39 protein-coding genes and 1 tRNA gene (1 of these 40 running past the window's edge) are annotated in these 57671 nt (G+C 58.3%); 18 read left to right on the top strand and 22 right to left on the bottom strand.

What is annotated here, in order from left to right:
* The 7 genes from QVG21_RS06920 to QVG21_RS06950 form a co-directional block, all read left to right on the top strand.
* On the top strand, window positions 1–803 hold an 803-nt coding region (locus QVG21_RS06920), incomplete at its 5' end, for a WD40/YVTN/BNR-like repeat-containing protein (RefSeq protein WP_502871765.1).
* 344 nt (window positions 804–1147) lie between these two features.
* Window positions 1148–1396, top strand: a complete 249-nt coding sequence (locus QVG21_RS06925; RefSeq protein WP_287923396.1) for a hypothetical protein — start codon at window positions 1148–1150, stop codon at window positions 1394–1396.
* Between the two features lie 213 nt (window positions 1397–1609).
* Window positions 1610–1906, top strand: a complete 297-nt coding sequence (locus QVG21_RS06930) for a hypothetical protein (protein WP_251214432.1) — start codon at window positions 1610–1612, stop codon at window positions 1904–1906.
* Between the two features lie 599 nt (window positions 1907–2505).
* Window positions 2506–3030 (top strand): hypothetical protein, encoded by a 525-nt coding sequence (locus QVG21_RS06935; RefSeq protein WP_251214431.1) that lies wholly within the window; start codon window positions 2506–2508, stop codon window positions 3028–3030.
* A 68-nt stretch (window positions 3031–3098) separates the two neighbouring features.
* Complete coding sequence (locus QVG21_RS06940; protein WP_287923399.1) at window positions 3099–4109, top strand: leucine-rich repeat domain-containing protein; 1011 nt, start codon at window positions 3099–3101, stop codon at window positions 4107–4109.
* 76 nt (window positions 4110–4185) lie between these two features.
* The gene (locus QVG21_RS06945; RefSeq protein ID WP_287923401.1) at window positions 4186–4653 is read left to right on the top strand and encodes a HEPN family nuclease; all 468 of its coding nucleotides are present in this window, start codon (window positions 4186–4188) and stop codon (window positions 4651–4653) included.
* Between the two features lie 660 nt (window positions 4654–5313).
* Window positions 5314–5622 carry an Arm DNA-binding domain-containing protein gene (locus QVG21_RS06950; RefSeq protein ID WP_287923403.1) on the top strand — a complete coding sequence of 103 codons (309 nt, stop codon included), beginning with the start codon at window positions 5314–5316 and terminating at the stop codon, window positions 5620–5622.
* 156 nt (window positions 5623–5778) lie between these two features.
* Here the strand turns inward: QVG21_RS06950 and QVG21_RS06955 are convergent.
* Together QVG21_RS06955 and QVG21_RS06960 are read right to left on the bottom strand one after the other, a co-directional pair.
* A tRNA-Gly gene (locus QVG21_RS06955) sits at window positions 5779–5851 on the bottom strand.
* A 306-nt stretch (window positions 5852–6157) separates the two neighbouring features.
* Window positions 6158–7429, bottom strand: coding sequence for an aminotransferase class I/II-fold pyridoxal phosphate-dependent enzyme (locus QVG21_RS06960; RefSeq protein ID WP_251214407.1), 1272 nt, complete (start codon window positions 7427–7429; stop codon window positions 6158–6160).
* Window positions 7430–7659: 230 nt separating this feature from the next.
* On the opposite strand from QVG21_RS06960, the gene QVG21_RS06965 reads away from it, so the two are divergent.
* The gene (locus tag QVG21_RS06965) at window positions 7660–8433 is read left to right on the top strand and encodes a radical SAM protein (RefSeq protein ID WP_287923405.1); all 774 of its coding nucleotides are present in this window, start codon (window positions 7660–7662) and stop codon (window positions 8431–8433) included.
* 481 nt (window positions 8434–8914) lie between these two features.
* Complete coding sequence (locus QVG21_RS06970) at window positions 8915–9205, top strand: hypothetical protein (RefSeq protein WP_287923407.1); 291 nt, start codon at window positions 8915–8917, stop codon at window positions 9203–9205.
* A 12-nt stretch (window positions 9206–9217) separates the two neighbouring features.
* Here QVG21_RS06970 and QVG21_RS06975 read toward each other — a convergent pair whose 3' ends face one another.
* The 3 genes from QVG21_RS06975 to dxs are packed head-to-tail and all read right to left on the bottom strand — an operon-like array spanning window position 9218 to window position 13215.
* Window positions 9218–10495, bottom strand: a complete 1278-nt coding sequence (locus tag QVG21_RS06975; protein ID WP_287923409.1) for a type II restriction enzyme — start codon at window positions 10493–10495, stop codon at window positions 9218–9220.
* Window positions 10488–11327, bottom strand: a complete 840-nt coding sequence (locus QVG21_RS06980) for a DNA adenine methylase (RefSeq protein ID WP_287923411.1) — start codon at window positions 11325–11327, stop codon at window positions 10488–10490. Before QVG21_RS06980 ends, QVG21_RS06975 begins: the two co-directional genes overlap by 8 nt.
* A gap of 13 nt (window positions 11328–11340) precedes the next feature.
* Entirely contained in the window at window positions 11341–13215 is a 1875-nt protein-coding gene (gene dxs / locus QVG21_RS06985) for a 1-deoxy-D-xylulose-5-phosphate synthase (protein ID WP_287923414.1), read from the bottom strand.
* 289 nt (window positions 13216–13504) lie between these two features.
* Here dxs and rpmH point away from each other — a divergent pair, with 289 nt between their 5' ends.
* Complete coding sequence (gene rpmH / locus QVG21_RS06990) at window positions 13505–13666, top strand: 50S ribosomal protein L34 (protein ID WP_010261331.1); 162 nt, start codon at window positions 13505–13507, stop codon at window positions 13664–13666.
* A gap of 205 nt (window positions 13667–13871) precedes the next feature.
* Here rpmH and QVG21_RS06995 read toward each other — a convergent pair whose 3' ends face one another.
* The 16 genes from QVG21_RS06995 to QVG21_RS07070 form a co-directional block, all read right to left on the bottom strand.
* Window positions 13872–14432: a DUF4924 family protein gene (locus QVG21_RS06995; protein ID WP_251214442.1), complete on the bottom strand. Its 561-nt coding sequence runs from the start codon at window positions 14430–14432 to the stop codon at window positions 13872–13874.
* Entirely contained in the window at window positions 14432–16654 is a 2223-nt protein-coding gene (locus tag QVG21_RS07000; protein WP_287923417.1) for an inorganic phosphate transporter, read from the bottom strand. Before QVG21_RS07000 ends, QVG21_RS06995 begins: the two co-directional genes overlap by 1 nt.
* 167 nt (window positions 16655–16821) lie before the next feature.
* Window positions 16822–18654, bottom strand: coding sequence for a BACON domain-containing protein (locus tag QVG21_RS07005; protein ID WP_287923419.1), 1833 nt, complete (start codon window positions 18652–18654; stop codon window positions 16822–16824).
* A gap of 382 nt (window positions 18655–19036) precedes the next feature.
* Window positions 19037–21193, bottom strand: a complete 2157-nt coding sequence (fusA2, locus tag QVG21_RS07010) for an elongation factor G2 (RefSeq protein ID WP_287923421.1) — start codon at window positions 21191–21193, stop codon at window positions 19037–19039.
* A gap of 137 nt (window positions 21194–21330) precedes the next feature.
* On the bottom strand, window positions 21331–23280 hold the full coding sequence (locus tag QVG21_RS07015; protein WP_287923423.1) for a glycoside hydrolase family 65 protein: 1950 nt from the start codon (window positions 23278–23280) through the stop codon (window positions 21331–21333).
* A complete protein-coding gene (locus QVG21_RS07020; protein ID WP_287923425.1) occupies window positions 23273–25258 on the bottom strand; it encodes a glycoside hydrolase family 97 protein in 1986 nt (661 codons plus the stop codon). The genes QVG21_RS07015 and QVG21_RS07020 overlap by 8 nt, the downstream gene beginning before the upstream one ends.
* A complete protein-coding gene (locus QVG21_RS07025) occupies window positions 25258–27495 on the bottom strand; it encodes a GH92 family glycosyl hydrolase (protein WP_287923427.1) in 2238 nt (745 codons plus the stop codon). The genes QVG21_RS07020 and QVG21_RS07025 overlap by 1 nt, the downstream gene beginning before the upstream one ends.
* A gap of 58 nt (window positions 27496–27553) precedes the next feature.
* Window positions 27554–31102 carry a GH92 family glycosyl hydrolase gene (locus QVG21_RS07030; RefSeq protein WP_287923428.1) on the bottom strand — a complete coding sequence of 1183 codons (3549 nt, stop codon included), beginning with the start codon at window positions 31100–31102 and terminating at the stop codon, window positions 27554–27556.
* A 4-nt stretch (window positions 31103–31106) separates the two neighbouring features.
* Window positions 31107–33302 carry a glycoside hydrolase family 20 protein gene (locus QVG21_RS07035; RefSeq protein WP_287923430.1) on the bottom strand — a complete coding sequence of 732 codons (2196 nt, stop codon included), beginning with the start codon at window positions 33300–33302 and terminating at the stop codon, window positions 31107–31109.
* Window positions 33303–33305: 3 nt separating this feature from the next.
* Complete coding sequence (locus QVG21_RS07040) at window positions 33306–35537, bottom strand: GH92 family glycosyl hydrolase (RefSeq protein ID WP_287923432.1); 2232 nt, start codon at window positions 35535–35537, stop codon at window positions 33306–33308.
* Window positions 35534–36325, bottom strand: coding sequence for a glucosamine-6-phosphate deaminase (nagB, locus tag QVG21_RS07045; protein WP_287923435.1), 792 nt, complete (start codon window positions 36323–36325; stop codon window positions 35534–35536). Before nagB ends, QVG21_RS07040 begins: the two co-directional genes overlap by 4 nt.
* 92 nt (window positions 36326–36417) lie before the next feature.
* Window positions 36418–38367 (bottom strand): PIG-L family deacetylase, encoded by a 1950-nt coding sequence (locus QVG21_RS07050; RefSeq protein WP_287923438.1) that lies wholly within the window; start codon window positions 38365–38367, stop codon window positions 36418–36420.
* Between the two features lie 15 nt (window positions 38368–38382).
* A complete protein-coding gene (locus QVG21_RS07055; RefSeq protein WP_251214454.1) occupies window positions 38383–39483 on the bottom strand; it encodes an ROK family protein in 1101 nt (366 codons plus the stop codon).
* Window positions 39484–39488: 5 nt separating this feature from the next.
* Window positions 39489–40499, bottom strand: a complete 1011-nt coding sequence (locus QVG21_RS07060) for a glycoside hydrolase family 130 protein (protein WP_287923441.1) — start codon at window positions 40497–40499, stop codon at window positions 39489–39491.
* A 15-nt stretch (window positions 40500–40514) separates the two neighbouring features.
* Entirely contained in the window at window positions 40515–42551 is a 2037-nt protein-coding gene (locus QVG21_RS07065) for a glycoside hydrolase family 20 protein (protein WP_287923444.1), read from the bottom strand.
* A 9-nt stretch (window positions 42552–42560) separates the two neighbouring features.
* Window positions 42561–43799, bottom strand: coding sequence for an MFS transporter (locus QVG21_RS07070; protein WP_287923577.1), 1239 nt, complete (start codon window positions 43797–43799; stop codon window positions 42561–42563).
* Between the two features lie 272 nt (window positions 43800–44071).
* Here QVG21_RS07070 and QVG21_RS07075 point away from each other — a divergent pair, with 272 nt between their 5' ends.
* The 8 genes from QVG21_RS07075 (at window position 44072) to QVG21_RS07110 (ending at window position 55917) form a co-directional block, all read left to right on the top strand.
* Entirely contained in the window at window positions 44072–44662 is a 591-nt protein-coding gene (locus QVG21_RS07075) for an RNA polymerase sigma-70 factor (RefSeq protein WP_287923447.1), read from the top strand.
* Between the two features lie 171 nt (window positions 44663–44833).
* The gene (locus QVG21_RS07080) at window positions 44834–45724 is read left to right on the top strand and encodes a FecR family protein (RefSeq protein WP_287923450.1); all 891 of its coding nucleotides are present in this window, start codon (window positions 44834–44836) and stop codon (window positions 45722–45724) included.
* A gap of 188 nt (window positions 45725–45912) precedes the next feature.
* A complete protein-coding gene (locus tag QVG21_RS07085; protein WP_251214459.1) occupies window positions 45913–49248 on the top strand; it encodes a TonB-dependent receptor in 3336 nt (1111 codons plus the stop codon).
* A 12-nt stretch (window positions 49249–49260) separates the two neighbouring features.
* A complete protein-coding gene (locus QVG21_RS07090) occupies window positions 49261–50859 on the top strand; it encodes a SusD/RagB family nutrient-binding outer membrane lipoprotein (RefSeq protein ID WP_287923454.1) in 1599 nt (532 codons plus the stop codon).
* 6 nt (window positions 50860–50865) lie between these two features.
* Window positions 50866–51774: a glycoside hydrolase family 18 gene (locus QVG21_RS07095; RefSeq protein ID WP_287923456.1), complete on the top strand. Its 909-nt coding sequence runs from the start codon at window positions 50866–50868 to the stop codon at window positions 51772–51774.
* Between the two features lie 8 nt (window positions 51775–51782).
* Window positions 51783–53135 (top strand): DUF1735 and LamG domain-containing protein, encoded by a 1353-nt coding sequence (locus QVG21_RS07100; protein WP_251214462.1) that lies wholly within the window; start codon window positions 51783–51785, stop codon window positions 53133–53135.
* Between the two features lie 3 nt (window positions 53136–53138).
* The gene (locus QVG21_RS07105) at window positions 53139–54752 is read left to right on the top strand and encodes a BT_3987 domain-containing protein (protein WP_251214463.1); all 1614 of its coding nucleotides are present in this window, start codon (window positions 53139–53141) and stop codon (window positions 54750–54752) included.
* A 166-nt stretch (window positions 54753–54918) separates the two neighbouring features.
* Window positions 54919–55917 (top strand): glycoside hydrolase family 18 protein, encoded by a 999-nt coding sequence (locus QVG21_RS07110; protein ID WP_287923461.1) that lies wholly within the window; start codon window positions 54919–54921, stop codon window positions 55915–55917.
* Between the two features lie 1415 nt (window positions 55918–57332).
* Here QVG21_RS07110 and QVG21_RS07115 read toward each other — a convergent pair.
* On the bottom strand, window positions 57333–57671 hold the end of the coding sequence (locus tag QVG21_RS07115; RefSeq protein WP_287923464.1) for an aminopeptidase P family protein. It continues 1056 nt past the right edge of the window; 339 of the gene's 1395 nt are visible here — the last part of the coding sequence; the start codon falls outside the window, past its right edge; it ends in the stop codon at window positions 57333–57335.

Genomic DNA, 57671 nt, shown 5'->3' on the forward strand with positions numbered 1-57671 from the left:
CGTGGAATGCAATTGCGTATGGGAACGGAAAGTATGTAGCAGTTGGGGCAAGTGGCTATATCACGACTTCGACTGATGGTGTGAATTGGACGACGCCGAAACAGATTATATCAAGTAGCATGTATCATGACATACATAGTATTCAATATGGAAATGGTGTTTTTGTAACCTGTGGCGAACGTAAGATTGCATATTCTATTAATGGAGATGATTGGACTTTAATATCACCAATCGTCAGCTATGGAAATCAGTACTTTGATAAAGTTGCTTACAAAAACGGTACGTTTGTAGCAAATTTTAGCAATAAATGTTTTAGCTCTGCGGATGGAAAAACATGGAACGACGGTGTGTCATGCGGATTGTTCAGTATCAATACGCTACTATCTACGAGTGACAAATTTATAGCTTTTTATAATCGAAAGATCGCAATATCACCGGATGGAATTACATGGACTACATCGGATACATCTGTACCTACATCTGTGCATGGTATCGCAGTTGGCAATGGATTGATTATTGCAACGTTTGCTCGAAATGTTTATGTATCTACCGATGGCATTTCCTGTGAACTAATCCAGTTGCCGAATGTATCTGGTTATATGTGCTTGTCTTCTTGCATTACATTTAATAATGGATTGTTTGTAATTACCGGACAAATGCAGAGCAATGCGAATTCAAGTCAATACGCGACATATGCAGCTACGTCTACTGATGGCAAAACATGGACTGAATGGGTGCACGTAAAAGACCCAAATGGTCAAGAACTGCAAAATAGAATATTCGCGATGATTGTTATGCCGTAATCTTCCAAATCAATAACACGATAAAAAGCGACCTTAATAGGTCGCTTTTTATTTGTATTATTCTTGGTACATCAAAGTATATAGATGGGATAGTCAATTTCAAAATATGCAGGCATATTTACAGAACCTATGTAAGCCTTACAAATGAACTGCAACGAAACGGCTACACGATAACCAGCCACACGTTCAGCGAGATTATAGAGAAGATAGAGAACAACGACAACGCACGTGTTACATTCAAAGACCTGTTCGATGAATACCACCGTCTGAAAACGACCAAGCCATTCTTTTCGCTGGAGAGCCACGAGGATTTATGCGCTCAAATAGCGATAAAATATCCATTAGTGAAACAGGCTTACGACGAGTTGGGAACAGACAAGGTGCAAGCAATGAAATACCACGTAAGTAATATTAAACGAGAACTGATGAAACGACAGCCAGCCCCGACCGAATATAAAATCGTAAAACTGGCAAACATAACCTTTCATAAACAGACCCCTATTGCCAAAAGCAAGGTTAAGAAACTGTTGCAGGGCATTTATGATGATTTAGGGATAAAGCTGACGGCAAAGGCGAGCGACCTCGATAAATGATACGAGGCAAAGCAGACAACGCCCAAAATCAATGGCAAGACAACGGCCTGCATAACCATTATTAGAGATAGGATGATTGCAAAGTAAAGAGCAATACACCAACCGAACACGCCGACTTAAAAACAGCCAGCGTGTTTTTTTATTCATATACTGCCCACGAACAAAGTAACTGACAAAAGCCCCCTCCCCTTGCTGAGTATAAAAACAAGAATTATGGACACACTATTAAGGGCGAAACGCATAGCCGATTTGCATGTGCTTTATGGACAGAACGAGGTGGTCGAGGAACTTATCCGAGCAGGTAAGATTGATGAAGAATACATGTATCCTTTCGTCGATACCGAAGACGAAATTTTCGAGTGGTGGCTGGTATCGCCTTACTTGGCACGAGAACTCAAAGCACAAAATGAAGTGGTAATCGACGCACTCGATTGCTATTGGTGGGGACGCACGACGAGCGGGCAGGCAATCTATATGGACAACGTAATACAGGAAATAGCAAGAGAGTAAAACACAGACCGCACTTTCATTTAAGGAAACCATAACTTACAGTAATTAGGGGCATTGCAAAACCATGAAGTTTTGGCAATGTCCCCTTTCTGTTTTTATGCTGGCGTAAAGCGGATAAAAAGGGGCAAGGAACAAATGCAATACGTTATTTTCTGAAATCCTGCACGCTTAACCTTGAAATCCTTACCCTCAATTTACGAATAACAAATTTCTGAATCCATACTACCGACTATTGCACGGAAAATCTGTTTTACTGAACTTTGCGGTATCCTAACAGCAACAGCACCCATAAGTAAGATGTTTTGCAATTTCCGCTGAATATGCTACTTTTGCAGTAACATATTGAATACACGGAAAGTGTAGCTTGTTTTCTGATTGCGAACGTAGGAAATTCGACAGAAGAGAGGATGGGCGAACATCTTGCCGCGTCATATCCATTCGTGGGTATAGGCGTGGGGCTGTTGCTTATTTAATCTTCAAGGTTTCCTACGACCTGCAATCATTGAGTAAGTTTTCAGCACCACGCTTTCTGTTTACTCAAATCAATCTTATTTGACAGTCGTATAGGTGCTGGTACGGCACTCTAAACTTTCATTTCTATGAAGAAACTTGGTTTATTCGTGGCTATCGTCACGATGGGATTTGGCGTACATGCCCAAACAACGCATGTGCTACTGCCTAATGGAAAGAACATTCCTGTCAGACTTACATCTGCTATTTACAGCAATACGAACGCTAAAACCCAAACAGTCCCAACTGCAATTGTGGATGCCGACATTAAAGACAACAACGGGCAGCATGTTTTGATACGACGAGGTACTCCTGTTGAGATTTCTGCCACAATTCAAAAAGCCAAAGGCGTAGGAAAAGGTGCTTATATCAAATTGGATTTTCTCTCCACCTATTCCATTGATGGGCAATACATCATGCTGCAAGGGAATCTCATACGGGAAGGGGCTGACCGAAAAGGCACGGCATTAGGTGTCGGTCTCGGTGTTGGTTTGACGGTTTGCTGGCCTTGCCTATTCTGCCTGTGTATAAAAGGCGAAAAACTGGTTATTCCCGAAAATACACTCGTGAATTACGTTGTCACGAACGACGCATATCAAGTCAATGTAAATTAGCTTTTCAGACTATTGATTTGTCAGCTTTACAAAGCCATATTACATAGACCTTAAATTTATTAAAGTCCATGAAAAAAATTTTGATAATGCTTATGGCAATATTAATTGCCACGAGTGTTTCCGCTCAAACCAGAACAGCCTATCTTGACCTTTACCAGCGCGGTGGAGGACGACACTTGAGAACAACATTGATGTTCGATGGAAAACCGATTTATATTGGGAGAAGAAATCTTGGCCAGACTCTGAATATGTTATCTCGATTGGGATGGGAAGTCGACCATACACTTATCGGAGCCAACCGCGTCCTGTTTCTTCCTACTCGTCATAAATTCCACATCATCTTAAAAAAGAAATATCATCCAGGAGAAGACCCGTTTGCAGGTTACCCGTTTGCAAAATCGCATAATTCACAAACGCCCTCCAAGGTGGAAGAAACGACAACTATAAAATCAATTGCAACAGTAAGTGAATCCACTCCTTTATTACTCAGTTACACCACATGCGACAATAACCCGATTTCAAAATATCCAAAATCTGCAACCAATAGCTACGAAAATGGAAAAGGTACGGTTTTCTTTCATGAAAGAGAAATAAAAACGAATGCTTTTCAACGATGCCTCAATATAGAAAGTATTGTTATTCATAATGGCATTACCTCAATCGGAGAGAGTGCATTCTACGACTGTTCCAACCTAACAAGTGTAACAATTCCCAACAGCGTGACGTCGATTGGAAGCAGAGCATTCGGCTATTGCACCAGCCTAACAAGCGTAACGATTCCCAATAGCGTAACGTCGATTGGATATGGGGCATTCAACAAATGCATCAATCTGACGAGTGTAACCATCCCCGATGGTGTTACGTCGATTGGAGAGGGTGCATTCTACGGTTGCAGCAGCCTGAAAAGTATTTATTGCAAGCCAACCAGGCCGCCAAAATTAGAAGATCTAACAGAAGGTATTTATCATTTCCCATACTCCGCAACCATCTACGTTCCGAGAGCTTCTGTCAATAGATACAAGGCTGTATCGGGCTGGAGGAACTACGCTTCACAAATTGTCGGATACGATTTCGATTAAGAACAAAAACTCAAATCATTAACCCTTTTTTTGCGGTACGGTTCAGTATCGCAGGAGAAACTAAAACGAAGAAATTATGGCACATGAAAAAGACATTGTGTTTATAAAACGCACCTTGGAGGCTTTAAGGCAATACGACCAGTACAAGGCAGACTTGCAACAAAGCTATGCCAGAACCTTATTTATCAATTCGTGTATAGGATTATTGATTATCCCTCAATCCAGTCAACTACTCAATAACCTTTCCAACGAAATTATTACAAAAGAAAAATGGGGAATCGACCCTCGGGATATAGAGGTATGCACTCCCAAGCCGACCGTCAAACATATTGCGAGACATTTGCGGAATGCAATAGGACACAACCGTTTTGAATGCGATTGTTCACTTTGCATTAGCAAACCCATCGAAAAAATTACTTTCAACGACATTGATATACGAAACGAAAAAAAAGTAACATTCAAGGCAATCATTCAATTTGAGGATTTCAGAGATTTCGTTCTTAAAGTTGCAGACCATGCGTTAACTAAGATGGTAGAAAAATAAATTGATTAAGGACAGACTTGAACAAACGGTCTATGATAAACCGCTTTGTTCGGGTCTGTCCTTGCAGTTTTACCAGATAACAAAGCAACACTACATTCTTAAAAGGAAAGAGTAGGAGAGAGGGAAAATTTTCCCACGCGATTTACTCGACACAAACGAGGACACACCTGGCACTTTTGCAAGGTTTGTCCTCGCTTTTTTGAAAAGATGAAGGGGTCTGCTCATCTATCATTATCACTTCAAACAATTATCAATTAACACATTACACAATCATGAAAGAACACTACATATTGGACTATGGATAGTCAACAACTTAACGCAATGACAATTAGAAACTTATAACACGATTTTATTCACTTGCAGGAGGTGGTTATTTCCCATAGACTTCCCATAACGAGTAAAACGGGATTGAAGAGCGCTTATAATATGCTGATTTTATGCATATTACACAAATAGCTCAGCGGTAGAGCACTTCACTCGTAATGAAGGGGTCCCGAGTTCAAATCTCGGTTTCGGCTCGAAAATCAAGCGATTGCGTTTTTAACGCAGTCGCTTTTTTTGTGCTCGGATGGCTGAAAAAGCACGAAAAAGGGGGTTCGGACAGGCAATGTTACACATATAATCTAAGCGCCCCGCACTGTTTGCCTAACGCGCAAACAAATGAAAATCAAAGCAATCTGCCGACACGAAATCATCTACAAAAACGGCAAGTCCCCGCTGGCAATCCGCTTTACGCATCAACGCACCCACAAAACCGTTTCGCTCGGCATTTCGGTAGAGCCGCATTATTGGGACAAAGACACGGAAACGATAGCGGCAAACTGCCCCGAACGTGCTACCTTACAAAGTCAGATAGACAACACGCTGGCAGGCTATCGCAAGAAGATTCAAAGGTTGGAAGCGTTGGATATTCCCGTGAATTTCGATACGTTGTTCGATGCAAAACAAAGCAATACGGCTAAATCGTGACCTAATTTTCAAAACCCGAAAACAGGTCACGAATTGAGCCCGAAAAACCTGCTTTTCATTGCTTCGGTCTCCACAACCCAAAAACGAAAAACCTTACATATCATTGATACATAAGGTTTTTTACTCTCTGTTGCCCTCTCTTTCAAAGGCCCTTTGAGCGGAAAACGAGACTCGAACTCGCGACCCCAACCTTGGCAAGGTTGTGCTCTACCAACTGAGCTATTTCCGCAAAACAAACCCCAAAACCCGGAGGAAACCTCCTTATTGGGACTGCAAATATAAACCGAAAAAATCAAACGACAAAATTTTTCGGGGACAAATTACGAAACCCCGGGGCTGAAAAAGACGAATAAGGCGGGCCGAGGACACAGCATCCCAAGACCTCAGAAACAAAACCGAATGCAGGCCGAACTTGTTCTCACATAGAATTCGACGAGCCGAACGAAAAGGGCCGCACCTAAAAACCGAAAAAATTGCCGGCCTCCGAAATCGGAAGCCGGCAATCCTCTTCACCTATTTTTATTATGAAATCTTTTTAGCGGACCTTGAACCCCTCGTCGGCGCGGACGGGGATAGGCAACTTGGCGTAGTAGCCGCTTTCGAGCTTCTCGCGCACGGACTTGAACGCCTCGATAGTCACCTTGACGTCCTCCAGCGTATGGGCCGCGGTGGGAATGACGCGCAGGATGATTTCGCCCTTCGGGATAACGGGGTAGATGACGATGGAGCAGAATATACCGTGATTCTCACGCAGGTCGACCACCAGGTTCGTTGCTTCGGGGACACCGCCCTTGAGGAAGACCGGAGTTACGGGCGAATTGGTCACGCCGATGTCGAACCCGTTCTCTTTCAGACTGCTCTGGAGCGCACGCACGATTTCCCACAGCTTCTGCTGGTATTCGGGGTGCTGACGAATCAGTTCCAGACGCTTCAGCGCGCCGATCACCATCGGCATCGGGAGCGACTTGGCATAGAGCTGCGAGCGCATGTTGTAGCGGAAAAGGTTGATAAGCCAGCGCGGACCGCTCACGAAAGCCCCGATGCCGGCCATCGACTTGGCAAAGGTGTTGAACAGCACGTCCACGCCGTCGACCACACCGAAGTGCGACGCCGTACCGCGGCCGCCCTCGCCCATCGTGCCGAAGCCGTGGGCGTCGTCGACCAGCAGACGGAACTGGAAATCCTTTTTCAGCGCCACGATTTCGTCGAGCTTGCCCAGGTCGCCCTTCATGCCGAACACGCCCTCGGTAATCACGAGCACACCACCGTTCTGCTCCTCGGCCAGGTCGGTAGCGTGCTGCAGCTGAAGACGCAACGATTCCATGTCGTTGTGTCCGAAGACGAAACGCTTGCCCTTGTGCATGCGCAGACCGTCAATGATGCAGGCGTGGGCCTCGGCATCGTAGACCACCACGTCACGCGGCGTGAGCAGGCAGTCGATAATCGAAATCATGCCCTGGTAGCCGAAGTTGAGCAAGAACGCGTCTTCCTTGCCGACGAACGCCGCGAGCTCGCGCTCCAGCTGTTCGTGGTAAACCGTCTGGCCGCTCATCATGCGGGCGCCCATCGGGGCGGCCATACCGAACTTGGCGGCGCCTTCGGCATCGGCCTTGCGCACCTCGGGCAGGTTGGCCAGACCGAGGTAGTTGTTCAGGCTCCAGTTGAGCACTTCCTTGCCGCGGAATACCATGTGGGGGCCGATTTCGCCCTCCAGTTTGGGAAACGCATAGTACCCGTGGGCGTAGCCCATGTACTGACCGATAGGTCCGCCTGCATTCTTTTCGAGGCGTGCAAAAATATCTACCATATCTGCTATGTAATTTTGGAATTTGTATGTCCTTGTTTCCGTGCCTGTTCGGCAGCGGCCCCGCAAAAATACAAATAAAACGGAACCGATGACCAAAGGTAGCCGTTTTTTGTGGCGCGAGGATACGTATTTATACTTATTTTAGCCGTTTCGGCATACCGGCCGGCACGAAACGCCCGTTTCCCGGCAAAGGGTTTGGGGGTTGTTCCGAATTTTGCTAATTTCGCATCATGACATCGCTTTTCCCCGACATCATTTTCGGGCCCGTGCGCTCGCGGCGGCTGGGTTTGTCGTTGGGCGTCAACCTGTTGCCCACCCGGTCCAAGCTCTGTTCGTTCGACTGCATCTACTGCGAATGCGGCTGGAACGCCGAACATCCCGGCGCGCGGCGCTTCAACGACCGCGACGACGTGCGGACCCAGCTCGAAGCCACCCTGCGCCGGATGGTCGCCGACGGCACGCCCCCCGACGTCATTACTTTCGCGGGCAACGGCGAGCCGACCCTCCATCCCGACTTCGAGACCGTCATCGGCGACACCCTTGCCCTGCGCGACGCCTTGTGCCCCGGGGCCAAAGTCTCCGTGCTGTCGAACGCCACACAGCTCCACCGCGACGACGTGCGGCGGGCCCTGCTGCGCGTAGACAACAATATTCTGAAACTCGATTCGGCTTTCGACGCAACGGTCCGGCGCATGAACAACCCGCAGAATGCGGCTTATACGGTTCGTGAGACGGTCGAACAGATGAAACGGTTCGAGGGGCGGATGATTCTGCAAACGATGTTCTTACGGGGGACTTGCGGCGGTGCGTCCATCGACAACACCACCGAGGAAGAGGTCGCCGCGTGGCTGCGGCTGGTCGGCGAAATCCGCCCCCGGCAGGTCATGGTCTACTCGCTCGACCGCGACACCCCCTGTCCGACACTCGAAAAGGTGCCGCGCGAGGAGTTGCAGACCATCGCGGTCCGGGTCGAAGCCTTGGGGATTCCCTGCTCCGTCGCTTGATTTTCCGGGTATTAAAAGGGGTAAAAGACAGCCTGTGCGCCGGCCCGAATGTATCCGCACCCATACGGCGGATACGCGTCCGGCACTGCCGCGCTGACACAAGCCTTGACCTGCCCCATTCCGGGCATGGCTGCCTTTTACCGTAGGTGCAGCGACAGGGTGACGCAACTCTCGTTTGCCATGCACACAGTGAAGACAAAGTTTCCCGCCGCTGCCGGCCGACCGATCGTATCCGGCAGAGCACAAAAAGAGGAAGACGCTGCCGATTTTATAATCTCAGGCTCTGGTAAACCTCGTCCACTAAAATACAACACACGTCCTCCCGGACGCAAATGGTATCTGTGGACAAAAATTTTACCAGAATTTAAGATTTAGATACAATCGCTTATAACGATACGAATATGTCAAGAACGCTGGAAACCCATCGGGTTTTACGGTGCGAATATACTGTTTTTCCTGCAAATAATAAACGGCAGCCCCTGTGAATCACAATAAAACAAAAAAGAATGTCTCTCTTATTTATAAGAATCTCTTACTCCCTCCAAATAACCTGCCGCATAAGCAGCATGGGGGCTCTTATGCCGGACCGTTCCTGCTTGGCTCTCGGGCAATAAATCCAAGTCCAGTGCCAATTGTTCTTTGCGTGCTCGACCGTCTGCATATCCCTTTTCATAAGCGCATCCTGCGCAACGATGCCTGCCTGCTCCGCCCTGATCAACCGGCAAATCATTATACTGCGGATCGTAACGATGTTGTTTTGTACAAGCCATAATCCAATCTTAAATTATTCTATCAAGCCCAATATCCAATTTATCCAAGAAATAATAGTCGATGCTCTGCGTCTATACGTCTGTTCAGAATCGATATTATATAATCGAGAATCGTGCATTATTTCAACTATTTCGTCTTTGGTCGGCACATTCCCCCGGTCGAAATATAGTCTTAAAACATTTCGGAATACCTCGTGAGCCAATATGAGCTTCACGAATTCCAATTGCCGGTCAATGATAGGCAGGTTAAATACACGAACACCCGCTCGGGTCAAAGAACATCCAATTTGTCCATTTTCACGAACGAACTCTATCAACCCCAAATATTTTCCTGCATTGGAATAATAATCCGTTTGTCTGCGATCGAAATCATAGTTCTGAGTGATGTCGTCTTTGCTGATAAACCCCTTTTGCTTTAACAATTCGCACAAATTAATAACCCGTTCAAAGCTATCTGCCTGAGGAAAAGGGAGTTCAGGTTCTTCTGCAATTCGAGTGTCATTCAGAATTTTCTGTATGATTTCCATATTAACCATTCCCTCCTGAACAGCATACTTCTTGTGTTTCACCAAACGAATGGAATTATACAGCTCGGGAACAACAAATTCATATTCTCGCAAATGAAAAACACCGTTGGAATATGTAAGAAAAATCGGACGCACCCGTTTCCGAATCTTATCGTTCCAAAGTCTGTATGGGTAATACAACTGCCGAATCAGGAAATCATCGGAAATATAATTTTTTGCTTCGATAAGATTAAGAGAATCATCCCCTTCGTAGCCTCCGTCTATTTCAACTTGCGAATTTTCAACATGTATATCGAAAGATTTTCGTTCCGAACTGATTGTGAAATCGAACAACAAAGAACTCATTCGTCCGCAAACTGTCGGGAATAAATTTTCTTCATTTGTAAAATCATGCAATATCCTGGAAGCAAAAGCATAATTTATTGCCATCGATTCGTTGATCATGTCCCTGTAATCTATACTATCCAAAAAAACAGGGGAATCAATCGGCGTGACCTCGATTTCATCCTTATTGAAATCGCAAAAAGTTTCAAAAGGTCCGATTTCATACGTGCCTCTGGATGTCGGCAGGATCGACAGCTTATGTTTAATGAACAATTCAGGCAATTGAGAACGATGATCGAACTTCGTCATCAAGCGGGCCTCCCTGAATTCATTGATTGCAGAGGAAGATATTGCAACGCGTTCGTTATTCGCGAGCCTATCCAAAATGCGATACCGCTCAAAAATACGTTCCCACGCTATATCGTTCTTCGATTTACTCATAATTCCTGATCAAAAACTCATCCACTTGTCCTCGCCCCGTTGGAACCGAATTTATAGCTCGGGAAGCCCTGACGATATGAATATTATACGCTGCATAAATTTCTCTTATAAAACCGGCCGCAGAATTCGATAGTAAAAATCTGATTCCTCTTGCATTCAAAGCATCGCAAACATTCCTCAGGCGGATTTGGTCTTCTTCAGACCAACCGCCCTGCACATATCCCGTAAAATTGGAGCTTTCGGAGACAGGATGATACGGAGGATCGAAATACACGAAAGCATTTGCAGGCAAATCGTTCAGGACCTGTTCGTAATCCTCATTGCGAATTTCTATGTCGGCCTTGTTCAGATATTTGCTGACGGCTCTGATGATCGGTTCGTTTACGATGTTGGGATTTTTATATTTTCCGAATGGCGAATTGAATTGTCCCTCACTATTCACCCGATACAACCCATTGTAACATGTTTTATTCAAATAAATAATCCGAGAAGCCCGTTCGATGTCCGTAAGCGTTCCGAAAACAGGTTCCCGGTCGAGAGAGCGGAGGGAATAAAAATATTCCGCCGTATTTTCATGTCTTTGCAGGTCTGCGATCAACTCTTCCGGATTGTCTCTTACGACCTGATATACATTGATCAATTCGCTGTTATAGTCATTTATAACAGCACGCTTAGGTTGCAGTTCAAAAAGCAAGGCTCCGCCGCCTACGAACGGTTCGTAATATACCGACCGGACCAAATTATCCGGCAGCAGCCTTTTTATTTCGGGAATAAGTTGTCTTTTCCCTCCGACCCATTTCAAGAAAGGTGCTATAAGTTTATTCTTCGCCATCGGCTGGTACAATTTATCGCTGAAGTATCGCCCGCAGGATGCTCTCCTCGTCGAAACCGCAGAGGGCGTAAAGCTGGGCCGGGGTACCGTGCTCGATCCACTCGTCGCCGACGCCCAGCGAACGGACCGAGGGCTTGAATCCGTGGCGGTTGAACCACGCCGTGACCGTCTCGCCCACACCGCCGCGCAGCGATCCGTCCTCGACGGTCACCACCCGGGCGAACCGTGACCCGACTTCGGCAAGCAGTTCTTCGTCGAGCGGTTTGGCAAACCGCAAATCATAGTGGGCCACGCTCAGTCCCTCGGCCGCAGCCCGTTCGGCAGCCCGCGCTGCCGCATGACCGACCGTTCCGACGGTCAGCAGCGCTACATCGCCGCCCTCGCGCAGGCAGCGCCCCTTGCCCGTGGGCAGCACCTCGAAAGGCTCGTTCTGCCACGGCGCTCCGGCTCCGTTGCCGCGCGGGTAGCGAATCATATAGGGCCCTCCCGCCTGCAAGGCCGAGTACATCATGTTGCGCAGTTCGCGTTCGTCCATCGGCGCCGCAATCGTCAGCGACGGCACCGTCCCGAAAGCCGCCATGTCGAACAATCCGTGGTGCGTCACTCCGTCCTCGCCGACCAGGCCGCCGCGGTCGAGACACAGCACCACAGGCAGATTCTGTATCGCAACATCGTGAATCACATTGTCATAGGCCCGCTGCATGAACGACGAATAGATGTTGCAGAAAGGCACCATCCCCGCCGCGGCCAGTCCGGCCGAAAACGTGACGGCGTGGCCCTCGGCTATGCCAACGTCGAAACAGCGTTCGGGCATGGCCTGCATCAGCATGTTCATCGAGCAGCCCGAGGGCATGGCAGGCGTCACGCCCACCACCCGAGGGTCGAGCTGCGCCAAATCGACAAGCGTCCGGCCGAACACATCTTGATAGCGGGCCGCCGCTCCCTGCGCCACGATGCGTTCGCCCGTCTCGGGGTTGAAGCGTCCCGGCGCGTGCCACACGGGTTTGTCGTGCTCGGCAGGCAGATAGCCTTTGCCCTTGACCGTCATCACGTGCAGCAGTTTGGGTCCCGGAATCGCCCGCAGCGCCCGCAGGGTCCGCACCAGCTCGGGCAGGCTGTGCCCGTCGACCGGACCGAAATAGCGGAAATTGAGGCTCTCGAACAGATTGCTGTTGTTGAGCACGCCCTGCTTCACGGCATTGCCCATCTTCTGACACAGCCGCAGCAGGCGCGGCGTATGCGACAGCACGCCCCACAAGCGTTGCTTGAGCCGGTTATAATGGACCGAAGTCGAGATTTTCAGCAAGTAATTTTTGAGTGCGCCCGTGGCCTGGTCGATGGCCATGTTGTTGTCGTTCAGAATAACCAGCAGGTCGGTACTCTTGCTGGCCCCCGCGTTGTTGAGCCCCTCGAACGCCAGTCCGCCCGTCATCGAGCCGTCGCCGATGACCGCCACGACCTTGCGCTTCTCGCCCCGCAGTTCGGCCGCCTTGGCCATGCCGAACGCCGCCGAAATCGAGACCGAGGCATGGCCGCCGCCGAAAGCGTCGTACTCGCTCTCGGCCATGCGCGGGAAGCCGCTGATTCCGCCCAGCCTGCGTTTGTTGCGGAACGCTTCGCGGCGTCCCGTGATGATTTTGTGGGCATAGGTCTGATGGCCCACGTCCCACACGATTTTGTCCTCGGGCGTATCATACACATAGTGGAGCGCCGCAGCCAGTTCCACCGCCCCGAGGCTCGACGCCAGGTGACCAGGATTGACCGAGCATTCCCCGATGATATAGCGGCGCAGTTCGTCGCAATAGGTGCGTAATTCCTCCTGCGTGAGTGTTTTCAGCTCGCGCGGCGAACCGATCCGGTTCAGTAATATGTATTCGTCCGCAGCCATGGATATGCAAAGATAGCGCAAGTCGAGAGCAATGCCAAATTTATTTGGCCATTGCCGAGACGCAGCCTATCTTCTGTAAAGATACGAATAAATAAGGTAAAAGTTGAAAGATGAAACGTGAAAGGTATTTCCGTCTGCATGTTTAGAACAAAGCTGAAGCTGCGAAAAGTCGGGCGATTTCGGGGCCTTTTGAAATATTTTCGCCGAAAATTTTTGCGAATCGCTTTTTTGTTGTACTTTTGCAATCCGTAAAAATGTCTGAAACGATAAAAATTAGATAGCTATGGCAATGAAGAGAACTTACCAGCCCTCGCGCCGGAAGAGAATCAACAAGCACGGTTTCCGCGCTCGTATGGCTACGGCGAACGGTCGCAAGGTGCTGGCAGCACGTCGTGCCAAGGGTCGCAAGAAGCTGACCGTATCGGACGAATCGACGTTCAAGTACGCTTAATTTTCCTCGGAGAGGAGAGTTTGCGGGCCGGCTGGAAAGCCGGCCTTTTTCGTGCGTGCCGTGGGGGCTTGGACGGGTCTTTCCTGGGTCTCGTTGCTGGAAAACCGGCCTTTTTCGTGCGTGCTGGTGTGGCGGGGGATGCGCCGCGGCAAAAAAAATCCCGGGGAGAAAACCTCGGGAAGCAAGGGCCGTCCGGTTGGGCGGCTTATTCGTTGTCTTTGTAGAGGTCGATTTCGCCACGCTCGACCTTGCCGTACATGGCGGCCAGTTCGGCGATGACGGGCGACACAAGGTCTATCGTGTCGGCCACGGCGGGGCGGTCGCCCTGCCCCTTGATTCGGTAGAGCATCACCGCATACAGCGCCCGGAAGCAGAGTTCCGTGTCGCTCATCCCCGGATTGCCCACCACCGACCGCAGGCGCGGCAGTTCGCTTTCGAGCCGGGCGAAGGTCTTGCGGTAGTGCTCGCCGACGGGAAGTTTGAGTAGTTGCAGATGGAGGTCGTGCAGGTCCTGAATCAGATGCAGCGTGTGCTCCAGATGTCCTTTTTCCTCCTTGCCTTCCTGGCGCAGCAGCCCCGCAATGTCGAGGTACCACATCAGGAATGCGGGCTTCTGTTCCTCGGTCAGTTCGGTCCGCGGGGCAATCAGCTGCGAGTAAATCGCTTCGGGGCTGAATTGCAGGGCCCGCAGCAGGTCTTCTATCTGCCACAGATAGAGTATGTATTCGGCTATGTTCTCCCGCCGTCGGGCTTGTGCGATATCCACTATTTAATCCACTTTTTCTCGGTCCGGTGCTTCAGAAAGTATTGCTGCGACTTGAGCAGGTTGCGCGATTGGAGCACCATGTTCTTGGTTTCGGTCAGAATCGTCAGATAGAGCATCGACGCCTTGGTGTTCGACTTGGCTTCGTTGATGCGCGTGAGTTCCGACTTGATGGCTTCGGCTATCGACTCGAAGAGCTGGTCGCGCAGCGAGAGCACCAGTTCGATGTCCGTGAAGTCGCCGTCGCGCAGCATCAGGTTGATACGGCGGTAGATTGCCTCCACGTCGTCGTTGATGGCCATCAGGTCACGGGTCTGTTCGACCGAAAGCCCTTCGTGGTTGTTGTCGATGTGCTCGAATGCCGGGCGCGTAATGTGGACCAGCGCCTTGGTCATTTCGTTCAGATAGTCCACCACCTGGACATAGTAGTGCGCCGTGTTGACGTCGCCGCTTTGCAGGCGTTTGAGCGTCGGCAGCAGCGCGTACTTGCGGTCGCGCGACTGGTAGAACAGGTCGTTCGATTCCTTGACCATGTCGCGCAGCACCTTGCGGTTTTCTTTCAGCACGGCTATCAGCGTGCGGTCGTAAATCTTCGTCGCGCTCTCCATCGTGCGGCCTACGTCACTGCGCAGTGTGGCTATGATGTCGTTGTTGGTTTCGGTTTTCGCTTCGGTTTCGCCGGGTTTGTTCTTTTTCGGGAAGCAGTTGCGGAACACTATCCAGCCGCACAGCACCGTCACCACGATGACGGTGACCGTCCCGCCGTAGATAAGCACCAGCCCCACGATGAACGAAATCAAGAATCCGCCCAGCGCCGTCACGAACCAGCCCGCAATGACGGTCATGACGCCCGAAATCCGGTATACGGCGCTTTCGCGGCCCCATGCACGGTCGGCCAGCGAGGAGCCCATCGCCACCATGAAGCAGACGTAGGTGGTCGAGAGCGGCAGTTTGAGCGACGTGGCCAGCGAAATCAGCAGGGCCGAGGTCGTCAGATTGACCGTCGCGCGAATCATGTCGTAGGGGGCTCCGCTGTGTTCGACGTCTTCGTACTCGAAGCGTTTGCCCACCGCCGCACGGACCTTGGCCGGTACGATGCGTTCGATGCCGTTGTTGATGTTCAGCGCTATGCGGACCAGCGTGCGCGAGAATACCGACGAGGCGTACTGTTCCTGCCCGTCGTCGCCCTGCGCCGAGAGCGAAAGTTCGGTCTGGGTCACACGCAGCACCGCTTCTTTCGATGCCCACAGCGCCACAATCATGATTATGCCTGCCATCAGCAGAATCGACAGGTTCGCCGGTACGTTTTCGGCCAGCGGTGTCATCAGCATCTGCGGGTCTCCGGTGGTTCGGGCAAACGAGTAGGCGTCGAATCCGGCTACCGGCACACCGATGAAGTTCACCAGGTCGTTGCCCGCAAAGGCCAGCGACAGGGCGAAGACGCCCGACAGAATCGTGATGCGCAGGATGTTGACCTTGAAGCGTTGGATGAAGAACAGCAGCAGCGAGCAGATGATCCAGCAGACGGTCAGCGACAGCAGCAGATGTTTTTCGATCAGTTGGACGAACGCATAGCCCGACAGCAGCGACCGCAGTCCTTTGAAGACGGCGAAATAGACCACGGCCGTGAGCGAAATGCCGCACCACAGCGAGCCGAAGCGCCGGAACAGGGTCGTATAGCGGAACGAGAAAATCAGTCGCGAAACGTACATCAGTATCGAGCCGCAGGTAAATGCGATGACCACCGAGAGCAGGATGGCCGACACCACGCCCATTGCGCGCGAGGAGTTGATGTATTCGCTCAGCGACCCGACGCCCACGGCCGGGTCGTTCGAGATTTTGTAGACCGATACGGCGACGGCCGAGCCCAGCAGGCAGAATATCAGCGATACGGTGGTCGACGTGGGCAGTCCCCACGAGTTGTAGAGCCCCAGCAGAATGACGTTGGCGAACATGACGCCTAAGTAGAGCATCATCACTTCGTGGAACGTGAAAAGTTGGGGGTTGAACATGCCGCTGCGGGCCACTTCCATCATGCCGCTCGACGTCACTACGCCAATGACGATTCCCACCGACGCCACCAGCAGGATGGTGCGCATCGAGGCGGCTTTGGAGCCGAGTGCCGAGTTGAGGAAGTTGACTGCGTCGTTGGTAACGCCAACGAAAAGACCGGAGACGGCAAGGATGCCCAGGATGCCGACAATGACGGTGTAGATTTCGCTCATGTTGAGGTTCGAGTGCAATTTCTGAACAAATGTAAGCCATTTTTCGGCACGTTTGCGTCTTTTGCGTCATTGTTAACGTTAATTTAATACAGACCCTCGGGAATGAAACGTTCGGGCCGTCCTGCCATGAGCAGGACGGCCCGATGCGAGAGTGGGAGAGCGGAGGGTTACGGTAACATTTCCTGGGTCGGAACGATGCTCTTGCGAACCAGCGGTCCGTAGTTGCCTTCGGCATCCACCGCTATGGCGTAGAACGTGCGTTCATTGCCTATCTTGCAATAGCCTTCGGCGGTCAGTGCGTCTTTGGTCACAGAGATGCCGGAGCCCGGAGAGGTGAGGGCCGTGATGATTTCCGTGTCGGTCAGAGGTTCGCCGCTGAATGCGTTGCAGGCTGCGCCGTCGATGCTGTTGAAATGGGTGACGTACCAGTGCGCCGCCTTATCGTTGACCTGGACTTTGGCTTCGAGCAGTACGTAGTTGACTGCATTGGGGTCGGGGTCGGGTCCCGTCACTTCGATGCTCAGGATTTCGATTTCGGCTTGGCCGCTCACGTTGTAGTCGCCCGTCGAGAAGGGTACGATTTTAGGCGCGGGCGTGGTGATGCCTCCCGCATAGCCGAATGCGAAGAAGATGTATTCGGTGTCGGCCAGCAGGGCGTTGGTGCGGTCGATGAGCTGCGTTCCTTCGAGCAGTGTCACGTTGCCGTTGGCCACTACGTATTCCATGAACCGCGTGTCGTCGCCCTCGAACTTGTCGTATTCCGCCTTGCGGATGCAGCCCGCCATGTAGGTCTTGTCCGGGTAGGAGGGGGTGACCTGGATTTTCACTCCGTTGATCGCCGTCTCCACAATGTCGACATCGAAAGTCATGTCGGTGATTTCGACCGGTGCCGTGTGGGCGATTTTATGGGCGACTTCCGTCGTGCGTTCGCCCAGGGCGCTCACACCGAAAGCCAGTACCGCATAGTCCGTGTCGGCTTGCAGGTCGCTCAGCTCCAGGTCTTTGAATGTGTGGAGGGTGCAGGGGCCCGTGCGCAGGGCGTCGTGGGCGCCCCAGTTGATTTCGTAGCTTTCGGCCCGTTGGATGAACTGCGAGGCGATTTCTTCGGGCGTGGATTCCTGGAGTGCGGCTCCGTCGATGAAGCCCAGGTAGTAGCGCGTGTTGTCGTTGTCGGGCGTTATCGAAATCTTGAATTCCACCTGTTTCACGTCGGTGAATTCGATTTCAAACTTGCAGGGGTCGACAACCTGGAACGCCGGGGTGGTGAACGTGTAGGTCTCCACGCCGGTGGTGGCTTTGCGTTCGGGGCTCACACCGAAAGCATAGAGGGTGTATTCGGTCTGGGGTTTGAGTACGTTGATGCGGCGCGTGTCGGCGATGCGCGAAAGGATGTCGGTGAACGTGCCGTTCGGGTCGACATAGGCCTTGTAGTCGGGCAGTTGGTTCTCGACGAGGTCTTGCAGTTCGGCGGCAATCAGTTCTTCGGACGATTTGTAGTGGGCCTTGAAGTCGGCGCTCGACATGAGGTTCCACGTGAAATAGGCTCCTTCGTCCGGCGCCTTGTATTGGATGCGGAACGTCACGCCCGAGGAGGTCAGGTCGGCGGTCGAGACGCTGAAATGTTTTTCGTCGGTGCCGAATGCCGCCTGCGTCACGGTAAGCGATGCGCTGTTGGCACCTGCTTTGGAGAGCGTCACGTTGGTCGTGCGTTCGGTTCCTTCGTTGGGGTCGGCCGTGAAGGTTACGATGCCTTCTTGCGAGCAGTCGAAGTCGTGTAGCCAGCCATCATCGGACGAGGCCGTGACAATTCCCCCCCCCGCAGCGGGTACGATGCGGTAGGCGATTTGCAGCGTGCCGCCCGCCGCAGGGGCGGCAATCGGCTGCGTGGTGATTTCGATGGCCGCAGCGGCCGGATCGTCGGTGGCGTCGTCCTTGCAGGAGACGGCTCCCGCAAGCAGTCCGATGCAGAGGCTCAGAAAGGGGAGGTAACGGTTTTTCATAGGTAAAAAGGTTTGAGTTAGATAAGAAAGCTGTCGGGACAAAGTTAGTAAAAAGCGTGTACGATATTCCCATTTCGTAAAAATTTTTAATAGTTGTAACAATCTGATTTATAATGTAGTAAATCTGCTTTCGATTAGTCGTTTCGGGCAATATTTTCGGTGTTAAACCGTAAGCGGTTCGGGCCATAAAAGGGGTATTCAATGGTTTTATTCGTCAGAAAATACGTTCTGAAAAGTTGCTTTTCTGAGAAATTCGGACACAATCCGGGTTGTTTCGGCCAAAAAAACACCTCTGCCGAACGGTTTTTCGGCAGAGGTGGAATCAAAAACAGCGTTGTCTGAAAGCCCCCGTTTCCGCAGGGCTTTCCCTACGCTCCGGCGGTTATTCTTCGTCGGTGTCGGTGTAGGCTTTGAGCAGTTTGTCCTGCACGTCGGCGGGCACCTGTTCGTAGCTGGCGAACTTCATCGTGTAGGTCGCCGAGCCCGAGGTCAGCGACGAAAGGGTGGTCGAGTAGCGGTAGAGTTCGGCCAAGGGTACCGCGGCGTTCAGGCGGTCGAATCCCTTGTCCGATTCCATGCCCATGATCATCGCACGGCGGTTTTGCAGGTCGCTCATCACGGCGCCCATGTATTCGCTCGGCACCAGCACCTCTACATTATATATCGGTTCCATGATTTTGGGCCCGGCGTTGCGGAACGCTTCCTTGAACGCGTTGCGGGCCGCCAGCTTGAACGAGATTTCGTTCGAGTCCACCGGGTGCATCTTGCCGTCGTAGATTACGACACGGATGTCGCGGGCGTAGGAGCCCGTCAGCGGGCCTTCGTCCATCTTCTCCATGATTCCTTTCAGGATCGCAGGCATGAAGCGCGCGTCGATGGCGCCGCCCACGATGGCCGAGTAGAATTGCAGTTTGCCGCCCCACGGCAGGTCGTATTCCTCCTTGGTCTTCACGTTCACCACCATGTCGCCCTTGCCCGGCACCTTGTAGTTCTTCGGTTCGGGCATCCCTTCGTAGTAGGGTTCGACAATCATGTGCACTTCGCCGAACTGGCCCGCGCCGCCCGACTGCTTTTTGTGGCGGTAGTCGGCCTGCGCCACCTTCGTGATGGTTTCGCGGTAGGGAATCTTCGGCGCGATGTATTCGTAGTCGAGTTTGTTCTCGGCAAGGATGCGCGAGCGCAGGATGTTCAGGTGGTGTTCGCCCTGGCCCTGGATGATGGTCTGCTTGAGTTCCTTGCTGTAATCCACTAAGATGGTCGGGTCCTCAAACTTGGCGTCGTTCAGAATCTTGCCCAGCTTCTCCTCGTCGCTCTGTTCCTTGCATTTGAGTGCGGCGCGGTAGCGGGGTTCGGGGAATACGATGGGTTCCACCGCAGCCGGAGCGCCCGGCGCGGCCAGCGTGTCGTTGGTGCGCGTGCCTTTGAGCTTCACCGTGCAGCCGATGTCGCCCGCCGAGAGTTCCGTCACCTTGATGCGGTTCTTGCCTGCTACGGCAAAGAGCTGCGAGAGTTTTTCCTTGTTGCCCGTGCGGGAGTTCACCAGTTCGGTGCCCTCGGTGATGCGGCCGCGGACGACACGGAAGTAGGTGATTTCGCCGATGTGCTGTTCGATCTGGCTCTTGAAGACGAACGCCACGGTCGGTGCGTCGGCGTCGGCCGTGAGTTCTTCGCCCTCGGCCGAGAGGAACGCGGGGGCTTTCAGCGGGCCGGGCGCCACGTTGATGATGAATTCCATCAGTCGCTTGGTGCCGATGTCGCGCTTGCCGCTCGTGCAGAAGACGGGCATTACTTCGCGGCGCGACACGCCGATTTTCAGCCCTTGCCGGATGTCGTCCTGCGTCAGGGTCCCCTTGTCGAAGTAGAGTTCCATCAGCGCCTCGTCGTGTTCGGCGGCCATTTCGACCAGTTCCTTGTTGAGTGCCAGGGCCTTTTCCATCTCCTCGGCCGGGATGTCGAGTTCTTCGCGGTGGCCGTCGGTGTCCTTGAAGCGGTACATCTTCATCATCAGCACGTCGATGAACGAGTCGAAGCCGGGACCTTGGTTCACCGGATATTGCACGATGACGGGTTTCACGCGCGATGCCGCCTTGATCGACTCGAACGCCGCCTCGAAGTTGGCTTTGTCGTGGTCGAGCTGGTTGATGACGCCGATGACGGGTTTCTTGAGAATCCGGGCATAGCGCGCTTGGATTTCGCTGCCCACTTCCCAGCCGTTGACGGCGCTGTACAGGAACACCCCCACATCGCCTACCTTGAACGCCGAGAAGAGGTTGCCGCAGAAGTCGTCCGAGCCCGGGCAGTCGATGATGTTGAGCTTGCGCTCCATGAATTCCGTGAAAAGAATCGTCGAGTAGATCGAGCGCTTGTATTCGTGTTCGATGTCCGTGTTGTCCGAGAGGGTGTTGTTGGTTTCGACGCTGCCCCGGCGGTCGATGACTTTGCCTTCGTAGGCCATCGCTTCGGCCAGGGTGGTCTTGCCCGTGCCCGGGGCGCCGATCAGAACGATGTTCTTGATCTCTTTGGCTGCATAGTTTTTCATGTCAGGTATCGGTTTTAAGGTTTTCGGTTGGCAGGCAAAAGGTTTGCCGACTATAAATGTACAAATTTTTCGGCATAAACCAAAAAAAATCGCTCCTTTGCGAAGCGATTTTCAGGGTGGTGTGGCCGGTATGGGCGTCAGCGTCCGGCGGTCCGGACGGTCAGCGATTTCCAGCCGGGCGGCAGGAGGGTTTCGCGGCGCACAAGACCTTCGGGTGTGATTTCCAGTCCGCCGAATCCGAACAGCACGGCTTGCAGCATGCCGCCTGCTCCCGTCATGAAGCAGGGGTTGTCGCTCGTCGCCGTCTCGGCGAAGACCCCGAACGGCGGACGCAGGTTCGGCCGATAGCAGCGGCGGAACATTTCGTCGGCCTTGCTGGCCATGCCCAGCCGCGCGTATTGGACGGCGAATACCGAGTGGCTCATCGCCGGGCCGTTCGCCGGGTCGATTTTCGGTTCGTAGTAGCGCAGGTCGCGCAGCAGCGCCCGGCGGTCGGTGACGATGCCCAGCGGCCAGCCCAGCAGATTGGCGTCGGCCTGTTTGATTTGCTCGCCGTCGTAGCCGGCATGTTCGCGCGTCGTTCCGTCGGGGAAGCGTTCGATGCGCAGCCCCGCGGCCACTTCCGCCCACGCAGGGTCGGGCCGTTCGCCGCATGCCTCGGCCGCTTTGACCGCCGCTTCCAGCGCCCGGCGGGCCGCTCCGTTGGTAAAGGCGTTGTCCGTCACGCCGATGGCATATTCGTCGGCTCCCACCACGTTGCGGACCGAGTAGCTGCCGTCGGCGTTCTTCGTCGCGCGGTCGGCCCAGAATGCGGCGCATTCGCGCAGCAGGGGCCAGCCCTGCCGTTGCAGCCATTCGCGGTCCTGCGTGACGCAGTAATACTGCCAGGCCGCAATCGCCACATCGGCCGTGATGTGGTGTTCCAGCGGCCCCGTTAGCGCGAAAGTCGGGGTCGATTCTTCGCCCCGGTCGTCGCTTTCCCACGGGAACATCGCGCCGCGGTATCCGTGGGCATAGGCCCGGCGGCGGGCCGCTTCGATGCGGTCGGTGCGGTAGTCGAGCATCTGCCGCGCCAGCTCGGGGTGCAGCACTAAGAGCGGCGGGAAAATCCAGGTTTCGGCGTCCCAGAAGATGTGGCCGCCGTAGCCCGCCGACGTCAGCCCCATCGGGGCGATGCTGCGGCGCGAGCCCTCGCGGACCGAGCCATAGAGGTTGAACAGCGCGAAGCGCACGGCGCGCTGGGCTTCGTCGTCGCCCTCTATGACAATGTCGCTCTGCCACAACGCGTCCCATGCCCGTTCGTGGGCGGCAGCCAGTTCGTCGGCACCCTCCCGCGCGGCGTAGATCGCCTGCCGTTCCGATTCGTTCCACGGGTCGGCGAAGCCCTGCGTCGTGCAGACGATGCCCACCAGCGCGAACGAGGCCTTTTCTCCTCGCCGCAGGTCGGCTTCGAGCCGGTCGGCTTCCGGCTGGCTGAAGCCCTCGCCGCAAAGGAATACGGAGGTGGCCACCGTGCGGTCGGCGCCGTGATTGTAGCTCCCCTCCGTGCGCTGTACCTTGCGGCCCCCGTCCTCGCACCACACCGTGCGGTTTTCGCGCAGCGTGTCGGCGTAGAAGCCGGGAATCCGGTGGCGGTTGGTAATACGGACTTCCGTGTCGCGGAGCGCTTCGACCTCCGCTTCGGCCATGACGGCATAGGGCAGGCTGCGCAGGGCGCGGATGCGGTATTCGATGCGCACTTCGGGGGTGGTCAGCCGGGTCGTGTGGACGGCCCGGCGCAGGTCGATTTCCTGCTCCCATTCCAGCACGGGGCCTGCGGGTTCCATCGCGAGCCCCAGCGGACAGATGCCCTCAAGGATGCGGCTCACACCCTCGCGGCCGCCCCGTTCGCAGGCTCCGCCGCACAGCAGCGGCCCGACCCCGAACGGTTCGCGCCCGACCACCAGCCCCAGTTCGCCGTTGGCCATCGTCGCCGGAGCGTAGCGGGCCGTGTCGCGGGCACGGAGGGTCCACCCGTCGTCCTGCGCCGCGGCGCAGAACGGCAGGAGCCACAGAAGCAGGGTGCTAAAACGTTTTATATTATTCATTCTCAGGAATGAACGTTACGGCCTGTCCGCCGCGGGCGGCCATCGCTATTTCGAGCGTGTCGGCCGAGGTGACGGTGCGCCGTTCGATGCGGTAGTTCTCGGGATTCCGGGCCGAATCGGGCGCGTCGGCATAGATGGTCGCCGTGTAGGTTACCCCGTCTTCGAGGAACGAGAGCGGCTGTGCGAGCGTCCGGGCCTTGCCGTTGGTGCCCGCGCCGAGGAACCAGCGGTCGCCTGCGCGGCGTGCTAAAACGATATAATCGCCTATCTCGCCCTGCAAGGCCACCGAGCGGTCGCAGTCAGCGTCGAAGTCGCGGAAAAACCGGAAAGCCGGGTGTCCCTCGTAATTCTCGATGAAGTCGGCGGCCATTTGCAGCGGCGAATAGATGATGACCCAGTTGGCGATCTGCCGGGCCAGCGTGGTCTTGATGCAGCAGTGGGCGTTGGGGCCGTTCCACTCGATGCGCCCTTTGTCGGCCTTGGCCGTGGAGTAGTCGATGTCGAAGATGCCGGGGGTGTAGTCCATCGGACCCGAGAGCAGCCGCACGAAAGGCAGCGTCGAGAGGTACTCGGCCGAGTTGCCCTCGCTCCATGCGTTCCACTCCATGCCGCGGGCCCCCTCGCGGGTCATCATGTTGGGCCACGTGCGGCGGATGCCCGTCTCCTTGATGGGCTCGTGGACGTCGAGCATGATGCCGTAGCGGGCCGCCGTCTCGACGACGCGCTGGTAGTGCTGCACGCCGTACTGCGAGTGGTGGAGGTAGCCGCCCTTGAAGCCGCCGGCATAACCCGTCTTGAGCGTATGCACGCCCAGTTCGGCATAGCGGGCGAAAGCGCGTTCCATCTGCTCCTCGAATTCGGGAATGTTGCCGCCCGTCTCGGCGTGCATCCACAGCTCGACCCCTTTTTCGCGGGCGTAGGCGGCTATGCGCTCCAGGTCGAAGTCGGCGTAGGGCTCGACATAGTCGAAGTGCTGGTTGCCGCCCCAGTTCTCCCAACCCTGGTTCCACCCCTCGAAAAGGACGCCCTGGATGTTGTTGGCCGCGGCGAAGTCGATGTGCCGCAGGGCGTTTTCGGTGGTGGCGCCGTGGCGCGGGCCCATGGTCCACACCTGCGTGCCGAGGTGCATGCCCCACCAGACGCCCACATACTTTTGCGGCTTGATCCACGAGGTGTCGGCTATCTTGGAGGGCTCGTTGAGGTTGAGAATCAACGACGAGTTGATGAGGTCCACAGGCTTGTCGCCCAGCTGGACGGTGCGCCACGGAGTGGTGAAGCGTCCGGGGATGTAGGCCTTGATGCCGTTGGGCAGCGGTGCGAGGTCGGCTTTGAGCACTCCCTCGGCATTGCGCCGCAGCACCATCTCGGGATAATCGTAGAGCGCCGCTTCGTGGACCGACCCGTAGGCGCCCTTGCCGCTGCGGAACGTGAAAGGCGTATTGGCGTCGCGGACCCCGGCGACAGGCTGCTCGCGGTACTGGAGCTCGTAGGTCTCGAAATTGCCGGGGATGGACCACGACATGGCCGTCTCCTCGTCGGCGAAGCGGAATTCGGTGAGCTCGTCCGTCACGGTGAGCGAATCGGGTGCGTTGAGTTCGTAGCGGAACGCCACGCCGTCGTCGTAGGCCCGGAACCGCAGGCAGAGTTCGGTGCGGTCGTCGGAGTTGTGCAGCTCGACGGTCATTTCGTTGTAGCGGTCGCGGTGGGTCTTGTTCTCGCCCCACGGCTGGCTCCACTCCCGGTCGCCGGAGGTGTGGTGCACGACCCCGAAGCGGAAGCCGGAGAAATCGCGTTCCTGCGCGGCGATGCCGAGGGCCGAGGGGCGGATGAGGGTGTCGCCGTCGCGCAGAACGGCGTAGGTCATCGTCGCGGCGTCGAACGCCACGCTGTTGCGCCCGTCGGGCGAGAGGAGGGTCGTGGAGGGGGTGCAGGCGCCCAGCAGGGCGGCCATGCTTCCCAAGGCAAAAAGTCGTTTCATCATTCGTTGGGTCGGTCGGTCATGTCGAAGAGGACGGTGGCGCCCTCCTTGAGCTGGGAATAATCGAGGAACGGTGCCGCTGCGGGCCGGCGGTCGACGGTCATGCGGCGGACATAGCGGTTGGCGGGCGAGTTGTTCGGTGCTTCGATGCGGATCGTCTTGCCGTTTTCGGGGCGGATGACCGCCTTGCGGAAGAGCGGAGAGCCGACGGCGTATTCATCCGCTCCGGGGCACACGGGATAGAACCCGAGCGCCGAGAAGACGTACCACGCCGAAGTCTGGCCGTTGTCTTCGTCGCCGCAGTAGCCGTCGGGCTTGGCGCTGTAGAGACGGTCCATCACCTCGCGCGTCCACCACTGCGCCTTGGCGGGCTGCCCGGCGTAGTCGTAGAGGTAGATCATGTGCTGCGCAGGCTGGTTGCCGTGGGCGTAGTTGCCCATGTTGGCCACCTGCATCTCGGTGATTTCGTGGATGCGGACGCCGTAGTAGCTGTCGTCGTAGATAGGGGGCACGACGAAGACCGAATCGAGCATTTTGCCGAATTCTTCCTTGCCGCCCATCGCGTCGGCCAGCCCCTCCACATCGTGGAAGACCGACCAGGTGTAGTGCCATGCGTTGCCTTCGGTGAAGGCGTCGCCCCACTTGTAGGGGCTGAACGGACGCTGGAAATCGCCGCTGCGGTTGCGGCCGCGCATGAGCTTGGTTTCGGCGTCGAAAACGTTGCGCCAGTTGTGCGACGCCTTTTCGAGCATGGCGGCGTCCTCGCCGTGTCCGAGCTGCTTGGCCACCTGCGCGATGCACCAGTCGTCGTAGGCGTATTCGAGCGTGCGGGCCACGTTTTCGTGGATGCCCGCGTTGTAGGGCACGTAGCCCAACGTGTTGTAGTATTCATGACCGAGCCGGCCCGTGGAGCTGACCTCGGGGTGTACTTTCGTGCGGCCCGAAAGCATCGCTTCGTAGAGGGTGGCGATGTCTTCTTGGGGCGTGATGCCCTTGAGGATGGCATCCGAGACGACCGAAGCCGAATTGTTGCCCACCATGCAGCCGCGGTGGCCCGGCGAAGCCCATTCGGGCAGGAAGCCGCTTTCGCGGTAGGTGTTCGCAAGGCCCGCCTGCATCTTGGCGTTTTCGGCCGGATAGACGAGGTTCAGAAGCGGGAAAAGGCAGCGGAACGTGTCCCAGAATCCTGTGTCGGTATACATGTAGCCGGGGAGCACTTGGCCGTTATAGGGGCTGTAATGAATGGGGCTGCCCTCGGCGTCGATTTCGTAGAACTTGCGGGGGAACAGGGTCGAACGGTAGAGACACGAGTAGAACGTGCGGTACTGCTCCTCGGTGCCGCCGCTTACCTCGATGCGGCCGAGCACTTCGTCCCAACGCTCTTGTGCTTTGGCCTTGACGGTCTCGAAATCGGCGTCGCCGACCTCCGATTCGAGGTTGCGCAGCGCCTGTTCGGGCGAGATGAACGACGAAGCGACGCGCGCGGTCACCTGCTCGCCGCGCCGGGTGGCGAAGTAAACCGCCGCGAGGGCGTGGTCGCCCTTGGCCTCGGAGCCTTTGAGCTCCTTTTTGCCGTTGAAGACGCGGAAAGCGCCGAACGGCTTGTCGAACCGTACCACGAAGTAATTGCGGAAATTGTCGGGCACACCGCCGCTGTTGCGGGTGGTGTAGCCCACGACGGTGCGGCCGTCGGGCATCACCTCGACGTGCGACCCGCGGTCGAACGCGTCGATGACGATGCCGGACTCCTCGCTTTCGGGGAACGTGAAACGCATGGCGGCGGCCCGGTCGGTCGGCGCGATTTCGGCCACGACGTCGTGGTCGGCGAGGTAGACCTTATAGTAATAGGGGCGGGCCTCCTCCGACTGGTGCGAGAACCAGCTGCGGCGCGAAGTCTCGCCGACCTTGTCGCGGCCGCGCACGGGCATCAGCGAAAACTGCCCGTAGTCGTTGATCCACGGCGAGGGCTGGTGGGTCTGCTTGAAACCGCAGATGGTATGGGCGCCGTAGGTATAGGTCCAGCCGTCGCCCATGGTGCCGGTCTGGGGGGTCCAGAAGTTCATGCCCCACGGGAGGGCTACGGCGGGGTAGGTGTTGCCCGTGGAGAGCGAATAGTCGGACTGCGAACCCACGAGCGTGGAGACGTACTCCGAGGGGCGGAGCGCCGGTTCGGGAGCCAGCCGGGCGTAGCAGCTGCAACAGAGGGCCGCAAGGGCGAGAAGCGTTATTTTTTTCATGGTTTTCAGTTTTTTGTTTTCGGGCAAGCAGCCCGCACGGCTCTTCGAGCCGCAATGGCTATATTATCGAATTCAGCAAATCGAGTTTTCCGTCGTTGACCAGCTTGAGTATCAGCTCGCCGAACAGGGTGTTCTGCCAGGCGAACCAAGGCCGTGTGAAGTTCGCCGCGTCGTGGCGCGAGAACGATTCGTGCATGAAACCCGTTCCGGCGTCGGTGGTCATAAGTTGTATGATGCAGTCGCGGATCTCGGCGTCGTCGGCCGAGGTGAAGGCCCGCATCATGATGCTCATGGGCCAGATCATTTCGACCCCGATGTGCGGACCGCCGATTCCCTCGCCTGCGGGACCCTGCCAAAAATAGGGATTTGCGCGGCTCCAGACAAACCGGCGGGTGTTTTCGTAAATCGGGTCGGTGCGCTCCGTGTCGCCCAGGTAGGGCATGGCCAGCAGCGAGGGCACGTTGGCGTCGTCCATGAGCTGCACGCCGCCGAAGCCGTCGACCTCGAACGCGTAGATTTTGCCGAACTCGGGATGCTCCACGACGGCATGCCGCTGCAAGGCGGCGGCCACCTCGTCGGCCAGGGCGGTGCACTCGCCGGCCAGCGCAGGCTCGTTATTGACCGTCCGCAGGATTTCGGCCGCCTTGCGCAATGACGTGACGGCCATAAAATTCGACGGGACGAGGAAGCCGAAAGTCGTGGCGTCGTCCGAGGGGCGGAACGCGCTGGCGATCAATCCTACGGGCTTCACCGGATTGCCGCGCCCCACGTGGCAGCGGGTGTCGAGCTGGCGGTCGGTGACGCGCAGGAAGATGTAATCGCCAAGCCCCTCCTTCATCTGCTGCTCCTTGAGGGTGGCGAGGACGGCCTGCATCGCTTCGACCCACTCGGTGCCGAAGACGGAGGTGTCGCCCGTGGTTTTCCAGTAATGGTGGGCCAGCCGGATGGGGTAGCAATGCGAATCTATCTCCCATTTGCGCTCGAAAACCCACGGCGACTGCTCGTTGCCGGGGTAGCCGACGTCCTCGCCGCGGCCCGTCGGGCCGTCGTTGAACGCATTGGCGTAGGGGTCGATGGCGATGAGCTTGAACTGGCGGCGGATAAGCCCGGCGATCATTTTCTGCAAGGCCGGGTCGCTGCCGCACAGCTGCACGTAGGGCCACACCTGCGCTCCCGAGTCGCGGAGCCACATGGCCGGGATGTCGCCCGTATAGACGTAGGTGTCGGGCGTGCCGTTTTTGTCTTCGCGGTAGTGCACCGTGGTGTCGAGCGTGTTGGGGAAGCAGTTGGCGAACATCCAGCGCAGACGCTCGTTGGTCAGCAGGGCGCAGACGCGCTCGATTTCGGCCTCCACCGCTTCCGACTTGAAAAGCCGTTTCGCGGGAGCGGGCCGCTGGTCGGCGTAGGCTTCGGGCTCGTCGGCGCAATACCACACCTTGGGTTCGGAACCCATCTCGAACCGCAGCTCGCCACCCTTGATGACGTCGGCATGGGCGATATAAGGCTTGGTATAGGGACGGCCGTTGAACCAGACGCGCCGGATGTACTTGTTTTCGGCCGAATTGTTCTCGGCGACGATGGTGAAGGTGCCGCCCGGAACGTCGATCTCGGCCTTGTCGAACAAGGGCGAACCGAACCAGTAGCGGCCGCCTGCGGGCTCGGCCTCGTAGATGCCCAGCGCCGAGAGAATGTACCAGGCCGACATCTGGCCGACGTCCTCGTTGCCCGAAAGACCATCGGGCTCGGCGTGGTAGAGCGTTGTGAGCACCTCGCGCACCTTGTCGGCCGTTTTCCACGGCTGCCCGAGCATGGTGTAGAGGTAGAGCGTGGCGTGCGAAGGTTCGTTGCCGTGGGCGTACTGGCCGATCATGCCCGAGATGTCGGGCGAAGTCTCGGCCCCCTCGACGATGGAGGAGACGGTGAAGAGCGAATCGAGCTTTTCGAGCATGCGCCCGCGGCTGCCGAAACAGCCTTGCAGACCCTCGACGTCGTGCGGCGCGAGCCACGTATACTGCCAGGCGTTGCCCTCGCAGTAGTCGTCGGCGCGGTGGGTCGAAGCGAACGGGTTGAACGGCGTGCGCCAGCGGCCGCGGCTGTCGCGGCCCCGCATGAAGCCGGTCGAGGGGTCGAAATAATGGCGGTAGGAGTGGCTGCGGTCGGTGAAATAACGAGCGTCGGCGCTCTTGCCCAAGGCTTCGGCAGCCCGGGCGGCAGCGCCGTCGGCCACGGCGTACTCCATGTCGTAGGCGACCGCCTCGTTGAAGAGGTTGCAGGGGATGTAACCGTACTTCATGCGCAGCCCGTTGCCGCGGTCGGGGTTCATGGCGGTTTTTTTGATTGCGTCGAAAGCCCGTTCGCGGTCGATGCCGGGCAGGTCCTTGACGATGGCGTCGGCCACGACGACGATGCCGGGATTGCCGACCATGCAATCGGTCTCGTTACCCCACAGATGCCATACGGGCAGACGCCCCTGTTCGTCGGCGATGGCGAGCATCGTCCGCACGATGTCGGTCATGCGCCCGGATTGTGTGAGGGTCAGCAGGGGCATCTTGGCGCGGTAGGTGTCCCACAGCGAGAAAATCGTGTAGGTCGTATACCCCGGGTCGGCGTGCACGGCGCCGTCGGCACCGCGATAATCGCCGTTGGTGTCGCAGAAAGCGGCCGGAGCCGTCATGGTGTGGTAAAGGGCTGTGTAGAAAATCTTGCGGGCCGTGGTGTCGGCGGTCTCGATGCGGATTTTCTTGAGCTCGTCGTTCCATTGTTCGGCCGCCTGCTTCGCGGTTTCGTCGAAGCCCCAGCCGGGAAGCTCGGCGACGAGGTTTTCACGGGCTCCCTCGACGCTCACGGGCGACAGGGCGACCTTGACCAACACCTGCTCGCCCTCGTCGGTGCGGAACGATGCGCGGGCATAGTGCTCGCCGACCTGCTCGAACGTGAACGGCTTGGAGAATTCGGCCATGAAGTAGACCTTCTGGTCCTTGGCCCATCCGGAGGAGTGGCGCCAGCCCGTGAGGGTGCGGTCGCTCTCGGCCTCGATATGGGTCTGGGTGGCCTTGTCCCAGCAACCGCCGTTTTCGAGGTCGAAGACGATGGCGGCGGCATCGGAGGCGGGGAACGTGTAGCGGTGGAAACCCACGCGGGAAGTGGCTGTGAGCTCTGCTAAAACGTTATAACGCGTCAGCGGGACGGAGTAATAGCCCGGGCGGACGACCTCGCGCGAACGGTCGGCGTAGGACCACATGCCCGACGCGGGGTCCTCCTCCATGCCGCGGGCGTAGCAGGTTTCGAGGCCCGTGACGGGCATGACGGTGATGTCGAACAAATCGCCGATGCCGGTGCCGGAGAGGTGGGTGTGCGAGAACCCGATGACGGTCGAATCGCTCTGGTGGTAACCCGAAGTCCAGTCCCACTCCTGCGGGATGCTGGTGGGGCCCAACTGCACCATGCCGAACGGAACGTTGGCCCCGACGAAGACGTGGCCGTGGCCGCCCGTGCCGATATGGGGGTCGACGAAGCGGGTGAAGTCGTCGCCGGACGGCGGGGCCTGGCGGGTGCAGGCCGCCGAAAGCAGGGCGGCGCAAAGGAAGAGAAGGTGTTGGGATTTCATAGCTTTATTTTACGGTTATTTCGTCGATGAAGAACCAGCAGGGGCATCCCACGCCGTAATGCCACGGCGGGCAGACGTTGGTGCCCTCCACTTCGATGCGGATGTAACGGGCGCGCACGGGGCCGTCGGCCGCCACGGTCACGGGGACGAACTTGACGGGGACGTCGCGGTCCTCGGCCAGTTCGGTCCGGCCGAGCGGCCGCCAGGCGCGTTTGTCGTCCGAGACGGCGCAGGTCATGGCGCGGGGCAGCAGAATCCATGCGCCGAGCTGGTGGAGGAAATCGGCGGTGACGGCCGAGAACTCCTGCCCGCTTCCGAGGTCGAGGATGAAGGCGCCGTCCTGTCCCTCCCATCCGGTCCAGCCGTCGGCGAACGAAGCACCGCCGAAAAGACCGTCGGTGAGGGTTTCCTCGCCCAAGGCACGGTATTTTCCGGCGGGCGGGACGATCCATTCGATGCGGGCGCCGAAGGCCTTGCTGCGGTCGGCAGATAAATAACGTTGGCGGTAGAGCTTGCAGTATTCCTGCGGCGAATTGTTGCGCTCGTTGAGGGTTTCGACGCCGAAATCGGTGACGTAACGCTCGAAAGTCCCGAGCTTGCGGAGAACGGCCGCGGTATCTCTGTCGCGCTCGGTGCGGAGGATTTCCAACTCGGAATAGAGCAGCGGCAGCCGTGCCAACCGCACGCGGCGCAGCAAGGCCGAATCGGCGGCGACGGCAGCTTCGGCCCGGTCGAAAAGCTCGTTGTAGCGCTGCCGGCAGGCGGCGTTGAACATGCCGTCTTTGTGCGAAACGGGCGAATCATAAATCCAGAGCGGAGTGCCGGAAGCGAGCAGGGCCCCTTCCAAGAGTTTTTCGTACTGATAGAGATAAGGTGCGGCGGCGCCGTAATACCCGTTCATGAAACGCTGCATGAGCGAATCGGCGTCCTGCGCGGGGTCCCACATGAGCTTGGCGACGACGTAGGAACGCAGCTCGGAGAAGTCGCCGCCGTAGGAACCGCCGATTTGCGAGAAGTGCATCCGGGCGCCGTGACGCCGGAAAAGGCGGATGTTGGGGGCGAGCACGGGGAAGTTGGGGAACGGCTCGACCATGTTGTCGAAGTTGATGCCGTAGTCCCAGATGAAAAGGTTGTCGGTCAGCGCGGACCAACCCTCCAGCGCGGCGACGAACTCGCGGCCCGTGGCGGTTTCGGTGAGGGGCGCTTCGCGGTGGCTGCCGATGCTGCACAACATGATGTTGACGTTCGAGAGGGGCCGCGCATGGCGGGGCGGCTGCATGGTGAAAAGGTAGGCCAGCGTCGAAAACTGCTTGTCGGGAAAACGCTCGGCCAGCTTGTTCAGAAACCGGATGTAATTGCCCGAGGGAGTCCCCTCCTCGATGTTGACCCGCTCGCACGCTTCGCAGCGGCAGTAGGTGCGGTCGCTGTCGTTCTGACTGACGGAAATCCAGCTCCGGCCGGGATTGGCGCGGAAAATCGAATCGATGCGTGCGGCGACGGTCTCGAACAGCGCGGGATTCGACAGACACCACTGGCTGGCGCGGCCGGGCCGCCGCTCGCCGTGGATGAACGAATAGTATTCGGGGTGCTCGGCGCCGTAGCGTTCGGCGGGCAGGAGGCGGTCGAAAGTGTGGACCCACAGATTGCCCGCGAAGATGTCGGAGGGCTCTTCGAGCCGCAGGAAAAAGCGGTAGACCGAATCCTGCGCCATGCCGTAGGCTTGGCTCTGACGATAGCGGAACGCGGGATTGTCGGCCGTGTCGAGCCGGGGCAGGATGATGTCGGGGCGCCGGTCGAGGGTGTAGACGCGGGCGGCGAAGTAGTCCATGCCCAAATAGCGCTCCAAGAGCGAGACGACGCCGTAGACGGAACCGCTGCCGCCGCCGCTCGAAATGCGCAGCGTGCCGTCGGACCCGGTCCGCAGGCGGAAGCCGTCGTCGGAAAGACCCAGCGTGTCGGAAGCGCCTAACAGGATGTCGCCCTTGCGGATTTTCACGCCTTGCACGATGGGCAGCTCCGCGCCGGATGCTTCGCGGACGAACCGCTGCAACAGCAGGGCGGCGGTCCGGTCGGTGCTGTTTCCGGCAGCGACGACGATGCGGGCGGCGGGCTTGCCGCGGCGGGTGAGCACGGTCTGTCCGTCCGCTTCGGCGCAAAGCCCGGCGAAGAGCAACAGCAGGAGGGTTCGGAACAGGCGCATGGGTCAGAATTCAAAGGTGAGCCTGCGGCCGCGAAGCAGTTCGTCGTGGCCGATGCGGTATTGGGTCAGGGGCTTGCCGCCGAGGCTCATGCGACGGATATATTCCCCGTCGCCGTGCTTTTCGATGGTGAGCGTACCCTGCGGGGTGTCGATTTCGGCCCGGTCGAAAACGGGCGCGGTGAGCGTATAGAACGGCTCGCCGGGACAATCGGGATAGAACCCCAACATGGAAAAGACGGCCCATGCCGACATGGTGCCCGTGTCGTCGTTACCGGGGATGCCGTCGGGCCTGGCGGTGAAATACTTGTCCAACAGCCGCCGCGTTTCGCGCTGGGTGCGCCACTCCTCGCCGCGGAAACGGCTGAAGAGATAGGCATAGGCGATGTCGGGCTCGTTGGCGGGGTCGTAGAGCCCCTCGTCGAAGACCCGCTGCAACTTGTCGACGAACTTCCGGCGCCCGCCCATGAGCTTGGCCAACCCCTCGACGTCGTGGGGCACGAAGAACGTATAGTTCCAGGCCGAACCCTCGTGGAAACCCGGGACGGCCTCGAAATTCTCGCCCTGCCGCGGGTCGAAGGGGCTCAAAAACGAACCGTCGGGGTTGAGCGGCCGCAGGGTGCCCGATTCGGGCGAATAATAATGCTTCCACCCGGCGGCGCGGCGGCGCAGTTCGGCGGCGCAGTCGTGGTCGCCCCGCTCGTCGGCGAGCCATGCCAGCGCATGGTCGGCAACGTAATACTCCAAAGCGTGCGACACGGAATTGTCGCCCGAATTGTCGCCGGCGAAGAACCCCAGCGGAATATAGCCCTTTTCGACGTAGGGGTCGATGTCGGGCCGCATGGGATTCTGCGCGCCGGGGGTCGTGGCCGAACGCTTCATGGCCGCGTAGGCCGCGTCGATGTCGAAGCCGCGCAGCCCCTTGCGCCAGGAATCGACGATGACCGGAATGGCCGGGTCGCCCTCCATGGTGAAAGTCTCGCGGCCGTAGAGCTCCCATTTGGGCAGCCAGCCCCACTCTTGGGACATGGCGACCATCGAACGGAGCATCTCGGTCTGCCGCTCGGGGTAAACGAGCGTGAGGAGCTGGTGGACGTTGCGGTAGGTGTCCCACAACGAAAAGACCGTATAACGGTCGCCGTCGGCGATGCCCGTCTGGCCGGAACGCTCCATGAGGGGATACTCGCCGTTGACGTCGCTGAGCAGATTGGGGTGGACAAGGGTATGATAAAGTGCCGTATAGAAGACCGTGCGCTGCTCCGGCGTGCCGCCCTCGACGCGGATACGCGAGAGGTCGCGGTTCCAACGGTCGCGGGCCTGGCGGCGAATCGTATCGAACGCGGTACCGGCCGGCTGCTCGGTGTCGAGGTTGCGGCGTGCGTTGTCGATGCTGACGTATGAAATACCCATACGAACCTCGACCTGCTCGCCGGCTTCGAGACCGTCGAACGAGAACCAGTAACCCACGTCGTCGCCCGAGAGCTCGCGGCCGTAGTCGGTATAGAGCTTATAACGGCCGTTGTCGGGGGTCCACTCGGCCTCGACGCCCGTCATGGGCCGCTGCTTCTTCCAGTAACCCGACTGCGACGGGGTTTTGGAGACGCGCAGGACGAAGTAGACGGGGAAAACTTTCTGGGGATTGTAACAAAAGGTCCCGAGGAGCTTGGAACCCTCGATTTCGGTGGTGCTGACGCGCCGGACCGTGGCGCCGGACTCGTTGGTGAGCCCCTCGCCGAGGTTCAGCAGAATATGGCCTTGTCCGCCGGGAAAGGTATATCGCTCGGCCGAAGTGCGCGGTGTGGCGGTAGCTTCGGCGCGGATGCCGTACTTGGCGAGCGTGGCGGCGTAGTAACCCGGCGAAGCGGTCTCGTCGGAACAGGCCGAACCGTAGTGCTTGTAATCGACGTCGAGCTCTCCGGCGGTTGCCATGGTGAGCAGGGCCCCCATTTCGGGACATCCCACGCCGCTCAAAGCCCCGTGGGCGAACCCGGTGAAGAACTTGTTGTGGAACTCGTAGGGCGTCGACCACCACCGTGCGTCCTTGTCGTAGAGGTTCGTATCGGATCCCATGACGTTGAACGGCACGACGGCCATCATCCCGTGGGGCGTGACCGCTCCCGGATTGCAGGTGCCGAAATTGGTGGTGCCGATAAAGGGGTCGACGGAATCGGCCGGAGACTGCGCGGCGGCGGAAGCGAGACCGAGGGTCAGCAGGACGGCGAAAAACGGGTGCTTCATGGAAGGGCGCTTTCGATGTTCTTGAAATAACGGTAGGTGGCGACGCGCAGCTCGTCGGCCGCAGCCTCGTCGCAGGCGACGATGCCCGAGGGGTGGGTCTGGAGCGCCGAAATGGTCCACTGGTGGTTGTAAGACCCCTCGATGCCGTGACGCACGGCCCGTGCCTTTTTATGACCTGTGGCGAGGATCACGACCTCGCGCGCGGCGAGGATGGTCCCGACGCCGACGGTGAGGGCCCGGGTGGGGACGAGCGAAGTATCGCCGCCGAAGAACCGTGCGTTGACGGCGATGGTGTCGGGAGTGAGGGTCTTGACGCGGGTGCGGGACGAGAGCGACGAGAAAGGCTCGTTGAACGCGATGTGCCCGTCCTCGCCGACGCCGCCCAAAAAGAGGTCGATGCCCCCCGCGGCTTCGATAGCCGCCTCGTAATCGGCGCACTCTTGGGCGAGGTCGGGAGCGTTGCCGTTGAGGATATGGATGTTCTCGGGCCGGATGTCGATGTGGGAGAAGAAATTATGCCGCATGAACGAATGGTAGCTTTCGGGATGCTCCTCGGGGAGCCCGACGTACTCGTCCATGTTGAACGTGACGACGTTGCGGAACGACACCTCGCCTGCCTTGTGGCGGCGGACAAGCTCCTTGTAAGTCTCCAACGGGGTGGACCCGGTGGGAAGCCCCAAGACGAACGGAGCGTCGGAGCACTGCGCCTTGGCCCTGATGCGGCCGATGATGTATTCGGCGGCCCAACGGGCGACCTGGGCGGGATTTTCCTGGATGATCAAACGCATTTCTTGAAGTGAAAGGTGAAAGGTGAAAAGTGAAAGGTGAATTTTGCGATTAAGCGAGGGCAAAATCAAGCCCCGCAGGGGGTTAAATAAGGTCAGAACATTTTGACGAAGACTTCGATGGCCTGGTACTCGGCCATGCCGAGAGCGTCGTAGAGTTGTGCAGTATGTTGCGTGCGCTCCTCGGCCCGCTGCCAGAACTCGCGCGTATCGCTGCCGGGGAAAGGCATGATGTCCTTCTGCGAGAGGTGGCGGTAGATGGCGTGGCGCTTCATGAGCATCTCGTCGGGCGAGAGCGGCACGGCCATGTCGACCATGCCGAGGTCCCATTCGAGCCAAGCACCGCGGTAGAGCCACAAATGGCACTCGCGGAGCCAGTCGTCGCTGCGGACGACGTCGAGGGCTTCGAGGACGGCCTCGGTGCAGATGCGGTGGGTGCCGTGGGGGTCGGCCAGGTCGCCGGCGGCGTAAATCTGGTGGGGCCGGACCCTGCGCAACAGGTCGACGATGAGTGCGATGTCGTGCTCGGCGAGGCTGCCCTTTTTGATACCGCCCGTCTCGTAGAACGGCATGTTGAGGAAATGGGCGTTGGTATCGGGGTTCAGCCCGAACGAACGCACGGCGGCGCGGGCCTCGGCGCGGCGGATGGCCCCCTTGATGTCGAGCAGGGCCCGCGGCTCGGGCTCGCCCTTGCGCTTGGAAGCGATGATGCGCTCGGCCTCGGCGAAACGGTCGCCGAAACCCAACTCGCGCGAAGTATCGATATTCTGCAACACGACGTCGTCGTGGACGGCGACGTTGCCGGAAGTCTGGTAAGCGACGTGGACGTCGTGGCCCTGCTGCACGAGCCGGATGAAAGTACCGCCCATGGAAATGACGTCGTCGTCGGGGTGGGGCGAGAAGATGACGACGCGTTTGGGGAACGGAGCCGAAGGCGCCGGACGCGTGGTGTCGTCGGCGTCGGGCTTGCCGCCGGGCCACCCGGTGATGGTGTGCTGGAGGTCGTTGAAGACGTCGATGTTGATGCGGTCGTAGGAACGGCCCTGCTCCAACAACTCGCCGAGGGAATTCTCGATGTAATCGTCGTAAGTGAGCTTGAGGATGGGCTTGCCGACGACGCCGCACAACCAAACGACGGCTTTGCGCGTGAAACGCGGGGTCCACTTGCAGGGACCGACGAGCCACGGCCGCTGCTTGCGGGTGAGCTCCTGCGCGGCGCACTCGTCGATGACGACCTCGATACGCGGGTGCGACTGGAGGTAGGAGGCGGGGATGCGGGGCGTGACCTCGCCCTCGACGACCTTGCGGATGGCGTCGGCCTTCTCCTCGCCCCAAGCCAGCAGAACGATACGCTCGGCCTGCATGATGGTGCGGATACCCATGGTAATGGCCATCTTGGGAGTCTCGTCGAGGGTGAAGAACGCCCTGGACTCGACCTTGCGCGTTTCGTGGGAGAGCTGCACCAACCGGGTGCGCGACTTGATGTAGGTGCCCGGCTCGTTGAATCCGACCTGCCCGTTGCGGTTGATGCCGAGAATCATCAGGTCGATTTTGCGGATGGAAGCCTCGTAGGCGGCGCAATAATCGGAAATCCGCTCCTCGGGGACGGAACCGTCGGGCAGATGGACGTTGTCGGGGAGGATGTCGATGCGGTCGATGAACTCCCTGCGGATGTGGTAATTGCGGCTTTGCTGCTCGTCGGCCCCGATGGGGTAGAACTCGTCGAGACTGAAGACGGCGACGTTGGCGAAGCTGACCTCGCCGGCCTCGTACCGCCGGACCAGCTCGCGGTAGAGGGCCAGGGGGGTCTGCCCGGTGGTCAGCCCCAGGACGAACGGCTCGGGCTCGTCGCAGAAATCGGACGAAGCGGGCCGCTTCTCGTAGTCGGCGATGGCCCGCACGATGCGGTCGGCGACGTAACGCACGCCGTCGGTTTCGGCGGGGAAGACCTGCGTGCTGATCTTCTCGTAACGGTGGATGATGTCCTGGAGGGCCGTCTTCTCGATGGCCCCGCCGTCTTCGGGCAGAGAATACTTGTTGCTCATGGTGCTGCTATAATGTCAGTTTTCGTCCAGCCGGCTCAACGCATAGGCGTAGGCACCGACGGAAATGGCCTTGCTGGCGCCGAGCTTGGAAATCATGACGCCCGTGCGCTTCTGGGGGTCGTAGGCCACGTAACGGTCCGAACCGTAGACCTTCAGGGGGCGCATGTCGCCCTTGGCGAAAGCGTCGAACTCGGTCGGGTCGTCGAGGTCGTAGACCTGCATCTGGACGCGGTCGAGCTCGTTGCCGTTGAGCTGGTGCATCTTGGAACGCAGCTCCTGCAAGAGCGAGGGCATGATCCATTTGCGGGCCGCCGTGATGCCGCCGCCGATGACGATCAGTCCGTCGGTGAGGGTGACGGCCGTGGCCATGGCGTCGCCTGCGATTTCGCCGAACTCGGCGAACGCCTTTTTGGCCGCCTCGGCGTCGCCGGGGCGCGTGCCGTCGGCGATTTCGCAGATGTCCTTGGGCTCCAGCCCGTGGTCGGGGCAGCCGGAGAGCTCGCCGTAGACGCGCTTGACGGCCCGGATGGCGGCGCCGTCCTCGCAGATGATGCCGGGCATCTTCTTGTGGCGCAGGCAGAAAGTCTCGACGCACGAATTGTCGCCGCGGTTGAGCTGCCCGCCGACCACCATACCGACACCCAATCCCGTGCCGAAAGTGTAGCCCAGCAGATTGCGGTAACGCTTGGCGCTGCCGGCCTTTTCGAGCCGGGCGTTCACCTCGGGCAGGGCCCCGCCGAGGGCCTCGCCGTAAGCGAAGAGATCGCCGTCGTTGTTGATGAAGACGGGGATGCCGAACTGCATTTCGAGGAACGGCCCCAAAGCCACGCCGTCGCGGAACGAGGGGAAATTGGGGAGGTAACCTCCGATGATGCCGTTGGGGTAGTCGGCCGGACCGGGGAAGGCGAAGCTGATGGCCACGGGCTTCTCGTCGAGCCGGGCGATGACTTCGAGGAAACCCCGGACCATGGTTTCGAGGCACTTGTCCAGATCGTGCGCCTGCGAGGGGTAGGTGATGGGCTCGACGATGAACTCGTTGGCCCGCATGGCACCGAAAACGAGGTTGGTGCCTCCGGCGTCGAGGGTGACGACGATGCGGTTGTCGTGGGAATACATAAGGCTCAGAGGATGTTGGTGCGACGCGTGAATTCGATGATTTCGGGGATGCGGCCGAAAGCCAGTCCTACGACCGTGTCGGCGCAGCCGTAGTAGACGGCCAGCCGCCCGGTGGCGGGGTCGTGGAGCGTGGCGCAGGGGAACGCGACGTTGGGTACGTCGCCCATGCACTCGTAGCTCTCGCGCGGAGAAAGCAGGTAGGCGCCGCTACGGGCGATGACTTTCCAGGGCTGGTCGAGGTCGAGCAGGGCCGAACCGAACGCGTAGACGAAGCCGTTGCAGGTGCCGTGGACGCCATGATAGAGCAGCAACCACCCCTCGGGCGTCTCGATGGGCACGGGCCCCGCGCCGATTTTGGTGCACTGCCAGGCGCTTTTCTCGAACGGCGCGGGCTTCATGACGAGCCGGTGGCGTCCCCAGAACTCCATGTCGGGCGACTCGGAGTAGAAGATGTCGCCGAACGGCGTGTGGCCCGTGTCGCTCGGACGCGAAAGCATGGCGTAGCGGCCGCCGATTTTGCGGGGGAAGAGCACGCCGTTGCGGTTGTAGGGCAGAAAGGCGTTTTCGAGCTGGTGGAACGTCTGGAAATCGTCGGTCCAGGCGACGCCGATAGTGGGGTCGCCATGATAGCCGTTGCACCAGGTGACGTAGTATTTGTCCTCGATTTTGACGACGCGCGGGTCGTAGCCGTAGACCCAGGTGCCGACCTCGGGATCGGCCCCCTCCAGGCGGATGTCCTCTTCGAGGATGTCCCACTTGAGCCCGTCGGCCGAGAATCCGACGTGGAGCCGCATGCGGATGTTGGTGTCGTCGCAGCGGAAGACCCCGGCGTAGTTGTACTTGCCCTTCTTGAAAGGCACGACGGCCGAATTGAAGATGGAATTGGACGTAGCGAGCAGGTCGCGCGGGATGATGGGGTTGGCCGAGCAGCGCCACATGATTTCGCGCGAAGCGGCGGGACGCTCCTCCCACGGCATATCGGGAAGCGGGTTCCCCATGATTTTGAGGTTGTTCATCGTTTTATTCGGTTTTTAGTTGACAATAATTTCATCGGTAAAGAGCCAGCCCCCGGGAAAACCCTGGGAACGGGCGCGGCAGCGCACGTAACGCCCGGTCGTTTCGCCATGCCACGCGAATGTGCGGTAGGCGGGGCGGTGGCAGTCGGACGGGAGGCCGTTGGGGAGGGCCGCCAGCGTCCGGAAGCCGCTGTTGTCGTCGGAGACGGAAAACTCCACCTGCGCGGGCAGCCAAATCCACGCCGAATGCCACTGGATGAAGTCGGCCGCTATGGAACGGAGCGGCCGGACCCGGCCCAAGTCGACGGTGACTTCCATGTCGGTGTCGCGGAACCCCTGCCAGCGGGTGCCGTAGCTCCACGGACCGCGCAGCCCGTCGGTGAGCGCCGCGGCGCCGTCGGCGGGATAATCGGGGTGCCACGGATAGGTATAATGGACCGGACAGCCGACGGCAAGGTGCCGGACGGGAGCCAGCGATTCGGTCCGCTCGCCGAACTCGGCCTGCAGGTCGAACGTATGGTATCCCTGGCGGCGTGCCCGGTCGCAGAACCGGAGCGCCCGGCGGCGGAAATCGGCGTAATCCTTGGTTTCGGGAGCGCTCCATGCCACCTCGGCGAGGGCGAACATGCGCGGATAGAGCATGTATTCGGCCTGCGAGGGGGTGGGGATGTACTCGGTCCACAGATTGGCCTGCACGCCGATGATATGTTCCCGGCCGGAAAGAGCGGCCGGGGCGGGGTCGTAGGAATAGACTTTGGCGAGGGGCAGATAGCCGGTGAAGGCCTGCGGCTCCCGCTCGGGATTGTCCTGGAAGCCGTCGAAATAACAATGCGACCCGGGACACATGACGACGTCGTGCCCGAGTGCGGCGGCCCGGCGTCCGCCCTCCTCGCCGCGCCACGACATGACCGCAGCGCCGGGCATGGGCCCGCTGTCGAGGATTTCATCCCAGCCGACGAGCTTCCGCCCGCGGGCTTCGAGGAAACGTCCGATGCGCCGGATGGCGTAGGCCTGCAGCTCTTGGGCGGAACCGAGACCCTCGCGCTCCATCCGGGCCCGGCACTTCGGACACGAAGCCCATGCCTGCCCGGAAACCTCGTCGCCGCCGATATGGATGTACTCGGAGGGAAAGAGCTCCGTCACCTCGGTGAGCACGTTCTCCAAAAAGACGAATGTCGCTTCGCTACCGAGACAGAACTCGCCGCTGACATAAGGTTTGCCTGCGCACGACAATTCGGGACAGACGGCCAGCACCTCCTCGCTGTGGCCGGGCATCTCGATTTCGGGGATGACCGTAATGTGGAGCGAATCGGCGCATGCCAAGACCTCGCGGATGTCGTCTTTGGTGTAATAACCGCCGTAAGCGCCCGGGGCGGAAGCCGTGGAGTAATGACGGTTCCCGGCCTGCCAAGCCTGCCACGTGGGCTCGCGGCGCCATGCGGCCACCTCGGTCAGCAGGGGATAGCGGTCGATGGCGATGCGCCACCCGGCGCCGTCGGTCAGATGCCAGTGCAGGCGGTTGAGCTTGAGCGAAGCCATCATGCGCAGCTGCTTCTTGACGAACTCTTTGCCGAAGAAGTGGCGCGAGACGTCGAGGTGCATGCCCCGGTAGGCGAAGCGCGGCGAATCGGCGATTTGCAGGGCGGGGATGCGCGCGCCGTGGCGGTCGTACAACTGCAACAGCGACTGGATGCCGTAGAACAATCCGGCTTCGCCGCGCGACCGGACGACGATACGGTCGGGCCGGACCTCCAGCGTATAACCCTCGTCGGAGAGGGGTAGCGAAGCGTCGTCCGACAACTCCAGCCGGAGGGTGGCGGCCGTGTCGCACCTATGGCACGGGAGGGAGGAGGAAGACAAATAATCTGTCAAGGCATTGGCCACCGTCTCCGGAGCCTCGACCGCCACGGCGAACGGGACCCCGGCGCGGAAAAACCCGCCCTCGGACTGCACCGAAAGCGGCCGGGGAATCACCGTACACTCCTGCTCACCGCTGCACGAAAGGCAGAGGAGAACAAGCAGCGCGGGGAGGATGGTTCGGAGACGGTTCATTGCAGCCCTCTAATTATGTTCGTCGTTATGCGGGAACGGGACGAAGCGCGTCATGAGGAACACCGGAACGGTGGCGAGCATGACGACGAGGAAGAAAATCCGATAACCGGACAAATCGCTCAGAAAACCGGAGACCATGCCTGTGAGCATGACCGATAGGTTCATGATACCCGAAGCGAACGCATAGTGCGCCATGCGGTAAGGCCCCGGGGCGACCTGCTGCATCATGTAGAGCGTGAGCCCGACGAATCCGAACCCGTAACCGAAGTACTCGACGACGATACCGCCGCCCACGAGCCACATGGACTGCGGCTGGAACCACGCCAACAAGGCGTAGACGGCGAACGGGAGGTTGAAGATGCAGACCAGCGAAAAGAGCGCGCGCCGCAGGCCGCGGGCGGCGATGTAATAACCTGCCAGGAGCGACCCCAGGAGGAAAGCCCCCGCGCCGAACGACCCGTAGTAAAGGCCGATCTGCTGGTTGGTGAGGCCGAGCCCGCCGTCGGCGACGGGCGTCTTGAGAAAGAGCGGGACGATTTTCATGACCAGCCCCTCGCCCAACCGGTAGAGGATGATGAACGCGATGCAGCGGCCGATGCCTTTCTTGGCGAAGAAATCGCGGACGACGTTGCGCAGCTCGGTCAACCCCTCGCGGAGGGAATGGCTGCCCTGTGCAGCGACATGCCCCTGCGGGAGAATCCGCAGGTGCCACATTCCGGCCAACAGCATCAGAGCGCCGAGGATGCAGAGGACGACGGTCCAGGCCGACCGGTAAGCGGCGGTTTCGGTCGCGCCGCCGATGGCGAAACGCTCGAAGAGCCACCCGGCGAACCAGACGAGCCCCCCTGTGGCGACGAGCTTGGCGAGGTTGTAGAACGCCCCCTGCCAGCCGATGTATTTGGCCTGGTCGGCCGACGAGAGGACCGACATGTAGAGCCCGTCGGCGGCGATGTCGTGCGTGGCGCCGCTGAAAGCGACGACGGCGAACAAGGCGACGGTGACGGCGAAGAACGCGGGCAGGTGGAGCGCCAGCGCGGCGAACCCGAACAAGAGCCCGGAGACGAGCTGGGTGGCGACGACGAAGAACTTCTGGCTGCGGAACAACTCAAGGAACGGGCTCCACAGAAACTTGATGGTCCACGGCCACATGATGAGCGAAGTCCAGAAGGCGATTTGCGCGTCGGAGACGCCCATGTCCTTGAACAACACGGCCGAAACCATGTTGAGGACCACGAAAGGAAGACCCATCGCGAAGTAGAGCGAGGGAACCCAGCACAAGGGCCGAAGCGGAGAGGATGCAGTTGGTTTCAAGGCACAAAAATAATAGGAATACTCGATCAGCGAATATCCGAAGCCTTTGCAACCCTATTTGACCCTCCCGTGAAGAGAGGGGACCGATGACATGGGACAAAGCTACTAAATTCCTGCGAATCCGCCAAGCCCGACGGAAAATAAAACCGAAACCGACGGAAAGATTCGGATTATTTGCAGAAAAAGATTTAATTTTGTCAAGGAAAGCTATGACGACGACGGAGACACAACCGGCGGCGACCGCCTCGGAATTCGGGAAAATCTATCTCGAATACCGCTCCGTGTTCATTCAGCGGGCCTGCCGCTATGTACGCGACGAACACATTGCGTCGGACATCGTGGCGGACAGCTTCATGGCTTTCTGGGAAAACCGCTTCGCGCTGCCTGCCGACACGAACGTGCCGGCCTATGTATATGCGACGGTGCGGAACCGCTGTCTGAACCACCTGCGCAACCAGTCGCTGCGCCTGCGCATCGAACAGAAGATGCACTCGGACCAATGCCGGCTGGTCGACGCCGACATAGCGTCGCTGACGGCCTGCGACCCGGACAAACTTTTCGAGGACGAAATATTTGAAATCCTGCGCGATACGATGTCCAAACTTCCGGTCCGCACGCGTCAGATTTACCTGCGCAGCCGCCTGGACGACCGCAGCTACGAGGAAATCGCCCGCGAACTGGGCATCTCGGTTTCGCTGGTCGACAAGGAAATAAGCCGCTCGCTGCATGAACTGCGGCATGCGCTGAAAGACTATGTCAAACTGGCTATTCCGCTGATATACTACCTGTTGCGTTATTAAGGAAGTTTACGAAATTTCTGAATAAATTTTTTATTAAAAAAGCGCCCCTTTTCTTTACGGAGAAGGGGCGCTCATGTGTTATGTAATAAACGACAAACTAAAAAGGTTATGGAAGATAGGTTATTATTCAAATTCTTAAAAAACGAGGCCTCCGCAAAGGAGGTCCGGGAAGTGCTCGACTGGCTGGACGAATCGCCTGCCAACCGGGAATATCTGAATGCGCTGGACGAAGCCGACTTCGCCCTGCAAATCTGGCAAACGAAACTCCGCAGGGAAAGACTGGAACCCGCGGCGCCGAAACGCGCGCCGATGAGCCTAAGGCTGCGCGGAGCGGTGCGCTGGGCGTCGGCCGTGGCGGCGGTGCTGGTCATGGGGCTGGCGAGCGGGTATCTGCTGACGGAATACAACCTGTCGCGGGCCCCGGAAGTGACCTTCGTGTCGACCAACGGCCAATCGACGCTTCACCTGATGGACGGAACCCGCGTGTGGCTGACCCCGGGGAGCTCGGTGAGCTACCCGACGCGCTTCGGCCGCAAACACCGCACCGTGAGCCTGAAAGGCGAAGCGATGTTCGAGGTGGCGCCCGATGCGCAATGTCCGTTCCTGGTGAAGACATTCGCCTGCACGGCCCGGGTGCTGGGCACCCGCTTCGACATAGTGGCCGACGAGGAGAACAACGAATTTTCGGCCGCGCTGCTGAACGGCCGGCTGCAAGTGACGCACAACGAAACGCGCGGAAGCGTGGTGATGAACCCGCTGGAAATCGTCCGGCTGGACAACGGCCTGCTGGTGAAAGACAAACTGGAGGATGTGGACAACTACCTCTGGACCGAGGGAATCATCAACCTGCGGGGCCTGAAGTTCGAGGAGATAGTCCGCAAACTGGAAGCGAACTTCCATGTACGCTTCGTTGTGGAACGAGACCGGATGCCGTCGGTGAGCTTCGGCTGGGGCAAAGTGGCCGTGTCGTCGGGCATCGAACACGCGCTGGAAGTACTCCGCTACGGCTCCGACTTTGAATACGACTACGACCGCAACGCGGGCGTGGTGACCATCCGCTGACGAAAACACCGCCTAAAAATAGAACATATGTCGAACCTCAACCCGATTGCCTATGACAAAAGCCACTGCACCCCTGTAAGGATCAATGACACGGACCCGCAAAAAAGTGACCTGCAAGAAGCTGCAACTTCTTGCAGGCCGGGGTCTAAAAAGAAAACGGATTTCTAATTAAACCAAACAACAAAGTTATGAATAACAAGCTTATTCAGCAAATCAGATGCCTGATTACGCTTTTGTTCATGCTGTGCCTGTCGCTGTCGCCCGGAAAGGCTTACAGCCAGGACGCTGCAACCGTGACGCTCTCGCTCGAAAACGTGGAGATGCGGGTTGCGATGAACGAAATCGAAAAGCAAACCAAATTCCTCTTCGTTTCGCCGGAGAACATCGACCTGAGCCGCCTGGTGAGCGTGAAGGTCGAGAACCGGCCCCTGCGCGAAGCGCTGGAGCAGATGACCGCCAAGACCGACATCGCATGGCAGATCAAGGCTCCGAGCATTTTCCTCTCCGAAAAGAAACCCGAGGCGCCTGTTACGGTAACCGGCAAAGTCAGCGATGCGGCCGGCATGCCCGTGGTAGGCGCTTCGGTTGTGGTCCGGGGAACCAACGCCGGTGTGAGCACGGGAGCCGACGGCTCTTTCTCGCTGCTTGTACCCCCCCCCGCCCAACAGAGACAGCTGGAAATCAACTTCCTGGGCTATGAACCTGTGGTGGTTGCCGTAGGCGGCCGCACGGTCTTCGACATCACGCTGTCGGAATCGGCCTCGGAAATCGAACAGGTGGTTGTGACGGCGCTGGGCATCAAACGCTCCGAGAAGGCACTGAGCTACAACGTACAGCAGGTCAACTCGGAAGACATTCTGGCCGTGAAGGACGCCAACTTCATCAACTCGCTGACGGGCAAGGTGGCCGGTCTGACGATCAACACCTCCTCGTCGGGCGTGGGCGGCGCCTCGAAAGTGGTGCTGCGCGGTAACAAGTCGATTTCGCAGTCGTCCAACGCGCTTTATGTGATCGACGGTATCCCGATGTACAACTTCGGCGGGGGCGGCGGTACGGAATTCGATTCGCGCGGTGCGACCGAATCCATTGCCGACATCAACCCCGAAGACATCGAAAGCATGTCGGTGCTGAACGGAGCCGCCGCAGCCGCACTCTACGGCTCGGAAGCTGCGAACGGCGCAATCATGATCACGACCAAGAAAGGCCAGTCGGGCGCGCTGAAAGTGACCCTTTCGAGCAACACCGAATTCCTCGCTCCGTTCACGCTTCCGGAATTCCAGAGCCGCTACGGCACGGGTCTGAGCGGCAGCCGCTACAACTCGGGCGTCTACAGCTGGGGCGAAAAACTCGCACCTGCGGCGCAGTACGGATACACGCCCAAGGACTTCTTCGAGACGGGCCACGTATACACCAACTCGGTGACCGTGTCGGGCGGCACGGACCGCAACCAGACCTATTTTTCGGCCGCGTCGGTCAACTCGGACGGAATCATCCCGAACAACGAATACGAACGCTACAACTTCACGTTCCGCAACACGTCGTATTTTCTGAAGGACAAACTGCGTCTGGACGCTTCGGCCAGCTATATCTATCAGAAAGACCAGAACATGACCAACCAGGGCGTGTACTCCAACCCGCTGGTTCCGGCCTACCTGTTCCCGCGCGGCGAAAACTTCGAGATATACAAGGTTTTCGAGCGCTTCAACCCGGGAACCAAGCTGATGGAACAATTCTGGTCGGCGGACATGGAGGGCGGCGACCTGCGCATGCAGAACCCCTACTGGATTGCCTACCGCAACCTGCGCAACACGGACAAGAAACGCTACATGCTGTCGTTTGCGGCCAGCTATGACATCCTGCCGTGGCTGAGCGTTTCGGGCCGTGTACGTCTGGACAACGCCAACTCGCTCTACACGCAGAAACTCTTTGCGACGTCGAACGCGACGATTACCGACGGCGGCAAGAACGGCCACTATACGGAAGCCCGCACCTACGACACGCAGACTTATGCCGACGCGATTCTGAACATCAACAAGACCTTCGGCGAAGACTGGTCGCTGAACGCCAACATCGGCGGTTCGATCAACAACATCAAGACCGACGAACTTTCGTACCGCGGTCCGATTCAGGAGAACGGTCTGCCGAACATCTTCAACGTTTTCGACCTGGACGATTCCAAGAAACGCGCCGAGAAATCGGGCTGGCACGACCAGACGCAGTCGGTCTTCGCTTCGGTGGAAGTGGGGTGGAAGCAGATGCTCTATCTGACCGTCACGGGCCGCAACGACTGGGCTTCGCAGATTGCCGGCTCGTCGTCGTCGTCGTTCTTCTATCCGTCGGTCGGCCTTTCGTGGGTGCCCACTTCGCTCTGGGACCTGGGCGACGCGCTGACCTATCTGAAAGTCCGCGGCTCGATCGCTTCGGTGGGTCTTCCGTTCCCGCGCCATCTGATGACCCCGACCTACGAATACGATGCGACGAACCGGGTGTGGAAAGACAAGACGCACTATCCTATCGGCGACCTGAAACCCGAACGCACCAAGACCTATGAAGTGGGTGTGGACGCGCGGCTGTGGAAGCATGTCAGCCTGAGCGCATCGTGGTACTGGGCCGACACCTACAACCAGACGTTCGACCCCTCGCTGCCGCCCTCGTCGTCGTACACGACCATCTATCTGCAGACGGGCCATGTGCGCAACATGGGTGTCGAACTCTCGCTGGGCTACTCGAACCAGTGGCGCGACTTCGGCTGGTCGACGAACGCGACCTTCTCGTGGAACAAGAACGAAATCATCGACCTGGCGGCCGATGCGCTGAACCCCGTGACGGGCGAACCGCTCGGACTGGAAGCCCTCGACATCAAGGGTCTGGGCAAGGCGAAGTACATCCTCAAGCAAGGCGGAACGCTGGGCGACCTCTACACGACGTCGAACCTGCGCTACAATGACAACGGCTTTGTGGAAGTGGACAGCGGCGGCAACCTGATTCTGACCGACAACGGCGACGAAATCTACTTAGGCTCCGTATTCCCGAAATACAACCTTGCATGGCGCAACGATTTCCGCTGGAAAGGGCTGAATCTGTCGCTTCTTTTCTCGGGCCGCATCGGCGGCATCTGCTACTCGGCCACGCAGGCCAACATGGACCTCTACGGCGTATCGGAGGCTTCGGCGGCTGCCCGCGATGCCGGCGGCGTGGTGGTCAACGGCCGTCAGACGATCAGCGCCCAGCGCTGGTACCAGGCCATCGGCTCGCAGTCGGGACTTCCGCAGTACTACACCTATTCGGCGACGAACTTCCGCCTGCAGGAACTTTCGCTGGGCTACACGCTGCCCCGCAAGTGGTTCCGCAACAAGATGGGCCTGACGGTTTCGTTCGTGGGCCGCAACCTGTGGATGATTTACTGCAAGGCTCCGTTCGACCCCGAAGCGGTCGCTTCGACAGGCATGAGCTACCAGGGCATCGACTACTTCATGATGCCGTCGCTGCGCAGCCTGGGCTTCAACGTCAAATTTGAATTTTAATCCTTGAACAGCATGAAAAAGACAATCGAATACATGCAGCTGTGGCTGCTTGCGGGAATGCTGCTCGCCGTAGGCTGTACGGCCGATTTCGAGGACCTGAACCGCAATCCCAACCAGGTCACCGACAGCCAGATGGACGTCATGAACTATAAGACCGGCACCAAGGTCAAGGCCTTGCAGAGCCTGGTGGTTCCCGTCCAGGAGCACATGTACCAGTTCAACGAGTCGCTCGTGGGCGGTCCGTTCGGCGGCTATATCGGCGCTACGGTCGACACGTGGCGCACCAAGTTCGAGACCTTCAACCCCTCGGCCGACTGGCGCAAATGGCCTTTCGCCAACGTCATCACGGAGACTTACACCCCCTACCGCGGTATCGTCAACGGTACGGAGGACGAGGTGGCCATCGCCTTCGCCAAACTGCTGCGCGTGGCCATCATGCACCGCGTGACCGACAGCTACGGCCCGATTCCCTATTCCAACCTGGAGAACAACGAGACCATCACGGTCGAGTACGACGCGCAGAAAGACGTCTACGCCAAGATGTTCGAGGAGCTCGACGAGGCTATCGCGGCTTTCACGGCCAACATCACCCTCGCGGCCGATGCGTGGAACCGCTACGACGCTGTCTACTACGGCAACATTCCCCAGTGGATCAAGTACGCCAATTCGCTCAAGCTGCGTATGGCCATGCGCCTGTCGTATGTCGACGAAGCTACGGCCCGCGCCAAGGCTGCCGAGGCCATCGCCGGGGGTGTCATCCTCGCCAACGCCGACAACGCGGCCATGCACGCTGCCGAGAACCGCACGACGTTGATTTACAACGATTGGGCCGACCACCGCGTGGGTGCCGACATCATCTGCTACATGACCGGTTACAAAGACCCGCGTTTGGAGAAGATGTTCCTGCCCAACGACACCGGCAAGTTCTACGGCATCCGCATCGGCATCGACGCCACCAGCAAGTCGACGGCCGTCGCCAAGTATTGCAACATGATCGTCAAGAGCGACACGCCCTACATGTGGTTCTGCGCCGCTGAGGCCACGTTCCTGCGCGCCGAGTACGAGTTGCGGTGGGGCAGTGCCGAGGTCGCCGAGCAGCTCTACGAGGAGGCTGTGCGCCTGTCGTTCGAGGAGCGCGGGGCTTCCGGTGCCGACGATTATCTGGCCAACACCGAAGCCAAGCCGTCGCCCTATTCCGACCCCCTCAGCTGGCACAGCGTTTCGGGCCGTCAGAGCGACATCACCATCGCCTGGGAGACGCCCGCCGAGGATGCTTCCGATGCCGACATCGCAGCCATCGCCGAGCGTAATCTGGAGCGTCTCATCACCCAGAAGTGGATCGCCATCTTCCCGTTGGGCACCGAGGCTTGGTGCGAGTATCGCCGCACGGGTTATCCGCGGTTGTTGCCCGCCGTCGAGGACAAGTCGGGCGGCACGGTCGACATCAAGCACGGTGCGCGCCGTCTGCCTTACCCCATCGAGGAGTACCAGCGCAACAACGCCAATCTCCAGGCCGCCATTCAGACCCTCGATTCCGAGACCCAGGGTGCGCGCAGGGGCGACGGCATGGGTACCCGCGTTTGGTGGGATTGCAAACCTTATAACAAATAAACCATCATGAAAAACTTCAGAATCTTATCGTTGTTCGCGGTTCTTCTCTGCGCGGCCTTCGTTTCGTGCAGCGACTGGACCGAGACCGAGAGCGTCGGGACCACCGTTCGCCAGCCTTGGGAGCAGGACCCCGCCCTTTGGGAGGAGTATACCGCCGCTTTGCGGGCCTACAAGCAGTCGGAGCACTTCATCGTCTGCGCCCGTTTGTTCAATTCGCCCGACGTGGCTTTCAGCGAGCAGGATTTCATGCGCTGCCTGCCCGATTCGCTCGATTTCGTCATGCTCGAAAATGCGGCCAATTTCTCCGATTTCGACCGCGAGGACATGCCTGTTATGCGGCAGAAGGGCACCAGGGTCCTCTACCGCGTCGACTGCGCTGCCTTGGGGGCCGATTTGGCCGACGAGGCTAAGTTGGGTGCTTTGCTCGACAGGGCCGTCGCTGTCGTCCGCACGGAGGGCCTCGATGGGTTTTCGTTCACCACCGACCCGTTGGCTTCCGCCGCTTCGGCCGCTATCGTCGCTAAGCTCGCCGGGGCCGTCTCCGAGGGCCAGCTCCTCGTCTTCGAGGGCAATCCCCTTTCGCTCACGGCCGACGACCGCGCCCGCGTCGATTACGTCGTGCTCAACACCGAGCGCACGCAGCACGTCCAGGAGGTCCGCCTCATGGCGCTCAACGCCACCGGATTCGCCGGAATCGAGCCCGGGCGCCTGTTGTTGGCCGCCGACATCAAGGGCCCGCTCTACAACGAGGACCGTGTCGAGTTCTCGGCCGCCGACGAGATGCCGCGCCGTGTCATCGAGTTCGGCCCCCTGGGCGGCGTCTCGATGGTCAACATCGGCCCCGATTACTACAATTCCGACATGAATTTCCGCATGATCCGCCGTGCTATCCAAACGTTGAATCCTGCCAAATAACACATCTTATGAAACCTTTGTTCAGATTCTTTGCGTTCGTTGCCGCCGTCGCTTTCGTCGCGTGCGACAACTTCGACCAGAGCGCCACGAAGTTCGACAATGTCGTCTTCCTCGATGTCTCCAAGACTTCGGAGGTGCAGCCCACTACGTTCAACAACATGACGCCCGTTCTGGAGCGTTCGTTGCAGGCTAATTTGGCGTTTCCCGTCGCGTCCGATACCGAGGTGTCCCTCGCTGTCGACCCGTCGCTCGTCGCTGCTTACAACGCGCGGTTCCGGACCGATTGGCCCATGCTCGACAGCAAGTTCTACGAGCTTTCGGCCGACCGGGTCGTCATTCCCGCCGGCAAGACCGTTTCCGACGTCGTCACGCTGCGGCTCCACGACCTCATGGGCCAGGGCGAGCAGCAGGAGGGTGCCTTGCCCATCAACGAGACCTACCTCTTGCCCGTGCGTATCGCCCGTTCGTCCATGGCCGTGTTGGGTGGTTCGGATGTCGCTTATTACGTCGTCAAGCGTTCGTCGGCCATCACCGTCGCCGCGCAGCTCACCGACAATTGGATCGAGTTCCCCTCGCTCGACAAGTATTCGCCCAATAGCATGATTTTCAACGGGCTTACGGCCGTCACTTACGAGGCGTTGGTCTATTTCGACGAGTTCGCCAAGCAGAATCCCCAGGGCGCTCCCGTCAGCATTTCGTCCCTCATGGGCGTCGAGCAGTATCTCCTTCTGCGCGTCGGCGACACCAACTTCGAGCGTCAGCAGTTGCAGTTCGACGGTTCGGGCAGCGGCGCCGGGTTCGGTAAGTTCCCCGGCAGCGACGTCACCAAGAACCTCGAGCCCGGCCGTTGGTACCACATCGCCTGCACCTACGACCAGGCCGCCCGCACCGTGCGCATCTTCGTCGACGGGCAGATTCAGAGCGAGGCCGTCGGCGTCGGTGTCTCGACCCAGAGCGAGGAGAACCGCATCAACCTCGCCATGCGCGCCCTCTACAATCTGTGGGACACGGCTTCCGAGGCCGACAAACCGCAGTACGAGGACAAGAAGTACAATACGTTGGCCGCCGCTTACCAGTTCTTCATCGGGCGTTCCTACGACGATTACCGCCCCCTGAACGGCAAGATCGCCGAAGCGCGCGTGTGGTCCGTGGCCCGTACGCCCGAGCAGATTTGGGAGTGCATGTACGACGTCGAGAACCCCAAGGACGACCCTACGCTCATCGGCTACTGGAAATTCAACGAAAACAAAGGTAACACCATCAAGGATTATTCAAAATACGGCAACGACGGCGTCGCCAAGTACGACATCGTTTGGCCGGCAGGCATCGAAATTCCCGAAATCAACAAGACGGAGGAATAAATTATGAAAACCAATTACATCCAGTCCCTTTTCGCCGCATTCTTGTGCGCGGCGGCGTGCGCGGGCTTCACCGCGTGCGAATCCGATACCATCGAAACTTCGGGCGGCAAGAAGCCCGACCAGGAGGCTTTGCAGAACGTCTACGGCAAGTTGCGCAGTGGTGCCACGGCCGGCAATACGGTCAGCGTCCTGCTCGCCGAGGGCGAGGGTTCGGGCATCAGCACCTTCTATTTCCAGCAGACCAAGCCCGCCGCCGATGCCGTCACGCTCGCCGCCCGTGGCGATGCTTCGCTCGCCGACGCTTACAACGAGGCCGAGGAGACCGAGCGGACCGTGCTTCCCGCCCAGAACTACGAGTTTCCCGACGGGGCGTCGCTCGACCTTTCCAAGGATACGCAGCGTTCCGTCTACAAGCGCATCCGCTTCCTCGCTTCCGGGCTCACCCCCGGTGAATACGTCCTTCCGCTCACCGTCGCCGAGGAGGGTATGCCCGACGACGCCAAAACGCTCTACTATAATATAACGGTCCGTCAGCCCCAGATCGGCGATACCGAACTCCACAAGGGCGACGACCTCTTTTTCGTCTTCTACATCAACACCGACCAATACCAGCCCCTGCTCGTGGACGAATACTTCATGCAAAAAGAAGTGCAAAAAGAGCAATACGGCGGTCAGTCGTGGTATAACCTCATCGGCAACATCATCAACTTGCGGACCGTGCGGCTCGACCGCGAGGCCGAATCGGGCCGCGCCATCCTCAGTCTGGGCGACGACATGACCTATGTGCTCGGACAGGCCGTCAAATACATCCGTCCCTTGCAGGACAAGGGGCGCAAAGTCTGCATCTCGATCGAGGGCGCCGGCTCGGGGCTGGGCTTCTGCAACCTCACCGACGCACAGATCGCCGACTTCACGGCGCAGGTCAAGACCGTTATCGACTCCTACCAGCTCGACGGCATCAACCTTTGGGACCGCAATTCCGGTTACGGCAAGGAGGGGATGCCTGCCATGAATACCACCTCCTATCCCAAACTCATCAAGTCCCTGCGCGAAGCGCTGGGCACCGAAAAACTGCTTACCGTCACGGTTTACGACCGTCCGACGGAAACTTTCCACGACGTGGACGCCTGCGGCGGTATCGCCGTCGGCGATTATATCGACTATGCCTGGTCGGGCTACAATTCCAACAAGGAAGCTCCCCAGCTGCTCGACCCGTGGCACCCCACCGAGACCTATGTTTCGGCCTATACTCAGAAACCGATTGCGAACCTTCCGGCGGAACGGTTCGGCTGCATAAATTTCCCCTTCTACCCGGAAGCGGAATCCGAAGAAGAAGCCATGATGCAAGACCCCGCCGAGGTCTTGTCTGAGTGGGTTGAAACTGAATACAAACCTAATAATATAATGGTGTTCGCCGATTTGCGCACCAATCTTCAAGACGGCTATGAGGGTATTTGGGATGGTGCGTTTAGTACATATTGTGATTGTATGGATATAAACAGTCGCACTTATCAGGGTCGTCGCAACGGTCTTAGCTATAACTTCGACCTGAACCGCGGGCTCGGAAATTATCCTGAAAAAGGCGGATATGGTAAGTGGCTGAAAGACTGGAAGTAACGAATCATTCAAACAAAGAAAGGAGGAAGCCTATGAAAAAATAACGAAGAAAAATTTGCAGAGATGAAATTTTATTGCTAATTTTATCTCAGCAATAGAAAACAAGGTTGATCAGCCTAACAAAAATTCATTATTTTAATTTTTTCACTAACCTTTTTCAACTACTATGAAACGCAATTTATTTTTTGCAGCAACCATGCTGCTCGCAGCGGCCGTATCGTGCCAGAAAGCCGAACCGCTTGCAGAAACCGATGCTGCCAATGCAGCCCTGACGCGTGCTTACAACATGACGCCCAAGATTACTATCTATGTGGAGACCAACGACGTCAACCCGCTCAACGCTGGCGACTACCTCCTTTCCGACGGTACGCCCTATGCCAGCATCGTGGAGCTCTTCGCGTCGAACATCCATGCGGAGACCGTCGGCGGCATCGTGCGTCCGACGCTCTATCTCAACGACAAGATGACCAACCTGCTCGAAAATGGCGGTGCGGAGAAGTACATCAAGCCCCTGCAGGACAAGGGTATCAAGGTGCTGCTCACCGTGCTGGGCGACTGGGCCGGTATCGGCCTGGCCAACATGAACGACACGCAGGCCGAGCAGTTCGCCAAGATTCTGGCCTACGCTGTTGAGAAGTACGGGCTGGACGGTATCGGTTTCGACGATGAGTATGCCAACTATTCGACGGCTCTTGTTCGCGGTTCGTTCGGCAACATCATCACCAAACTGCGCGGTCTGATGCCCGCTGACAAGCTCATTACGGTATTCCAGTATGGTAACTGCGGCGCATCGCAAATCGACGCTGCTGCCGGTGCGCTTATCGACTATGTGTATACCAATTTCTCGCCGTATAATACGGGTATCGGTGTTGCCGGTGTGACCAAGACGCATTATGCTCCGATTGCCATTAACTTGGGTTCTTACTATACGACGAGTGCAATTAATAATTATGGCGATAATGCCTATAAGGCAGAACAAAATGGTTACGGTGCTATCATGCACTTCAACCTGCGCACGAAGTCTGACCGTGACCCGCTGAAGTTGTTCAACGCTATCGCCGACGGTGCTTACGGCGAAACCGTAACCTGCGAAAACGGTAACCGTCCGCAGGATTGGACTTTCGTCCCCGGTGGTTTCACTATCTCCATCGACGACGTTCAGTAGTCTGTCCCTCTTTTTTCACGGCCCGGTCTCCCCGGGCCGTTTTTGTTTGTCTTCGCCCCGTCACACCGCCCGTCACACCGTCACACCGTCGCCCGTTTTGTCATTCTGAGCATCGCGAAGAATCTGTTTTCCGCCCGCCCCGTCACACACCCTTGTTTCTCACCCCGCGCGCCGTTTCCCGCCCTCCTGCGCTCCGACCGTATTCTTTTGCCGCTTTTTGTTCCGGCAAAAAGCGGCGGAAAAACCTCTCCTCACAGACGTCTCCGCCTACTACGGACGGACTAAAAGCTACTTCGGGCGCCTGACGCGGGTTTGCAAGCAAACCGGCCCCTACGTCGACGCTTTTAATCCGTCCTACGCCTAACGGCTCTGACGTCGAGTGAGGACTTTTTATTCTCAACACACATCGCCCGCTTCGTTTTTTTTGCCCCGTCATTCTGAGCCCTCCTCCCTGTCATTCTGAGCGTAGCGAAGAATCTGTTTTCCGCCCCTCTCGCCGCTTTTCTTTGTTTTGTCGTTGCTTTCCTCGTCTCATATCCGTTCCGCGTTATTTTGCCCCTTTCTGTGTTTTTTTGCCGCATTCTTGCTTGACCCCTTGCCCGTTCATCCCTCACGCGACCATTTTCTCGCCCTCCTGCGTTACGACGTCGAATGAGGACTTTTTATTCCCGCCACACGCTTCCCGCCCGCGCCGCACCCCCCCCCTGCATTGTTTCCGCCCTGCACTCCCCTCCACCTCGGCCGGCCGCCACCCCCCCCCAGTGGACGCTCGCAGCCCCTGCGCCTTGGCACCCGCCTGTTACATCTGTACCCCTTCCAAAAAAAACGTTTTTTTTGAGGGTATTTCGGCCTTGTTTTTGTCGGAAATTCCTCTTATACTTGTCGTGCCGACCTCTCTACAAAATATATATTTTTACAAATATATATTGTCATACAATAACTATTTGTATGCAAGAAAACATTGCATGCCTTGGAGGGGCTTCTCGCGGGGGTGGAGGGGTGTTTTCGCGCGAGCCCTTTTTCAAGGGTCCGCGAGGGCTCCGAAACGGCTTTTTGTGGGGGTCCTCAGCGCACCGGAATGGCCGGAATGGCCGGAATGGCCGGACGGGTGGGCGAGGACGGAGGGCGGGGCGCAGAAACGGGGAGGGAAACAGATTCATCGGTGGGCCGGGGCGCAGAAACGGGGAGGGAAACAGATTCTTCGGTGGGCCGGGGCCCTCCTCAGAATGACAGAAAGGGGCTCAGAATGACAGAGCGGGGCGGGGATGGCAGGAGAGCAGAACGGCATGCGGCCAGGTGGCAGGAGGTAAAAATAACGTGAGGGAGAAGCACGCAAAGGCGGGAAGCCGCTCGGAGAGACGAAGACAGCCCGGGGTAGGCCCCGGGCTGCACATACGCAAAACCGCCTTGGGCGGCTATCTGCTGCCGACGATTTCTTCCAACTCGTCGACGGTGATGGGGATTCGGCGGTCGCCGATGAACCGACATCCGCCGTTGGTGACGAGCAGGTCGTCCTCGATGCGGACGCCGCCGAAATTACGGAGACTTTCGAGCATGTCGTAATCGACGATGCCCCGGTAGAGCCGTTCGGTGCGGCACTTGTCGATGAGCGCGGGGATGAAGTAGAGCCCGGGCTCGTCGGTCATGACGCTGCCGGGACGGAGCTTCCAGGCGGCGCGATAGATACACGTACCCGATGCGGCGGCACGCCCGGCGATGGAGGCGAAGTCGAACGAGCGCTCGCCCATGGCCTC

This window comes from Alistipes sp. UBA6068 (genome assembly GCF_949428155.1).
GTDB classification, from domain to species: Bacteria; Bacteroidota; Bacteroidia; order Bacteroidales; family Rikenellaceae; genus Alistipes; species Alistipes muris.

What these genes read in the sequence shown, in the direction of transcription:
- QVG21_RS06930 (WP_251214432.1), top strand. Translation starts at nt 1,610, where the DNA reads ATGGACACACTATTAAGGGCGAAACGCATAGCCGATTTGCATGTGCTT.
- QVG21_RS06935 (WP_251214431.1), top strand. Translation starts at nt 2,506, where the DNA reads ATGAAGAAACTTGGTTTATTCGTGGCTATCGTCACGATGGGATTTGGC.
- QVG21_RS06940 (WP_287923399.1), top strand. Translation starts at nt 3,099, where the DNA reads ATGAAAAAAATTTTGATAATGCTTATGGCAATATTAATTGCCACGAGT.
- QVG21_RS06945 (WP_287923401.1), top strand. Translation starts at nt 4,186, where the DNA reads ATGGCACATGAAAAAGACATTGTGTTTATAAAACGCACCTTGGAGGCT.
- QVG21_RS06950 (WP_287923403.1), top strand. Translation starts at nt 5,314, where the DNA reads ATGAAAATCAAAGCAATCTGCCGACACGAAATCATCTACAAAAACGGC.
- QVG21_RS06960 (WP_251214407.1), bottom strand. Translation starts at nt 7,429, where the DNA reads ATGGTAGATATTTTTGCACGCCTCGAAAAGAATGCAGGCGGACCTATC.
- QVG21_RS06965 (WP_287923405.1), top strand. Translation starts at nt 7,660, where the DNA reads ATGACATCGCTTTTCCCCGACATCATTTTCGGGCCCGTGCGCTCGCGG.
- QVG21_RS06975 (WP_287923409.1), bottom strand. Translation starts at nt 10,495, where the DNA reads ATGAGTAAATCGAAGAACGATATAGCGTGGGAACGTATTTTTGAGCGG.
- QVG21_RS06980 (WP_287923411.1), bottom strand. Translation starts at nt 11,327, where the DNA reads ATGGCGAAGAATAAACTTATAGCACCTTTCTTGAAATGGGTCGGAGGG.
- dxs (WP_287923414.1), bottom strand. Translation starts at nt 13,215, where the DNA reads ATGGCTGCGGACGAATACATATTACTGAACCGGATCGGTTCGCCGCGC.
- rpmH (WP_010261331.1), top strand. Translation starts at nt 13,505, where the DNA reads ATGAAGAGAACTTACCAGCCCTCGCGCCGGAAGAGAATCAACAAGCAC.
- QVG21_RS07000 (WP_287923417.1), bottom strand. Translation starts at nt 16,654, where the DNA reads ATGAGCGAAATCTACACCGTCATTGTCGGCATCCTGGGCATCCTTGCC.
- QVG21_RS07005 (WP_287923419.1), bottom strand. Translation starts at nt 18,654, where the DNA reads ATGAAAAACCGTTACCTCCCCTTTCTGAGCCTCTGCATCGGACTGCTT.
- fusA2 (WP_287923421.1), bottom strand. Translation starts at nt 21,193, where the DNA reads ATGAAAAACTATGCAGCCAAAGAGATCAAGAACATCGTTCTGATCGGC.
- QVG21_RS07015 (WP_287923423.1), bottom strand. Translation starts at nt 23,280, where the DNA reads ATGAATAATATAAAACGTTTTAGCACCCTGCTTCTGTGGCTCCTGCCG.
- QVG21_RS07020 (WP_287923425.1), bottom strand. Translation starts at nt 25,258, where the DNA reads ATGAAACGACTTTTTGCCTTGGGAAGCATGGCCGCCCTGCTGGGCGCC.
- QVG21_RS07025 (WP_287923427.1), bottom strand. Translation starts at nt 27,495, where the DNA reads ATGAAAAAAATAACGCTTCTCGCCCTTGCGGCCCTCTGTTGCAGCTGC.
- QVG21_RS07030 (WP_287923428.1), bottom strand. Translation starts at nt 31,102, where the DNA reads ATGAAATCCCAACACCTTCTCTTCCTTTGCGCCGCCCTGCTTTCGGCG.
- QVG21_RS07035 (WP_287923430.1), bottom strand. Translation starts at nt 33,302, where the DNA reads ATGCGCCTGTTCCGAACCCTCCTGCTGTTGCTCTTCGCCGGGCTTTGC.
- QVG21_RS07040 (WP_287923432.1), bottom strand. Translation starts at nt 35,537, where the DNA reads ATGAAGCACCCGTTTTTCGCCGTCCTGCTGACCCTCGGTCTCGCTTCC.
- nagB (WP_287923435.1), bottom strand. Translation starts at nt 36,325, where the DNA reads ATGCGTTTGATCATCCAGGAAAATCCCGCCCAGGTCGCCCGTTGGGCC.
- QVG21_RS07050 (WP_287923438.1), bottom strand. Translation starts at nt 38,367, where the DNA reads ATGAGCAACAAGTATTCTCTGCCCGAAGACGGCGGGGCCATCGAGAAG.
- QVG21_RS07055 (WP_251214454.1), bottom strand. Translation starts at nt 39,483, where the DNA reads ATGTATTCCCACGACAACCGCATCGTCGTCACCCTCGACGCCGGAGGC.
- QVG21_RS07060 (WP_287923441.1), bottom strand. Translation starts at nt 40,499, where the DNA reads ATGAACAACCTCAAAATCATGGGGAACCCGCTTCCCGATATGCCGTGG.
- QVG21_RS07065 (WP_287923444.1), bottom strand. Translation starts at nt 42,551, where the DNA reads ATGAACCGTCTCCGAACCATCCTCCCCGCGCTGCTTGTTCTCCTCTGC.
- QVG21_RS07070 (WP_287923577.1), bottom strand. Translation starts at nt 43,799, where the DNA reads ATGGGTCTTCCTTTCGTGGTCCTCAACATGGTTTCGGCCGTGTTGTTC.
- QVG21_RS07075 (WP_287923447.1), top strand. Translation starts at nt 44,072, where the DNA reads ATGACGACGACGGAGACACAACCGGCGGCGACCGCCTCGGAATTCGGG.
- QVG21_RS07085 (WP_251214459.1), top strand. Translation starts at nt 45,913, where the DNA reads ATGAATAACAAGCTTATTCAGCAAATCAGATGCCTGATTACGCTTTTG.
- QVG21_RS07090 (WP_287923454.1), top strand. Translation starts at nt 49,261, where the DNA reads ATGAAAAAGACAATCGAATACATGCAGCTGTGGCTGCTTGCGGGAATG.
- QVG21_RS07095 (WP_287923456.1), top strand. Translation starts at nt 50,866, where the DNA reads ATGAAAAACTTCAGAATCTTATCGTTGTTCGCGGTTCTTCTCTGCGCG.
- QVG21_RS07100 (WP_251214462.1), top strand. Translation starts at nt 51,783, where the DNA reads ATGAAACCTTTGTTCAGATTCTTTGCGTTCGTTGCCGCCGTCGCTTTC.
- QVG21_RS07105 (WP_251214463.1), top strand. Translation starts at nt 53,139, where the DNA reads ATGAAAACCAATTACATCCAGTCCCTTTTCGCCGCATTCTTGTGCGCG.
- QVG21_RS07110 (WP_287923461.1), top strand. Translation starts at nt 54,919, where the DNA reads ATGAAACGCAATTTATTTTTTGCAGCAACCATGCTGCTCGCAGCGGCC.